We start from the raw sequence: 56,546 nt of genomic DNA on the forward strand, positions 1-56,546 counted from the left end.
AGCGTTCATCGCGGTCCAGGTAGCGGCCGCTGTACTCAATACTCTGTGGTCGATACACGCCACCGAGGCTCTGATGCAGGTCGTAGATGTAGGACTTCGACACGCCGCTGACCCGGGCAGCCTGCATCGGGTTCAGCCCCGAACGCAGCAGCCCGATCACCTCCAACCGACGCGACTCAGCCAACTTCAGTCCAGCCACAACACCCTCCAAACATCAGGCGTTGCAACAATCCCCTGACGCCAAGGTCATCTGGTGACTCGGATCCTCCACGATCCCGGTCTCGTGACGGTCGCTGCGCGACCTCCTCGACCAAGGGAGGCTCTGCCGCGGGCCGCTCAGCCGGTCGCCATCAGCCGCGTCATGGCCTCGAGCCCGGGCGCCGTGGCGGCCGCGAGCCGCTCGCGGACCCGGTCGAGCTCCGCGGACCCGGGGTGGTCGGCCGGGATGCGGGCCGGGTTGATCGCCACGGTGTTGGACCACGCGGCGATGTCGGGCTCGGCACCCAGGGCCATCGAGGCCCGGGTCCCGCGGACGTTCATGTCGGCCCACTGCGGCAGCGAGTTGCCGAAGCGCGACGGCGGGCACAGGCGGTTCTTCTCCGCGTCGTCGCGTCGGGTCGCCTCGACGTAGCCGATCGCGGCCGCACTGAAGCACGGGAACCCCGCACGCACCGGCTGCACCGTGATCTCCTCCGGGCGCCAGACGGACACGAGCGGCGGGTTCTTCAGGCCGTCGGCGGCGCAGTGCACCACGACCGCGTCGTCGGCGACCCGCACGGTGGTGCCGTCCTCGAGCTCGAGGCGACCTCGCTCCACGTTGCGCAGGTGCCCGTGGCGTACGACGTTCTCGATGGACCGCAGCAGCTCGAGCTCCCACACGCCGAGCGTCGGGGCCTTCGCCATCGTGGGCGTGACCGTCGGGTCGATGCGCAGCATCACGCCGGCGTCCTCCAGGCGGAGGAACAGCTCGTCGAGCGACGACGAGGCCGCGGCCTCCTCGAAGGTCGTCGCCGGCACCCCGAGGAAGATCTCCGGGTCGGGCTGGATCAGCGCCCGGTTGAGCATCCACGGGTCACGGGGCCGCACCCAGCAGATCGCGTCGGGGTCGACCCCCTGGCCGAGCAGCCACACGCAGGCGTCGGTGGCCGTCTTGCCCGAGCCGACGACGACGTACTGGCTCGGGGCCTCCTCGAGCCGGACCACGTCGTTGACGGTCACGGCGCGCGCGTCGTCGGCGACCGAGAACGGTGCCGACGACTCGGCCGGGATGCTCGGCGCGAGGTAGTGGGCGTTCACGACGCGGCACGACGCCGGCACCTCCCACGTCTTCCCGGAGATGCGCGAGACGACCGTGCGGCCGACGACGTCGCACCCGGTGAGCACCTCGACCCGGCCCGTGCGGCGCAGCCGCTCGACGGCTCGGGCGTAGTAGTCGACGATCTCGGGCTGCGAGGCGCGCACGTGCAGGCCCGCTTCGGGGCCCTGCTCCTGGACGTGCCCGCCGAGCACCGTCGAGGCGACGCCGTAGAACGTCGAGGACTGGTGCAGCCGGACGAACGGGTAGTCCTCCAGCCAGTGCCCGCCTGCGCCGTGGCGGCGGTCGACGATCGCGACGCGTGCGTCGGAGTGGTCGACCAGCGCGTCGGCGAAGCCCATCCCCATCGCGCCGGCACCCACCACGAGGTAGTCGACGTCCAGTGTGCGAGTCATGGACACACGCTGGCACACCTTCGTGGTCCGCGCCCGGGGCGGCCGGTGCTGGTACAGACGTGACGCCGCCGAAACACGACCCCGCCACACTGGTCCCGTGAACATCACCCGCGCAGACTTCGACGATCCACGGCTGGCGGCGTTCCTGCAGGCCCACCTCGACGACATGGAGCCGACCGCGCCGCCGGAGAGCCGGCACGCGCTCGACCTGACGGCGCTGCAGGGGGTCGGCGTACGCCTGTGGGTGGGCGCCGACGGTGACGGGATCCTCGGCACGGTCGCGCTGGCGGCGGTCGTCGACGGGCACGAGGAGCTGAAGAGCATGCGGACCGAGCCGCGCGCGCGGGGCACCGGGGTGGCGACGGGGCTGCTCGCCCATGCGCTCGACGACGCCCGGCGGCGCGGTGTGTCACGGGTGTCGCTCGAGACCGGCTCGATGGAGTTCTTCGAGCCGGCACGCCGGTTCTACACGGGGGCCGGCTTCACGCCGTGCGAGCCCTTCGGCTCCTACGCCGAGGACCCGCTGAGCAGCTTCATGACGATGGAGCTGGGTCCGCGCTGACGCCCTCGACGTACGCCGGCAGCGTCAGGGTCGCCGTCGTGCCGCGCCCGCGCTCGGAGTCGATGTCGATCGCGCCGCCGTGGCGGGCGACGATCCGCGCGACGATGGCCAGGCCGAGGCCGGTGCCGGGGCGCGAGAGGGCGGCCGGGTTGGTGGAGCGGAAGAACTCGCGGAACAGCTGCTCCTGGTCGGGCGCCGAGATGCCGATGCCGGTGTCCTCGACGGTGGCGACGACCGCGCTGCCCTGCGTCGTCACGCGCACGGTCACCCGGCCACCGGGATCGGTGTACTTGATCGCGTTGGAGGCGAGGTTGGTGAGCAGGCGGTGCAGCTCCTCGGGCTCCCCGGGCACGAGCACCGGTTCGTCGGGCACGTCGGACCCGCAGGAGACGCCGCCGGCGGTGGCCGCGGCGTGGCACTCGTCGCAGACGTCGTGGACGACCCGTCGCAGGTCGACCGGGATGGGGTCGAACTCGCGGTGCGGGTCGGAGACCTGGGCCATGGTGAGCATGTCGTCGATGACGGCCCGCATCCGGGTGGCGCCGCGGGTGGCGGCCGCGACGGACCGGCGGCCGTCCTCGTCGAGACCCGAGGTGTCGAGGAGCTCCAGGTTGGCGCTCATCGAGAAGAGCGGGTTGCGCAGCTCGTGGCCCATCGTGTTGACCACCTCGACGCGGTAGCTGTCGAGCTTGCGGAGCCGGTCGGCGATGGAGCGCTCGAGCTCGAGCTGGCGGGCCTTGCCGACCGCCAGGCCGAGGTCGCGGCCGATGTCGCGCGCCGCGTCGATCTCGATGTCGGTCCAGCGGCGTGCGTCGGAGACGCGGGTCAGGACCAGGAAGCCGACGCACTCGCGGCCGACCCCCAGCGGGACGAAGAGCACCGAGCCGATGCCGATCCGGTCGAGGAAGCCCACCAGGCGCTCGGCGTCGCCGCGGGCCAGGCCCGGCTGGTCGAGGCTGTTGCGGGAGAAGGGCGCGACGTACTGGTCCTTCCAGTAGCGGCGCGACAGGCGCACGACCACGTCGTCGATCTCGTCGAAGGGCGGCGCGTCGTAGGTGTTGCCGACGGCGAAGGACGTCGTGGTGGACCCGACCCCGTCGGGGTTGAACGCCGTCAGCCACATGCCGACGGCGTCGAAGCACGACACGACAGCCGACCGGCACGCCTCCAGCACCAGCTCGAGCGTCGGCTCGCCGAGGGCCTGGCGCACGATCGCGCGGGCCTCCGTGGCCATCCGCACCTGCTCGCTGAGCTCCTCGCGCTCGAGGGCGAGGAGCACGAGCGTCCGCGCGAGACCGGCGTACTTGGTCAGCACCTCCATCTTCTCCGGCGACGGCAGCCGGCCGTCGTCGGGGATGTCGACCGACAGCAGGCCGCGCAGCCGGCCCTGGTCGTCGTGGAGCGGCGCGGCGAGGAGGTCGAGCGGGTGCCACGCGTCCTCCCCCTCGAGGGGGGTCACGTCGGGGATGTGGCTGTAGGAGAGGGCCTCGACGCTCGCGCGGTCGTGCGGCACGAAGCGCCACACGCCCCACTCGTCGGCGTCGCGGAGCTCGTTCTCGATCGACTCCGCAGGCACCTGCGTGCCGACGAACCCGTCCTCGACGCCGGCAGCGGCGACGACCTCGAAGTGGCCGTCGCGGCGCAGCGTCAGCGACGACTGCGCGAAGCCGGCGAGGGTGGCGACACCTTCGACGAGGACCTGCAGATGCTGTCGCGTCTGCTCGTCCGCCCACGGAAACTCGGCATGGCGCCGTCCCGTGTCCGGTTCGTCGTGCATCTCACTCCCTGCGTCGCGTCGCCCTCGCGGCACCCATGACTCTAAGCCTCCGGACCTGAGGAGCGCAGGGGTTCCTTGACACTGTGCAGAGATTCGAGCGATCAGGCCCCGATCAGTCGGCCTGGGCGGTCACCACGTCGAGCACGCGGCGTACGACGGGAGTCAGCGCCTCGCGCGACCAGATGGCGTGCAGCTCGACCGGCCGGTCGGGGTCGGCGTCGACCCGCGTGTCGCCACCGTGGTGGGCCAGCTCCTTGAAGACCACGCCGTCGACGTGCAGCGACGCCGCCGACGCGGGCGCCAGCGTCACCCCCCGCTCGGCCGAGACGAGGAGCATGGCGGTCAGCACCTGGTGCACCCGCTGGTCGATGCGCGGGTGGGCGTTGGCGAAGAAGCGGACCGACAGCTCGTGGAAGTAGCGCGACTGGTCGGGGTTGTAGCCGATGACCGTCTCGCCCTCGAAGTCGTCGGAGGTCAGCGGCCGGTTGCTGGCGGCGAGCGGGTGGGCCGCGGGCACGACGGCCATGAACGGCTCGCGCAGCACCACCCGGGAGCGGAGCAGGGTGGTGTCGAACGGCGGTCGGGCCAGGCCGATGTCGAGCTCGCCGCGGCGGATGCCGTCGACCTGCGCGTTGGTGACCCGCTCGGACAGCACGACCTCCACGTCGGGCAGCTCGGCGGTGAGGCGGCGCAGCAACGGGCCGAGGATCGAGATCGCCGACACCGCGGTGAAGCCGAGGCGTACGACGCCGGCGGCGCCCGCGTCGACCCGCCGGGCGAGGTCGCCCGCACCCTCGACGAGGTTGAGCAGCCGGTGGGCCTCGTCGAGGAACGCCACGCCGGCGCCGGTCAGCTCCACCCGCCGGTTGTCGCGCTCGAGGAGGCGCGCGCCCACCGACTTCTCCAGCTTCTGGATCTGCCGGGACAGCGGGGGCTGGGTCATCTGGAGCCGCTCCGCGGCCCGCCCGAAGTGCAGCTCCTCGGCCACGGCGACGAAGGAACGGACCTGGTCGAGGGTGATCACCGGGCGAGGGTACGATGCACGAGATGGATCAGTCCATGCCGAATTGGGCTTGGACCGGCATCAACGCGCAAACCTAGTGTCGGTGGTCACACCCCGAACAAGGAGCACCTCGATGCGCAAGCAGACCCTCAGCCTGGCGGCCGTCGCCGCCGGCGCTGCCCTTGCCCTGTCCGCCTGCGGCGGCGTCCAGAACACCGCCGGTGGCGGCAGCGACAGCGGTGACTACCCCTCCGGCTCGGTCGAGATGCCGGTGGGTGCCGACCCCGGGGGCTCCTCCGACCTGATCAGCCGCCAGATCTCCCAAGGACTGTCGGAGGAGCTCGGCGGCTCCTTCCCGGTGATCAACCGCTCGGGCGCCAACGGCGCGCTCGCCGCCGCCGAGGTCGCGAAGGCGGAGCCCGACGGCTCGACCATCTCGGTCCAGAACGCCTCGCTCTTCGCGATCACCCCGCTGGCCGTCCCGGAGGACCAGGTCACCAGCATCGACGACTTCGACGTCGTCCAGGGCGTCTCCCGCGACGACTACGTGCTCGTGGCGAGCAAGGGCTCGGGCTTCGACTCCATCGAGTCCTTCCAGGACGCCGACGGCAAGATCACCTACGGCACCACCGGTGTCGGCACCGGCGCCCAGCTCGCCTGCGCGCTGACCTTCAACGTCAACAAGACGCCCGCCGAGGCGATCCCCTTCGACGGCGGCGCCCCGGCGCTCACCGCCCTCCTCGGCGACCAGGTCGACACCGCCTGCCTGCAGGTCGGCGAGGCGATCGAGAACATCGAGTCCGGCAAGATCGTCCCGATCACGGTCTACGGCCCCGAGCGCGTCGAGTTCCTCCCCGACGTGCCCACGGCCCAGGAGCAGGGCCTCGACGTCGAGGTCGCGCAGTACCGCTTCATGACGGTCCCCAAGGGCACCCCGCAGGACATCCAGGACTCGATCGCCGAGGCGATGCAGGCCACGTTCGAGACCTCGGAGTACCAGGACTTCAACGAGCAGAACAACCTCACCCCCATGGAGATCTCGGGTGACGAGGTCGTCGCGCAGCTCGAGGAGGACAAGCAGCGCTACGCCGACCTGGTCGAGGAGTACGGCATCGACCTGGGCGACGCCAGCTGATCCCGGGCCGGTCCCGGGCTGGTCCCGGAACCACCCGGGACCGGCCCGCACCACCCCCCACCGAGGGACCCCCGCCCTCACCGCACGGAGACGAGACCCACATGAGCGAGACCCAGCCCCGCCCGGCTCCCGGAGCCACCCAGGGCGCAGCGGACGTCGAGCACGAGCACGACATCCTCGCCGAGATCAAGGCTGAGGTCGCCCAGGACCTCGCGGACGAGCGGCCGCCTGCGGGCGGGCCGGTGTACCAGGTGGTCGCGGCGGCCTTCGTGATGCTGGTCGGCCTGGCCGGCGCCTGGCTCGCCTACGGTTACGGCCTCGGGACACTCCGACGTCCTGGCCCCGGCCTGTGGCCGTTCATCGTCTCGTGCCTGATCGTCGCGCTCGCCGTGGTCCTGCTCGTCGTGGGCCGCCACCTCGACGACACGGAGAAGTTCACGAGGTCGAGCCTGCTCGTCGCCGTCGGCGCCGCCACCTTCGTCGCCCTCGGCTTCCTCCTCCCCGTCATCGGCTTCGAGATCCCCGCCGTCCTGCTGGGCATCGTCTGGCTCCGCTTCCTCGGGGGCGAGTCCTGGCGCAGCACGATCGTCATCTCGGTCCTCACGACCGCGGCGTTCTACGGGTTGTTCCTCTACGCCCTGTCCGTCCCGCTGCCCCACCTGATCGCCCTCTGAGCGCAGGGAGAGAACACCATGGACATCAGCGCCTTCCTCGACGGCTTCGGCGTCGTCACCCAGCCCGGCAACCTGCTCTACTGCCTGATCGGTGTCGTCGTCGGCATGCTCATCGGCGTGCTCCCCGGCCTCGGCCCGGCCGCCACGATGGCCATCCTGCTGCCGGTCGTCTACAGCGCCCACGACCCGGTCGCGGCGATCATCATGCTCGCCGGCATCTACTACGGAGCCCAGTACGGCGGCACGATCACGTCCGTCCTGCTGCGCATCCCCGGTGAGGCGAGCTCGGTGGTCACCGTGTTCGACGGCTTCGCCCTGGCCAAGCAGGGCAAGGCCGGCACAGCTCTCGGGATCGCCGCGATCGGCTCGTTCATCGGCGCGACCATCTCCATCATCGGCCTGACCCTCCTGGGCCCGCTCGTGGCTGAGTTCGCGCTCGACTTCGGCCCGCCGGAGTACGCCGCACTGGCGCTGCTCGGCGTGCTGCTGGTCGCCACCATCGGCAACGGAAACACCGTCAAGGCCCTCGCCGCCGCCGCGATCGGCCTCCTCCTGGCCACCGTCGGCAGCGACAGCTTCACCAGCGCCGACCGCTTCACCTTCGGCAGCCTCAACCTCGAGGACGGCATCGACTTCGTCGTCGTCGCGATGGGCCTCTTCGGCGTCGGCGAGATCCTCTACAACCTCGAGGAGCGCCACGGCAAGCCGCACGTGCCGGCCGCCATCGCCAACATCTGGCCCTCCCGCAAGGACCTCAAGGAGGCCGGTCCCGCCATCGGCCGCGGCTCGTTCATCGGCTTCGTCCTCGGCGTGCTGCCCGGCGGTGGAGCCGTGATGGCCTCCCTCGCCGCGTACGCCGCCGAGAAGCGCGTGGCCAAGGACCCGTCCCGCTTCGGCCGCGGTGCCATCGAGGGCGTCGCCGGCCCGGAGTCGGCCAACAACGCCGCCGCCACGTCGTCGTTCATCCCGCTGCTCACCATCGGTATCCCCGCCAACGCCTCGATGGCGATGCTCTACGCCGCCCTCCTGGTCGTCGGTGTGACGCCCGGCCCGCAGCTCATCGACGAGCGCCCCGACCTCTTCTGGGGCGTCGTGAACTCGATGTACATCGGCAACCTGATCCTGCTGCTGCTGAGCATCCCGCTCGTCGGCATCTTCGTCCGGATCCTCCGCGTGCGGCCCGCGATCCTCGCGCCGATCACCGCGCTCATCACGATCCTGGGCGTCTACACGATCCGCAACTCCGTCTTCGACATCTTCCTGATGATCTTCTTCGGCGTCGTCGGCTACCTCATGAAGAAGTTCGGCTTCGAGCCCGGCCCGATGGTCCTGGCGTTCGTCCTCGGCTCCCTCATCGAGTCGAGCTTCCGCCGCTCCATGCTGATCTTCGAGGGCGACGCGACGGGCTTCGTGACCCGCCCGATCTCCGGCGCCATCCTCGCCTTCGTCGTCCTGGTCATCGCGTCCCCGCTGATCAAGAGGGCCTTCCGCCGCAAGACCCCCGCCACCGACACCACCCCTGAGACCGTCCAGCGAGAGGACTCCCTGCGATGACCAGCAAGACGACGATCGTGATCGGCTACGTCCCCACCCCCGTCGGCGAAGCCGCGCTCGAGGCCGGTCTCGAGGAGGCCAAGGCGCACGGCGACGACGTCGTCCTCCTCAACAGCCCGCGCCGCCGCTCGACCGTCGACGGCGAGTTCATCGACGAGGCGACCGCCGACGAGCTCGTCGCGCGGGCCGCCGCCGCCGGGGTGACGGCTCGCGTCGACCAGTCCGACCACGGCGACGACATCGTCGAGACCTTCACCAAGGTTGCCGCGGCGACCTCGGCCCGCCTGGTCGTGATCGGCCTGCGCCGCCGCTCGCCCGTCGGCAAGCTCGTCACCGGCAGCGACGCCCAGCGCCTGCTCCTCGACCTCGACGTGCCGATCCTGGCCGTCAAGCCTCCCCGGTGACCGCGTGAGCCGGAGCCGCATCTCCCGCGTCGTCGTCACGCCGGTCGCCTTCGAGGACCCGCCGCTGCTCAACGTCGTCGGCGTCCACCAGCCCTACGCCCTGCGGGCGATCGTCGAGCTGCACACCGACTCGGGCCTCCTCGGCCTCGGCGAGACGTACGCCGACGAGACGCACCTCGGCCGGCTCGAGGCCGTGGCGACCGCGCTGGCCGGCCACGACCCGTACGACCTCAACGGCCTACGCCGGCTCGTCACCGACGTGCTCGGACGCGAGACCGGCGGGGGCGGCGCGTCGTTCGGCGGGATGCTCGACGTCGACTCCGCCGTCGACACCGTCTACTCGCCCTTCGAGGTCGCCTGCCTCGACCTGCAGGGCCACGAGGCCGGCGTACCGGTGAGCGACCTCCTGGGCGGAGCCGTTCGCGGGTCCGTGCCCTTCAGCGGCTACCTGTTCTACAAGTGGGCCGGGCACCCCGGCTTCGCGGACGACGCGTGGGGCGAGGCGCTCACCCCCGACCAGCTCGTCGCCCAGGCGCACCGGATGGTCGACGGCTGGGGCTTCGGCTCGCTCAAGCTCAAGGGCGGCGTGCTGCCGCCCGAGGACGAGTGCGAGGCGATCGAGGCGCTGCGCGAGGCCTTCCCGACGATGCCGCTGCGGCTCGACCCCAACGGGGCGTGGACCCCCGAGACGTCGCTCAAGGTGGCCTCCCGCCTGGCCGGGGTGGTCGAGTACCTCGAGGACCCGACCCCGGGGATCCCGGGCATGGCCCAGGTCGCGGCGGGCACCGACGTGCCGCTGGCGACCAACATGTGCGTCATCGCGATGGAGCACCTGCCGCCCGCGATCGCGCAGGACGCCGTCCAGGTCGTGCTCTCCGACCACCACCTCTGGGGCGGGCTCAAGAAGTCGGCGCTGCTCGGCGGCATCACCGAGGTCTGGGGCATGGGGCTGTCGATGCACAGCAACTCCCACCTCGGCGTCTCGCTCGCCGCGATGGTGCACCTCGCCGCCGCGACGCCGAACCTCACCTACGCCTGCGACACCCACTACCCCTGGAAGACCCAGGACGTGGTCGCCGACGGCGTGCTGTCCTTCGTCGACGGCTCGGTCGCCGTCCCGACAGACTCGGGGCTCGGGGTCTCCCTCGACCGCGACAAGCTCGGCGAGCTGCACGAGCTCTACCTCTCCTGCGGCGTACGCCGGCGCGAGGACACCGTCTACATGCGCTCCATCCAGCCGGACTTCGAGGTCAACACCTCCCGCTGGTGACCCGGTCGAGTGCGCTCGCGGCAGCAGTCGCTACGGAGCTGCGCACTCGACGTTCATTTCGGTATTGACTTATATTAGTCGTAACTGAAACATTGGGCTCCATGTTCGACGTAGCCAAGCACCTGGGCGCGATCACCCGCGCCGTCGAGTCCACCACCCATGACGGCAAGCCGGCGAAGGTCGTGGTCGCGAGCCGCACCTACCCGACGACCCCCGACGACCTCTGGGACGCCGTCACCGACCCCGAGCGCATCCCCCGCTGGTTCGCGGCCGTCGAGGGCGACCTGCGGCTCGGTGGCCGCTTCCAGGTCCAGGGCAACGCAGGCGGCGAGATCGTCGCCTGCGACGCGCCGACCCACCTCTCCCTCACCTGGGAGATGGGCGGCGGGGTGTCATGGGTCGACGTCACCATCGAGGGCTCCTCCAGCGGCGGGGAGGAGTCGACGACGCTCACCCTGCGCCACACCGCCGAGCAGCTCGACCCGGAGTTCTACGACACCTACGGTCCGGGCGCCGTCGGCGTCGGCTGGGAGCTCAGCCTGATGGGCCTGGCCGAACACGTCGCCACCGGCGCGACCATGGACCACGACGAGGTCGAGGCATGGGGCGCCACCGACGGCGGCCGCGCCTTCATGGGCGGCTCGGCCGACGGCTGGGGCGAGGCCGCCGTCGCCGACGGCGAGGACCCGACCGCCGCCCGCGCGGCCGCCACCCGGACGACCGCCTTCTACACCGGCGCCGAGCCCCCGGCCTGAGACGTGCACGCCTTCGACGTCCTCGGCGACCCCGTACGCCGCCGCATCCTCGAGCTGCTCGCCACGGGCGAGACCAGCGCGGGCGACGTGGCGGCCCGGGTCGGCGGTGAGTTCGGGATCAGCCAGCCGGCGGTGAGCCAGCACCTCAAGGTGCTGCGCGACAACGGCTTCGCGACCGTCCGCGCCGAGGGCACCCGGCGGCTCTACGCCGTCGACCCGTCCGGCCTGCAGGAGGTCGACGCCTGGGTCGAGCAGTTCCGCGCCTTCTGGGACCAGAAGCTCGACGCGCTCGGCACCGAGATCGCCCGCGGCAAAAGGTCCCGCCGCTGAGCGGGCACTTCCTCGCGCCAGAACCCCACGAGCGGGCACTTCCTCGCGCCAGAACCCATCGAGCGGGCACTTCCTCGCGCTGGAACCCCACCGCTTGGGCAAGGAAGTGCCCGGTCGCCGCCCCGCAGCGCGAGGAAGTGCCCGCTCGCCGCCCCGTAGCGCGAGGAAGTGCCCGCTCGCCGCCCCGTAGCGCGAGGAAGTGCCCGGTCGCCATCCCGTAGCGCGAGGAAGTGCCCGGTCGCCGCCCCGTAGCGCGAGGAGGTGCCCGGTCAGCCGACGCGGCGGCGGGTGTTGCCGAGGTGGAGCCGCATGGCGGCGCGGGCGGTCTCCACGTCACCGGCGAGGACCGCTGCGGCGACGTTGTCGTGCTCGCGCTGGACCCGCTCGACGTGGGTGGCGTCGGTCATGGAGTACGCGTCGCCGAGGCGGGTGCGCGGGAGCATGATCATCATCGGCCCGAGCGAGCCGAGCAGGTCGACGTAGAACCGGTTGCCCGTCGCCCGCGCCACGGCGAGGTGGAAGGCGAAGTCGGCCTCGACGGCCCCCTCGTGCCCGGCCCGGGTGAACCCGGCCAGCGCGTCCTCGATGGCCGAGGCGTCGTCAGCCGTGTGGTGCAGGGCGGCCAGCGCGGCAGCCTCGCTCTCCACGCCGATGCGGAAGTCGAGCATCGCCAGGACGTCGGCCTGGGTGCGGATCGCGGACGACTCGACGTTGAACGACGACGACTCGGGCACCGCGAGCACGAACGACCCGCGCCCCTGCTGGGTCTCGACCAGGCCCTCGGCCCGGAGCCGGGTCACCGCCTCGCGCACGACGGTGCGCGAGACGGCGTACTCCTCGATGAGCTCCGACTCCGACGGGAGCTTGGCCCCCGGGGCGAGCTCACCGGCCAGGATCTTGTCCTTGAGGCCGGCGACGACGCCCGCCGACAGGGTGGTCATGCCGAGAAGGTAGCGGTCTCCACGGTGAGCTCGCGCATCCGCTCGGTGAGCGTGAAGCCGAGGCCCGGACGGTCCGGCACGAAGATCTGGCAGTCGCGGATGTCGATGCGCTCCTCGAAGAGCGGGTTGAGCCACTCGAAGTGCTCGACCCACGGCTCGGTGGGGTACGTCGCCGCGAGGTGGAGGTGGATCTCCATCGCGTAGTGCGGCGCGAGGTCGAGGCGGTGGTGCGCCGCGAGGGTGGCGAACTTGAGGAACGGCGTGATGCCGCCGATGCGCGGCGCGTCGGGCTGCACGATGCCGCGGTAGCCGGCGTCGACGAGGCCCATGTGCTCGGCCACGGACGTCAGCATCTCGCCGGTGGCGATGGGGGTGTCGAAGGTCTTCGACAGGTCGGCGTGGCCGACGTGGTCCCACGCGTCGAGGGGCTCCTCGATCCAGACCAGGTCGAACTGCTCGAGCTCGCGGCACATCCGGCGGGCGCGGGCGCGGTCCCACTGCTGGTTGGCGTCGACCATGAAGGGTCCGTCGCCGAGGTGCTCGCGGAGCGCGGCGACGCGGCGCAGGTCCTCGCGCCAGTCGGGCTGGCCGACCTTGATCTTGATGCCGCCGATGCCGGACTCGAGGGAGGCGGTGGCCTTCTCCTTGATCTCCTCGACGGAGGCCTGGAGGAAGCCGCCGGAGGTGTTGTAGACGCGGCACGAGTCGCGGTGCGCGCCGAGGAGCTTGGCGAGCGGCAGGCCGGCGCGGCGGGCCTTGAGGTCGTAGAGCGCGACGTCGAGCGCGGCGACCGCCTGCGTGGCGACGCCGGACCGGCCGACGGACGCACCGGCCCACATGAGCGACTCGTAGATCTTGGCGATGTCGTTGGGGTCCTGGCCGATGGCGACGTCCATGACCTCCTTGAGGTGGGCGTACTGCCCCTTGCCGCCCGCGCGCTTGGAGTAGCTGAACCCCATGCCCTCGAGGCCCTGCTCGGTGGTGAGCTCGACGAAGAGCATCACCGTCTCGGTGAGGGGCTTCTGGCGGCCGGTGAGGACCTTGGCGTCGCTGACCGGGTTGGGCAGCGGGAGCACGACGTGCGACAGCGTGACGCTGCGGATGCGGTCGCCCGTGGTGGGGGTCGCGGTGGGCGGGACAAGGGTCTGCGTCATCGGGGTTCCTCGGGTCATCGCGAACAGGTACGAGCTAACTTGTATGATGAGTGTGCAACTCATTACACAAGTACGTCAAGCCCCGCTCGTGAGGAGTCGTGATGAGCCAGGTCAGCAGCCGTCGACAGGTCCCTCGTTGGCGAGACCTCGAGCCGTTCCTGCGGCCACGTCCCGTCGAGCGTGATGTCGTACGACGTCGCCTGGCGCGTTGCCTGTCGGTCGACGACGTCGAGCGGCTGGCCCGCCGGCGCGTGCCGGGCGCGGTCTGGGACTACGTCGCCGGCGGCTCCGACTCCGAGCTCGCGATGCGCCGCAACGCCGACGCCTTCGACCGCGTCGAGCTCATGCCGACGACCTTCGGCCAGGTCGCCGCGCCCGACACCACCGCCACCCTGCTGGGCCGGACCGCCGCGGCGCCGATCGTCCTCGCACCGACCGGCTACACGCGGCTGAGCCACCACACCGGTGAGCGCGCCGCGGCCGGCGCGGCCGAGCAGGCCGGCCTGCCGTACACCCTGTCGACCTACGCCACGACCTCGATCACCGACGTCGCGCGCGCGGCACCGGGCGGCCGCAACTGGTTCCAGGTCTACCTGATGAAGGACCGCGCCGTGACCCGGGCGCACCTCGACGAGGCGCGCGCGCAGGGCTTCGAGGCGCTGGTGCTCACCATCGACACGACCGTCACCGGCATGAAGCGCAAGGACAAGCAGAACGGCTTCGCCATCCCGCCCCAGCTCACCGCGCGCACGATGGCCGGCATGGCCCGCCACCCCGGCTGGGTCGCCGACATCCTCACCACCGAGCCGCTGCGCTTCGCGACGTTCCCCGAGGGGTCCGCGCACGCCCGGTGGGGCATGTCCAACGAGCTGCGCGAGCAGGAGATCCGACCCGCCGACATCACCTGGCTGCGCGAGGAGTGGGGCGGCCCGGTCGTCGTCAAGGGCGTCCAGTCGGTCGTCGACGCCGTCGCCGCGGTCGATGCGGGTGCGGACGCGATCGTGCTGTCCAACCACGGTGGACGCCAGCTCGACCGCGCCCCGGTGCCGTTCGAGCTGCTGCCCGCGGTCGTCGAGGCGGTCGCCGGCCGTGCGGAGGTGTACGTCGACTCAGGCGTCCGCAGCGGCGGTGACGTGGTCGCCGCAGTCGCGCTCGGCGCCACCGGCGTGATGGTGGGGCGCGCCTACCTCTACGGACTCATGGTCGGCGGGCAGCGCGGCGTCACCCACGTGCTCGACCTCCTCACCGACGAGATGCGGCGCGCGATGGGCATGCTCGGCACGCCCACGCTCGCCGACCTGACCTCCGCGCACGCCCGGTTGCGGGCGTGGTGAGGGCGGGACGGTCAGCCGACCGGGGTCACCAGCTCGCCGCGATCGAGGAAGGCGTCGACGTTGTCGAGCACGAGCCGGCCCATCGCCTCCCGGGTCTCGACGGTCGCGCTGCCGACGTGGGGCAGCAGCACGACGTCGTTGCGCTCCAGGAGGGCCGCGGGCACGCGCGGCTCGTCGGCGAACACGTCGAGCCCGGCACCGGCGATGCGACCGGCCTCGAGCGCCGCGACCAGGGCATCCTCGTCCACGACCGAGCCGCGGGCGACGTTGACCAGGTAGCCCTCGGGGCCGAGCGCGTCCAGGACGGCGGCGTCCACGAGCCCGTCGGTCCCGACGCCACCGGGTGTCAGCACCACCAGCACGTCGCTCGCAGCAGCCAGCGCGACCGGGCTGTCGTGGTAGGTCCACGCGACGCCCTTGGGGCTGCGCGAGTGGTAGTGGATCTCGGCACCGAAGGCCTCGAGCCGCTCCGCCGCCGCAGTCCCGATCCGGCCCAGGCCGAGCACGCCGACGACCGCGCCGCGCACGTCGCGGGTCAGCGGCATCTTCTCGCCGCGCGCCCACGCACCGGTCCGCACGAACCGGTCGGCGGCCGTGATGCCGCGCAGCACGTCGACGACGAGGAAGGCCRCCAGGTCGGCCACGGCGTCGGTGAGCACGTCGGGGGTGTTGGAGACGACGATGCCGCGGCGCTGCGCCTCGGTCACGTCGACGTTGTCGTAGCCGACGCCGAAGTTCACGATCGCCCGCAGGTCGGGCAGGGCGTCCATCTCCTCCGCGCCGGCCCGCCCACCGCCACCGACCACGGCGACCGCAACGCCCGCCGGGTCGCCGAGGTCCTCCCGCTGCGGGGCGGCGTACCGCTCCGACAGCCACTCGCGCACGAAGGGCATCAGCCCGCCGAGCTGGACGACACGGACCGGGTGCTGGGTGTCGGTGGTCACCACGCCATCCTTGCCGGGCGGCGGTCGCGGCGTCCAAGTCGACCTCGCTATCGCGCGATACCCAAACACGACCGGAGCGAGAGGAGCGAGCACGCATGGGCCTCCTGATCGGCTTCACCACGATCCTCGTCGTCATCGCCGCCGGCGCGGCGCTCGCCCACGTCGGCGTGCTCGACCGCCGCTCGCAGCGCACCCTCGGCGAGATCGCGTTCTTCGTCGCCTCCCCCGCCCTCATGGTCGTCACCATCAGCAAGGTCCACCTCGAGACGGCGGCGGCCAACCTGGTCGCCTCGACCATCTCGCTCGGGGCCTGCTTCGTCGCGTACGTCGTCATCGCGCGGCTGCGCTGGGGCCTCGACACCGGCTCGCTGCTCCTCGGCGCGCTGTCGTCGTCCTACGTCAACGCGGGCAACCTCGGCATCGCCATCGCGGCCTACGTCGTCGGTGACATCACCGTGGTCGTGCCGACCCTGCTCGTGCAGATGCTGCTCGTGCAACCGGCGGCGCTGATCGTCCTCGACCGGATCACCGGCCGCGGCGAGGGCGTGGGCCCGGCCGTCCGACGGCTCGTCACCAACCCGCTCACCATCTCCGCCGTCGTCGGCCTGGTGTTGGCGACGACCGGATGGCGGCTGCCGGCGGCCCTGCTGTCGCCGCTGGAGATGCTGGCCGGTGCGGCGATCCCGCTGATGCTGATGTCGTACGGCGCCGCGCTGAGGCTGAGCCCGCCGATCGGGCGGGCCGGCCACAACGGCGAGGTCGTCCTCGCGACGGTCCTCAAGATGGCGGTCATGCCGGTGGTCGCCTGGCTGGTCGGCGTGGCCCTCGGCCTGGACGACCGCGTGCTGCTCGGCGTCGTCATCACCGCCGCCCTGCCGACCGCGCAGAACATCTTCCTGCACGCCACCCGCTACCGCGTCGGCGAGGATGTCTCGCGGGAGACCATCCTGGTGACCACCCTCGCCTCCCTGCCCGTGGCACTGCTCGTCGCCGTGCTGCTGGGCTGACCCGCCCCACCGACCCGACCGACCAGAAGGAGAACCATGGACGACCTGCTCGACCAGCTGCGCACGAGCATCGGCGCCGACCACGTCCTGACCGAGGACGCCGATGTCGCGGCGTACGTCGTCGACTGGACCGGCACCCACGCCGGGCGGGCCCTCGCGGTGGTGCGGCCGGGCTCGACCGAGGAGGTGGCCGCGGTCGTCGCGGCCTGCGCCGCGGCGGGTGTGGCGGTCGTGCCGCAGGGCGGCAACACCGGGCTGGTGGGCGGCGGGGTGCCCGACGCGTCGGGCAGCCAGGTCGTGCTCTCCCTCGGCCGGATGCGCCGCGTGCGCGAGGTCGACCCGGTCGCCGGCACCGTCACCGTCGACGCGGGCGTCGTGCTGGCCGACGTGCAGGCGGCGGCCGAGAAGGTCGACCGGCTCTTCCCGATGTCGCTGGGCTCCGAGGGCAGCTGCACCATCGGCGGCAACCTCTCGACCAACGCCGGCGGCACCGCGGTGCTGCGCTACGGCATGACCCGCGAGCTGGTGCTCGGCCTCGAGGTCGTGCTGCCCGACGGCCGGGTGTGGGACGGGTTGCGCGGGCTCCGCAAGGACAACACCGGCTACGACCTCACGCAGCTGTTCGTCGGTGCCGAGGGCACCCTCGGCGTGATCACCGGCGCCGTGCTGCGGCTCTTCCCGGCCACCCCGCGGCACGCCACGGCCTGGGTGGCCGTGCCCTCCGTCGACGCCGCGGTGTCCCTGCTCGGCCTGGCCCAGCAGCACGCCGGCGTGCACCTGTCGACGTTCGAGATCGCCAACCGACAGGCCATCGACCTCGTCCTCGCCCACCTGCCAGGGGCGAGCGACCCGCTCGGCGAGCCGAGCGACTGGTACGTCCTGGTCGAGCTCGCCGGCTCCGCCTCCGACGCCGGGCTGGACGAGACCCTCGAGTCGTTGCTCGGCGAGGCCGTCGAGGCCGGCACCGCCGACGACGCGGCGATCGCCGGCAGCCCGGCGCAGCGGTCGGCCCTGTGGGCCCTGCGCGAGGGCATCTCCGAGGTGCAGAAGGTCGAGGGTGCCACGCTCAAGCACGACGTCACCCTGCCGATCGCCCGGCTCGCGGAGTGGGCGACCACGATCGGGCCGCGGCTGCAGGAGGTCTGCCCGGGCGTGCGGCTGGTGACCTACGGCCACGTCGGCGACGGAAACCTCCACTACAACCTCAACGCGCCCCTGGCCGACGGTCGCAGCGATGACGACGTACTCCGTGCCGCGGCGGCCGACCTGACGGCCGCCATCTACGACTCGGTGGCCCGCGAGGCGGGGTCGATCAGCGCCGAGCACGGGCTCGGCCGCACCAAGGTGGCGGCGGCAGCGTCGTACAAGTCCGACGTCGAGGTCGACCTCATGCGCGCCGTCAAGCAGGCGCTCGACCCGGCCGGGCTGATGAACCCGGGCGTCCTCGTCCCGCCCACCACGTAGGGACCCGCCCTAGGCTGCAGGCATGAAGGCACAGACCCTCGGCCGCATCGTCCTCGGCGGCTTCATGGTGACCGCAGGTGTCCTGCACCTGACCACGCAACGCGAGGAGTTCCGGGCGCAGGTGCCCGACTGGTTCCCGGTCGACGAGGACCTCACGGTCCTCGCCTCCGGCGTCGTGGAGGTCGCGCTGGGCGGGGCGTTCGTCGCGCTGCCGCGGCACCGGCGCACCGTCGGTGCGCTGCTGGCGGCCTTCTTCGTGGCGATCTTCCCGGGCAACATCGCGCAGTACGTCGAGGGCACCTCCGCGTTCGGCCTCGACACCGACCGCGCCCGCCTCACCCGCCTCTTCTTCCAGCCCGTGCTCGTCCTCTGGGCGCTGTGGGCGGGCGGCCTCCTGGGCCGTCGCCGCCCGGCCCTCGCCGAGGAGCAGCAGCGCGAGGAGGTCGAGACGGGCGAGTAGTTCCCCCGTCCGGGTTTGGGCACCGCCACCCGGGGGAGGTAGGGGTCCAGAGAGAGGGGGACTCCATGCCCATCACCGTGCCCACCAGGAGCACCAGCAGGACACTCGTCGGCGTTGCCGGCCTGTGCGTCCTCGCACTGGCCGCCACCACAGCGCCCGTCACCATGGCCACCGCGTCGCAGGACGACCGCCGCCCCGTGGACCTGCTCAGCCCGGCTCCGGCCGCCCGCGCGACCGCCGACGCCGAGGGTGGTGAGCGCTCGCGTTCCGTCGACCTCGACGCCGCCGCCATCGACGCCGTACGCACCGGCGACCGCATCAGCCTCGCGCTGTTCGACGACACGACCGTCACCGCCGCCGTCGACCGGCGCACCGACGCCGCAGGGATCACGTCGTGGTCCGGCGGGATCATCGGCGAGAAGGGCAGCGTCACCGGCGTCGTGGTCGGCGGGGTCACCCACATCAACGTCGCCTCCGTCGAGCACGGCACCTACGAGGTGCGCAGCACGCCCGAGGGCGACTACGTCGTCGACGAGGCGGGCGACCCGCCTGGCGGCGACGACGTCGTCCTGCCCGAGCGCCCGGGCAAGGCCGAGTCCCACGACCACGGCATCCTGCCGCGCGCGCCGCGCGACACCGGCGACACCGCCGGCGCACCGGGCCCCATCGCCTCGGCCGACGCGCCCGACACGATCGACATCGCCATCGTCTACCCCGCCCAGCTGGTCGCGCAGATGGGGCAGCCCGCGATGGAGGCCCAGTTCGCGCTGGGCATCACCCAGGCCAACGAGGCCTTCGCCAGCTCCGGCGTCGGCACCCGGGTGCGGCTGGTGGGCACGCGCCAGGTCGCCGCGACGCAGTCCTCCGACCTGGTCACCAACCTCAGGGCGCTCGGCACCCCGGGCGACGGCATCTTCGACGAGGCGCAGGCGCTGCGCGAGGAGACCCACGCCGACCTGGTCAGCCTCTGGCTGTCCGGCAGCGTCCCGGGCGGCGCGTCGTGCGGCATCGCCTACCTCGGCGGCACGGACCCGCAGTACGACCCGCAGTACGCCGCCTGGTCGGTCGTCTACGCGGCCGCCTGCGCCACCGAGTTCCGCGCGTTCGCCCACGAGGTCGGGCACAACCTCAGCGCCCACCACGACGCCGGGGCGTCCCAGCCGCCGACCGACGGGAAGCCCTACGCCCGCGGTTACGTCGACGTGGCCGCGCAGACGATCACGGTGATGGCCTACTACGACCAGTGCGTGCGCCAGCAGGTCAACTGCACCCGCATCGGCTACTTCTCCAACCCGAACGTCACCTACAACGGGCGCGTCCAGGGCACCGCTGCCACCAACAACGTGCTGGCGATCAACGAGCAGATGGCGACCGTCGCGGGCTACCGCCAGTCGCAGATCTACCCGGGCACCGCCAGCATCGCCGGCCGCCCCCGGTTCAAGGGCACCGCGGAGGCGACGTCCACGCCGTGGTCCCCGGCCGTCAACCTGGGCTACCAGTGGCTGCTCGACGGCGTCGCGGTCCCGGGCGCGACCGCCAGCACCTTCAAGCTGGGCCGCGGTGACATCGGCAAGACCCTCACGCTGCAGGTGTTCGGCTCCGCGCCGTTCTACCCGACGGTGGCCGCTCCGGCGGTGTCCGTCGTCGTCGGCAAGGCGCTGTTCCGCACGAAGCGGCCCAAGCTGCGCGGCGTGCCGCGCACCGGCCGGGTGCTGTCGGTCAAGGTGAAGGGCTGGAAGCCCAAGCCGGCCAAGAAGAGCGTCAAGGTGCGCTACCAGTGGCTGAAGAACGGGAAGAAGATCAAGGGCGCCAAGCAGGCGACCTACCGCGTCCGCGCCAAGGACCGCGGCAAGAAGATCTCGGTCCGGGTGACGGCCAGGAAGAAGGGCTACGAGAAGGCGCGGAAGAGCTCCAAGAAGGTCAAGATCCGCCGCTGACCGCCCGCCGCCGGGCGGGTCACAGGGTCGGCAGCCAGTCGACCCGCCCGGCGAGCACGGCGTACCCCACGAACGCGCCCACGTCGAGCAGCGTGTGGGCGACGACGAACGGCATCACCCGCCCCCAGCGGCGGAAGAGCCAGCCGAACAGCAGCCCCATCGCGAGGTTGCCGACGAAGCCGCCGAGCCCCTGGTAGAGGTGGTAGCTGCCGCGCAGGAGGGCCGCCAAGCCGATGGCGGCGGTGTCGCCGAACCCGATCTGCCGCAGCCGCACCTGCACGAAGCCGAGGACGATGAACTCCTCCACCACGGCGTTCTGCGCGGCCGCGAGCACCAGCACCGGCACCCGCCACCACTCCCCCGGCAGCGACTGGGCGACGACCGTCAGGTTGGTGCCGAGGGCGAAGGTCGCGAGGTAGAAGACCACGCCCACCGAGCCGACACCGGCCGCGAGCAGGGCGCCGCGCCCCCAGTCACCGAGGCTGCTCCAGCCGCCGTCCCGCGCCCACACGTCCTTGAGCCTGCTCCCGGAGCGCACCAGCAGGTACGCCGCCAGCGCCACCGGCACGAGCGCGAAGGCGACGCGCAGCAGCTGGTAGGTCAGGTCGAGCCACGGCCGGTCCGGGGCGAGGGAGTTGTTGAGGTTGGCCGCCTGCGACGACAGCGGCCCCGGGGCGGTGAGCGCCGAGACGATGCTGACGATCGAGTAGACCGCGCTCCGGCCCAGGGAGACGAGCAGCACGATCGCGAGCTCGGTCCACAGCAGCGCCTTCGCCAGGTCCGGCACGCCACCCGGGACGGGTGTGTCCCGGAGTCGCCACCACGGTCTCGTCGCCTCGGTCGTGGTGCTCACGCCCCCAGCATCCCGCAGCCGGCTGAAGTGGCGCTGAGAACCGCCTCGACGAATGCCCCTCGTTGTACGACGATCGACGGGTGAGCACGATCTACGAGGCGGCCGGCGGGAGGGACGTCTTCGTGCGGCTGGCCGAGGCGACGCACCAGCGCTGCCTGGCCGACCCGCTGCTCAGCCACCCCTTCTCCCACGCCGACAACCAGCCCGACCACACCGATCGGCTGGCGGCCTACTGGGCCGAGGCACTCGGCGGCCCGCCGACGTACACCTCCACGATGGGCGGCAGCGAGTCGCACGTGCAGCGCCTGCACGCAGGTGAGGGCGACTACGCCGTCGAGGCGAGCCCCCGGTTCGTGCAGTGCGTCGTCGACTCCTTCGACGAGGCCGGTGTGCCCGACGACCCGCAGGTGCGCCGGGCGATCACCGACTACGTCACGTGGGCCGCGACCGGGCCGTTCCAGGCCTGGGGACGCTCGAAGGACGACGTCCCCGACGACCTCGCCCTGACCCACTGGGACTGGGACGGCCCGATCAGGTGAGCACGAGCCCGTCGTCGCCGACGTCCACCGTCACCGCGCCACCGTCGGTCACCATGCCCGCGATCAGCAGGCGGGCGAGCGGGTCGCCGATGGCCGACTGGATCAGTCGGCGCAGCGGCCGGGCGCCGTAGGCCGGGTCGTAGCCGGTGTCGGCGAGCCAGGCGCGAGCGGCGTCGGTCACCGAGATGGTGATCCGCCGGACCGCGAGCCGCTGCTCGAGCAGCGCGAGCTGCAGGTCGACGATGTGGGCCAGGTCGTCCTTCGACAGGGCCTCGAACAGGACGACCTCGTCGAGCCGGTTGAGGAACTCCGGCTTGAAGTGCTGCCGGACCACGCTCATCACGGACACCTTCTTCGTGTCCGGCATCAGGTTCGGGTCGACGAGGAAGTTGGACCCGAGGTTGGAGGTCAGGATCAGCAGCGTGTTGCGGAAGTCGACCGTTCTACCCTGGCCGTCGGTGAGCCGACCGTCGTCGAGCACCTGCAGCAGGATGTCGAAGACCTCGGGGTGCGCCTTCTCGACCTCGTCGAGGAGGACGACGCTGTAGGGGCGTCGCCGCACGGCCTCGGTGAGCTGGCCGCCCTCGTCGTAGCCGACGTAGCCGGGAGGGGCGCCGACGAGCCGCGAGACCGAGTGCTTCTCGCTGTACTCGCTCATGTCGATGCGGACGATCGCGCGCTCGTCGTCGAAGAGGAAGTCCGCGAGCGCCTTGGCGAGCTCGGTCTTGCCCGTGCCGGTCGGGCCGAGGAAGAGGAACGACCCGGTCGGCCGGTGGGGGTCGGAGATGCCGGCGCGCGAGCGGCGTACGGCGTCGCTGACCGCGGTGACGGCCTCGCGCTGCCCGATGAGGCGCTCGCCGATGACCGACTCCATCTCGAGCAGCTTGGCGGTCTCGCCCTGCAGCATCTTGCCGGTGGGGATGCCGGTCCACGCCTCGACGACGTCGGCGATCTGCTCGGCACCGACCTCCTCGCCGACGAGCGGCTCGAGGTCGCCAAGACCATCTGACTCGGCCTTCTCGACCTCGGCGATCTGCTTCTCGAGCGCCGGGACCTGGCCGTACTGGATCTCCGACGCACCGGCGAGGTCGCCCTCGCGCAGCTTCTTCTCGGCCTCGATCTTGAGCTGGTCGAGCTGGCGGCGCAGCTCACCCTCGCCCTGGAGCTGGTCCTTCTCGCGCTCCCAGCGGGTCTCGAGCCCGCGCAGCTCCTCCTCGCGGTCGGCGAGGTCCTTGCGCAGCACGGCCAGCCGGTCGGCCGAGGCGGCGTCGCTCTCCTTGGCGAGCGCGAACTCCTCCATCTTGAGCCGCTCGACCCGGCGGCGGAGCACGTCGATCTCCTCGGGCGAGGACTCGTGCTCCATCCGCAGGCGCGACGACGCCTCGTCGATGAGGTCGATCGCCTTGTCGGGCAGCTGGCGACCGGGGATGTAGCGATCGGACAGCGTGGCGGCCGCGACCAGCGCGGCGTCGGTGATGCGCACGCCGTGGTGGGCCTCGTACTTCTCCTGGATGCCGCGCAGGATCTGGATCGTGTCCTCGACGCTGGGCTCGCCGACGAAGACCTGCTGGAAGCGTCGCTCCAGAGCCGGGTCCTTCTCGATGCGCTCGCGGTACTCGTCGAGGGTGGTCGCGCCGATCATGTGCAGCTCGCCGCGGGCGAGCATCGGCTTCAGCATGTTGCCGGCGTCCATCGCGGAGTCTCCGCCGGCGCCCGCGCCGACCACGGTGTGCAGCTCGTCGATGAAGGTGATGACCTGCCCGCCGGCGTCCTTGATCTCCTCGAGGACGGCCTTGAGCCGCTCCTCGAACTCGCCGCGGTACTTCGCGCCGGCCACCATCGCGGCCAGGTCGAGGCTGAGCACCCGACGGCCCTTGAGCGAGTCGGGCACGTCACCGGCGACGACGCGCTGGGCGAGGCCCTCGACGACGGCGGTCTTGCCGACGCCGGGCTCGCCGATCAGGACCGGGTTGTTCTTGGTGCGCCGCGACAGCACCTGGATGACGCGGCGGATCTCGGCGTCACGGCCGATGACCGGGTCGAGACGGCCGTCCTCGGCCGACCTGGTCAGGTCGACGGAGTACTTCTCCAGCGACTCGTACGACGCCTCGGCGCTCTCGCTGGTCACGCGCCGGTTGCCGCGGACCGCGGTGATCGCCTCCCGCAGCCCGGCCGCGGTGAGGCTCGCGTCGGTCAGCACCTTCTGCGCGCTCGACTCGACGGTCGCCGTGGCGACCAGGAGGTGGTCGGTGGCGACGTAGTCGTCCTTCATGGACGCGGCGAGGTCGAGCGCCTGAGCCAGCACGCGGGTCAGCGAGGCCGACGCACTGGGCTGCTGCACGGTCGAGCCGGTGGCGCGGGGCAGCTGCTGCTGCACGCCCTCGGCCTGCGCGAGCAGGACGACGGGATCGACGCCCGCCTTCTGCACGAGGCTGCGGGTGGCGCCGTCCTCCTGCTTGAGCAGGGCGACGAGCAGATGGATCGGCTCGGTGGTGGTGTTGCCGCCGGTGGTGGCGGCGAGCTGGGCAGCCTCGACGACCTCGCGGCTGCGGGTGGTGAACTTCTCGGCACCGAACTGGCTCAACTCATCTCCTCCGTTGTCCTGGTGGACCACTCTGGTCCGTACTCGGTCAACGCACCAGAAGTTGAGTCGATTCCCCTCAACTCTGGGAATCTGGCGGAGCGGCCCTGCGCCGGGCCGGCACGATCCATCACTCGGTGGGCGCTGCCGACACGTCGGCGCACACGATGCCCCCATGTGCAGTCCTGGTCGGCGATGACGGTGAGCCCGGGGGCGTTGCTGTCGTCGACCACGGGTGTCACCCGCGGCCGGCCTCGGCGATCTGCGCGCTCCGGATCATGTCCATGTCCGGACCCTGGTTTCGGATCGCCCGGACCGACGAGCGTCTGGCCCAGGCTGCCTTCGTCACGCAGTCCCCACGACTCACACCCGCACCGGGCCCGACCGGGGAGGAGATTCACCCCTCAAACAGGGGATGCTCGCCGCGAGCGATCGTGCCTAGCGTGAGTCGGGCGTCCACGCGCATCCCGACAGGCCCTGCACCCCCCGGCACACCTCATGGAGATGACGATGTCGCGAGTCCCCCTCCGAGCCGTAGCCGTCCTCGGCTGGACGGCCGTCGTCGCACCCATGCTCGTGGGCGTGCCACTGGCCCAGGCGGCCGGTGTCGACGTCACGGTCGACGGCGGTCAGACCTTCCAGACCATCGAGGCGCTGGGCGCCGACATCAATCCGAGGTCCTGGGACGACGGGAACCTCAAGCCGGCCCTCGACCTGCTCATCGACGACGAGGGCATGAAGACCTTCCGGGTCGGGATGGACATGATGGACTGGGAGTCGCGCAACGACGACTCCGACCCGCGGACCTTCGACTGGGGCTACTACGACCCGATCTACTCGGGCCGGGTCGGCTTCGACACCGACCAAGCCGGCTCCAGCTTCGCCGACACGTGGGACGTCATCGACTACCTGCACCAGAAGGGTGTCCCCGACAGCGGGATCGTGCTGAGCTTCATGGGCCCCGGTCCCTCCTGGATGGGCGGCAGCCACCTGAGCTCGGGCATGGAGGATGAGTTCGTGGAGGGCGTGCTGTCCGCCGCCTACTACGGGTACAGCCACGGGCACACGTTCGGCTTGTTCAGCCCGAACAACGAGATGGACATCTCCTTCAACGAGGGCGTCACGATGAGCGCCGACCGGTACGCCGACGTCTTGGACCGCCTCGCCGGCCGTATGGACGAGCTGGGCATGGACGGCGTGAAGCTCCTTGGCCCCGAGACGTGCTGCCACGTGGAGTACGCCGACCCGATGAAGGACCGTCCTCGGCTCATGTCCCAGCTCGGCGCCTTCGACTTCCACAACTACGGCGGTGGGGACAACGGCGCGGCCGAGGCTGTGGCGGGCACGGGCAAGAGCTTCTGGATCAGCGAGTACGGCCAGTGGGACCAGACGTTCTCCTACCTCGACCAGGGCGCAGCCGGGCTGATGATGTGGGAGGCCTACGACAGCGTCTACAACCATGCCGTCCTCAACGACCTCGGCACGGCACCGGGCAACGACTCCCTCACCTTCGGGATCACACCGCTCCTCGCCTACGACGAGGACACCCGCACCTACTCACCGCGCGACGAGTTCTACTACTTCGGGCAGCTCATGAAGTGGGTGTCCGTCGGCGCCGAGCGCATCGGGGCGGAGTCCGCCGACAGCGACGTGCAGGTCGAGGCCTTCCACGACCCCGCGACGCACCGACTCACGCTGGTCGGGCAGAACACCTCCGAGAGCACCCAGACACTCTCCATCGCCCTGAAGAACCTCGACGCCCCGCCCAGCCTCGACTACTACCAGACCAACCCCGAGAGCCACATGGAACGCGGGCCTGCGGTGGTCGTACGTGCTGACACCGCCACCGTCGCCGTGCCTGCCGGCACGACTTTCACCCTCACCGGCACCAGCCTCGGCACCGACACTCCGGACCCCACGACGCCGGACCCGACCACACCGGACCCGACCACACCGGACCCCACGACGCCGGACCCCACGACGCCGGACCCGACCACACCGGCTCCCACGACGCCGGACCCGACGACACCGACTCCCACGACGCCGGACCCGACCACACCGGCGGCCGTGACGGCTCCCACTGACCTCAGCGCCTCCTACGACGCCGACGCTGGCGGCGTCGACCTGCGCTGGAGCGCGCCGGTCGGGGACGACGGCTCTCTGCACTACGTCGTGCACCGCTCGACGGTCTCCGGCTTCACCCCCGACGACGGCACCGAGGTCGGCCGAGGGAGCGCCACCTCGTTCAGGGAGGTCGACCTTCCCGCGGGCACCTACTACTACGTGGTGACCGCCGTCGATGCGGCTGGCACCACCAGTCCGCCGTCCGCCGAGACCTCGGCCACCGTCCCGGTCCCGCCGGACCGCGGGGTCGAGCAGCTGCTGGGCCTCGACGAGGTGCAGGACTACGCCGACAACGACGCCGCGGGCGAAGCCGAGGCCTTCCTGTTCGACGCCACGGCGACCGGTCGGGCCGGCAGCGTCGCCCTCTACGTCGACTCCGGCTCGCTCGCCACCACCGTCCACGTCGGTCTCTACTCCGACGACGACGGCGAACCCGGCACGCTGCTCGCATCAGGCTCGCTCGGCGTTCCCCGTCCTGACGCGTGGAACACCGTTCCGCTCGACTCCTCCCCCGTCGTCACCGCGGGCACGCCGTACTGGATCGCCGTCCTCGGGACCGGCGGCCGCATCGACTACCGCGACCGGGCCTCCGGCCGGTGCTCGCAGTCCCATATCGACACCGATCTCACCGACCTGCCGCTCAGGTGGACGCCCGGCCGTTCGTGGCCGACCTGCGGTCTGTCGGCGCGCCTCCTCGCAGCCGGGAGCGGCGTCGGCGCATCCGGCGAGTGATCCGTCGGACGCCCGACGTAGCCGCGCGTGTGTGAAGGCTCAGGCGAACGGGTTGGGCAGCGCCCCGGGCAGCCCGGCGAGCAGCTCGCGTGCCCGGGCGGCGTGCTTGTTCTCGACGAGCACCTCGTACTTCGTCGCCACCACCTGTGTGACCGACGAGAAGTCGCGCTGGCCGCGGGTAAAGGCGTAGCCGAGGAGGGCCCAGACCAGGCCGAAGGTCGCCCCCATGAGGGCGGTGCCGAGCAGCACCTGCCAGAGCCCCTCCTCGGTGAAGAGCGCGAAGATCAGGCCCACGAAGATGCCCAGCCAGAGTCCCGAGAGGATCCCGCCGACGGCCACCTTCGACCACGTCAGCCGACCGGTGACGCGCTCGATGCGCTTGAGGTCGGTGCCGACGATCATCAGCTGGTCGACGGGGAAGTCGGCGTCTGCGAGGAAGTCGACGCTCTTCTGCGCCTTCGCGTAGTCGTCGTATACCGCCAGCGACTGGGGGAACTGCAGCTTGAGCGGGAAGGCGGGAGTCAGGCCCGGTGTCGACATGCGACTCACGATACGACCGGCCTGTACCCAGTCCCGGTGAATCTTTACCCTCCATCTGTTTCATTCCGCGAACAAGCGGGCACAGTGGTGCTATGAGCAAGCTGATCTTCGACAACAGGGCGGTCGGCGCGCTCTTCGCGTTCCTGCTCGTGGTCAACGCGTTCGCCATCCAGAACGGCTGGTACGGCGCCTGAGGACCCTCGCGGGTCCTCACCACACGCATGACACGATCCCCGGGTGTCCACGCCCGGCTTGAGCTCTGACTGCGCGCGCTGCTTCGGCCTCTGCTGCGTGCTGCTCCCCTTCTCCGCCTCGGCGGGCTTCGGCGTCGACAAGCCCGGCGGGCGCCCGTGCCTGAACCTGCTCAGCGACGACAGCTGCCGCATCCACGCGACCCTGCGCGAGGACGGGTGGCCCGGGTGCACGGTCTTCGAGTGCTTCGGCGCCGGCCAACAGGTCTCCCAGGTCACCTACGGCGGCACGTCGTGGCGCGAGCAGGACAACCTCGCCGAGATGGCCGCCGTGCTGTCGGTGATGCGCCAGCTCCACGAGATGCTCGTCCACCTCGTCGAGGTCGCCCGGCGCTCACCCGACCCCGATGCCGACGTCGTACGCGCCGAGGTCGAGCAGCTCACCGGCGCTGACCCCGAGACCCTCCTCCTTGCCGACGTCGACGACCTGCACGAGCGGGTGGGCCGCCTGCTGTCGGAGGCCAGCGCTCGCGTACGACGACCGTGGCCCGCCGCGCAGGACCGCACGCGCGCCGACCTCGCCGGCCGCCGGCTGACCGGCGACCACCGCGGCTGGTCGTTCCGCGGCGCGCTGCTCATCGCCGCCGACCTCCGCGGTGCCGACCTGCGCGAGGTGGACCTCCTCGGCGCCGACCTGCGCGACACCGACCTACGCGGCTGCGACCTCTCCACCGCCCTGTTCCTCACCCAGCCCCAGGTCAACGGCGCCATCGGCGACCCGGCGACCACCCTTCCGGAGGGTTTGTCGCGGCCCGCACGCTGGGAGTCCTGACCGGGCGGAATACCTCGCGGGAGGGTCGTGCTGTGCCTCGTATGACCGTTCCCAGCATCCAGCTCCATGACGGCACGTCCATCCCGCAGCTCGGCTTCGGCGTGTTCCAGATCGACCCCGCCGACACCGCGGAGGCGGTGACGCAGGCCCTCGAGGTCGGCTACCGCCACATCGACACCGCGGAGATGTACGGCAACGAGAAGGAGGTGGGCGAGGCGCTGCGGTCGTCACCGATCGCGCGGGACGAGGTCTACGTGACTTCCAAGCTCAACAACGGCTTCCACCGCCCCGACGACGCGGAGCGCGCGTTCGAGAAGACGTTGAGCGACCTCGGCCTCGACCGCATCGACCTGTTCCTCATCCACTGGCCGCTGCCGACCCGCTACGACGGCGACTTCGTCTCGACCTGGCGCACCATGGCGTCGTTCGTCGAGGACGGCCGCGCGGCGTCGGTGGGGGTCTCCAACTTCCAGCCGGCCCACCTTCAGCGGCTCGTGGACGAGACCGGCGTCGTCCCGGTGATCAACCAGGTCGAGGTCCACCCCTACTTCACGAACGACGACGTCCGCGCGGCCGATGCGAAGCACGGCGTCGCGACCGAGGCGTGGTCACCGATCGCGCAGGGCCAGGTGCTCGACGACTCGGTCATCGCCGAGATCGCCGAGGCGAAGGGCAGGTCGACCGCGCAGGTCACCCTCCGCTGGCACGTCGAGCGCGGCGACATCGTCTTCCCCAAGTCGGTGAACCCCGGGCGGATGAAGGAGAACTTCGAGATCTTCGACTTCTCCCTCACCGACGACGAGGTCGCGCGCATCGCGGGCCTCGACCGCGGCGAGGACGGCCGCACCGGCCCCAACCCCGACACGTTCGACTACATCCCCGGCTGACGCCCGCCCGCTGGCACGTCGAGAGGCCCGACCCCGTCCCGGGGTCGGGCCTCCGTCATGCGCACCATGCAGGCAGTTCGCGCCGCCGACCAACGCGCTGAGCGTGGCCGCAGGCCGCTCTGCGGCGAACTGCCTTCGTGGTGTCTGCCGGATCGGCGACCTGAGTCCTCATACGCACGCGCGACCCCGCCCGGCTGGCCCAGACTCACCCGCATGGAACCCAGCACCTGGCAGCGCCCCGGCCTCCGCGCCGCCCTCCTGTACGCCGTCGCCGCCAGTCTCCTCGGCAGCATCGTCTCCGCGGTCAGCCGCCTCGAGCTCACCCGCCGTGCCGTCCCCGACGCCGAGCTCCCCGACGGGCCGGTGATCGTGGTCGCCAACCACACGAGCTTCGCCGACGGCATCCTGCTGGCGCTCGTCGGCCGCCGCCTCGGCCGCTCGCTGCGGCTGATGGCCACCGGCGGCGTCTTCCGGTCGGGTCTGGTCGGCCCGGTCGTGCGTCGGCTCGGGTTCATCCCCGTCCTCCGCGGCACCGACTCAGCCGCCGGCTCGCTCGACGCCGCAGCAACCGCCCTCGAGGCCGGCGAGGCCGTCGGCCTCTTCCCCGAGGGCCGCATCACCCGCGACCAGCAGCACTGGCCCGAGCGGTCCAGGACCGGCGCCGTCCGGCTCGCGCTCCGCACCGGCGCGCCGGTCGTCCCCGTCGCGCTGGTCGGCGCGCACCAGGTCGTGGGCACGAGCGGCATCGTCGCCCGGCTGCTGCGCAACACCGTCCTGCGCCCACGGGTGCGGGTCGCGGTCGGGGAGTCGATCGACGTACGACGCCTCGCGGGCGTCAGTGGTGACCAGCCGGTCGACGACGCGACCGTGCGCCGGGTCGCCGACGAGGTGATGACCGTGCTGGTGTCGCAGGTCGCCGAGCTGCGCGGGGAGCCCGCGCCCCACCCGACCGGCGTGCCGGCGGAGGCGCTCAGCGCCTGACCCTCGCCAGGCAGGCGTCAGGAGTAGCGGTGGCTCTTCGCTGCGTGGCCGCGCTCGCGGGTGCAGGTGCGGCCGCTCATGTTGCGGTGGCCGCACAGCTCCTCGGTCGCCGACTGCTCGGACTCGACCTCCGGCTGCGCTGCCGAGGTGGCTGCCTTCTTCGCAGCCGGGGCCGGCGGGGCGACGGGCGCCGCAGCCTTCGGGCGCGCGGGCGCGGAGGTCGCGCGCTTCTGCGCCTCCGCATACTTCGCCTCGCGCATGGCACGCAGGTTGTCCATCTTGCTCATCGTCCACTCACGGGATGAACCTACGCGCTCGCACCGACAGCGACGCTCATCGGCTCCAGTCGATCGCGTCGTGGACGTCCTGCAGCCGGCGTCCGCGCACCGGGTCGTGCTGCGCGACCCACGCGATCCGGCCGCGCAGGTGCTCCTCGAAGGCGGGTACGTCGTCGTGGTTCTGCGTGCTCGGTCCGTGGCGGTGGCAGTTGTGCAGGATCGCCCGCAGCAGGTCGACCTGGTGGCGGGCCACCTTCGGCCGTTCGTTGACCACCAGCCCGCCGAGGGTCTGCCGACCGACCCGCGGCATCACCCCGGTCTTGCGGGCGTTGAGCCGGAAGCCCTCGTCCGCGACGATCGCCTCGACCGCGTCGATGAGGCGCGACGTGCCCGTGCCCCATCCGCGCTCGCCCGAGAACGCCAGGTCGTCGGCGTACCTCGTGTAGCGCCCGCCCCACGACCGGGCCAGCGCGGTGAGGCGCACGTCGAGCCGGAAGGCTGCCAGGTTGGCCATCGCCGGCGACGTCGGCGCACCCTGCGGCAGGTGTGGCGCGGCGAGACGGCGACCGAGCCGCCAGTGGGCGTCGAGCATGCCGTCGTCCGCGGGGGTCGTCACCGCGCGCCAGGTCGAGAGCGGCAGGACGCTGGTCACCAGGCCGGCCAGGCAGTGCGCGACCGGCTCCGGGTAGCCGGCGGTGCGCCAGATGCCGTAGACGCGGGAGACGGTCACGCTGGCGAAGAACGCCTCGAGGTCGAGCCGCAGCACGACGCTCCGGTCGGCGTGGGGCGCTGCGTAGGACCGCACCGAGCCTCCGGGCCGGAAGCCCCTGGCCGCGTCGTGCGGCGGGATGAGGGCGGCGACCTCGTGGAGCAGGCGGCGCTGCACGGCCTTGAGCCGCGGCTTGGGTGCCTCGAGGACGCGGATGGCGCCGCTGGGCGCCACGCGGTGGGAGACGCGGTAGTGCTGGAGGGGGACGTCGGAGGCGCTGCGCGCCAGGTGTCTCGGGTCGGCGAACCAGTCGAGGTCGGAGGCGCTGAGACGCAGGAACGACGCCACGTCCGCGAGGTCGTCGAGCACCGGCAGCCGCCACCGGTTGGCGATCATCTGCGTGGCGACGACCGGTTGCACCAGGGGGACCGCGCGCAGCGCCTTGGCCGCCGCCGGACGCGAGGCGAGGTTGGCGGCGAGCTCGCGGGGACGGTCGACCGGTGCGCGCGGGTAGAGCGCGAGCGTCTGGCGCACGAGCGGCGGCAGCCACCGCGCTCGGCGACCCAGCACCGTCGCGCCGCTCGCGACCATGCCCGGCTGGGTCCACTCGCCGGCGAGGAAGGCGGCCGCCAGGGCGCGCGCCAGGTCGGCCCTCATCCGGCCGCCGACCCGTTGGCCGGAAGGGTGTGCGGCAGCGCAGCCCGACCTGTCCCGTCGTGCGCGCGATGACCTGCAGCGGAGCGCAGCGAGTCGCGCGCGGTGCCGTGCCCGAACGATCCGGTGGTCCCCGGGGTAGCCCCGGAGAAGCCGACCGGTGACGCGCACCGGTCCGCCGTCTCGAGATTGCGCTGCCGCACCCCGCGCACAGTAGCCGCAGGCCACGACAAGCGGGGCCGGCTACGCCTCGAGCCAGGCGGCGAGGTTGGCCAGCGACGCGTCGAGACCCTGCTGGTGCGCCTCCACGTCGATGGCGGGAGGTACATCGGTCGCGTCGATGGCGACGCGGGTGCCCGTGTCGCGGGCGGTGAAGGTCCACGTCATCGTCATCCGGCCGGCGGTGTCCGGGTCGTCGGAGTCGAACTCGACGCCCCAGACCACGCGCTCGGGCTCGACGAGCTCGTCGATCGCGACGCGGGAGACGTCGCTGTGCTCGGTCGTCTTGCCGCCACCCTCGGGTGCCTCGTCGTAGCGGAGCGTCATCGTGAAGCCACCTCCGACCCGCAGGTCGGCGTCGGCGATCTCGCCGGTCATCCCGTCCGGAGGGAGCCAGGCCGCCAGCGCGTCGGCGTCGACGAAGGCGGCGTACACCTCCTCCGGAGGCGCACTGACGTCGGTGACGGCCCGGTCGATGCGCGGCACGTCAGGACCCGCGGCGCCACACGACGAGGGACTGCCCGACGGCCTGGTGCAGCACCGGCAGCTTGTTGGTGGGCGGCACCGCCGCCCGCGCGGCGAGCCCGCTCCGCAGCGCCTGGAGCTCGGCGAGGAGCTCCTCGTTGCGGGCGCGGAGCGCGTCGACCTGCAGCTCGAGGTCCATGATGCGGCGGACCCCCTCGATGCCGATGCCGGCACGGGTGAGGTCGGCGATCTCGCGCAGGCGCTCGATGTCGCGGTGGGAGTAGCGGCGACCGCCGCCGCCGGTGCGGCCCGGCTGGATCAGCCCCATCCGCTCGTAGGCGCGCAGGGTCTGCGGGTGCAGGCCCGTCAGCTCCGCGGCGACGGAGATGACGTAGACCGCAGCGTCGGGCGACGGGGGCTGGAAGACGGTGTTCACGGGGTGCTCATGCCTCGAACAGGCCCGCGCGGAGCGGCTTGCCGGCGGTCGCCGCGCGGTAGGCCTCGAGGGCCTCGCGTGCGGTCGGGTCGAGGTTGGCCGGGACCTGCACCTCGACTGTGGCGAGCAGGTCGCCCTTGCTGCCGTCGCGCTTGGTGGCGCCCTTGCCGCGGACCCGGAAGGTGCGGCCGTTGGGCGTGCCCGGGGGCAGCTTGAGGGTCACCGGCGCACCGCCGAGCGTCGGGATCTTCACCTCGCCACCGAGCGCCGCCTCGTCGAAGGAGACGGGGACGTCGATGGTGAGGTTGTCGTCCTTGCGGCCGAAGACGCGGTGGGGCGTGACCTTGACCTTGACGAACAGGTCGCCCGGCGGGCCGCCGTTGTCGCCGGGCGCGCCCTTGCCCTTGAGCCGGATCCTCGCGCCGTCCTTGACGCCGGCCGGGATGCGGGCCTGGATGGTGCGCGCCGAGGTGCCGCGACCGCTGCCGTGGCAGGTGGGGCAGGCCTCGTCGTACACCAGCTGGCGCCCGCCACAGGCGGGGCAGGTCTCGTTGATGGAGAACGCCCCGCCCGTGCCGGACACGACGAAACCTGCGCCCTCGCACTCCGGGCAGATGTGCGGCCGGGTGCCGGGCTTGCCACCCGTGCCCTGGCAGGTGGGACAGGCGGTGTCGGAGGTCAGGCGCAGCGACACCGTCACGCCGTCGAGCGCGTCGGTGAAGCCGATGGTCGCCGTGCTCTCGACGTCGGCGCCCCGGCGCGGCCGGGCCTGCTGCTGCGTACGCCCGCGCTGGGCGCCGCCGAACAGGTCGCCGAACATGTCGCCGAGCCCGCCGCCCGCACCGGCGCGGTCGCGGAGCAGGTCGTCGAGGTTGAACCCGCCGCCGCCGCCGAAGCCGCCGCCGCCCCCGCCCATGCCGGGTCCGAAGCCGCCGTGCGCCTGCAGCGAGCGGAACTCGTCGTACTTGGCGCGCTTGGCCTCGTCGCCGACGACGTCGTAGGCCTCGGCGACGGCCTTGAACGTCTCGTGCTTGGCGTCGTCGCCGGGGTTGGAGTCGGGGTGGTTGGCCCGGGCCAGCTTGCGGTAGGCCTTCTTGATGTCGGCCGCGCTGGCGTCCTTGGCGACGCCGAGGACCTGGTAGAAGTCCTTGGTCGCCCAGTCATTGCGGAAACCTTCGTTGTCAGCCATGGATCAACCTCCCTCCGTCGTCGACAGGGTCATCGGGTGCGTGGTGCCGCCTCAGGCGTCGGCCGGGTCGACCACGAGCACCTGGGCGGCGCGGACGACACGGTCGCCCATCCGGTAGCCGCCCTTGGCGACGTGCTTGACCGTCGTGACCTGCACCTCGGCGTCGGCGCCGAGGTGGCTCAGCGCCTCGTGGAAGGTCGGGTCGAACGCGTCGCCCGGCTCGCCGAAGCGGACCAGGCCGGCGCTCGCCACGACCCGCTCGAGCTGGTCGGCGACCGCCTTGAAGCCGCCCTCGAGCTCGCCGTGCTCCTTGGCCCGGTCGATGGTGTCGAGGACCTCGATCACCGGCGTCAGCGCCTTGTAGGCGGCCGACTCGGCCACCATCTGCCGGTCGCGGTCGACCCGCTTGCGGTAGTTGGCGTACTCCGCCTGGAGCCGCTGCAGGTCGTTGGTCAGGTCGGCGAGCGAACCCTTCATGGCGGCGAGCTGGTCCTCCTCGGTGTCGACGTAGGAGTCGCCACCGGCGTCCAGGTCGGGGCGCTCCTCGGCGGTGCCGGGGTCGTCACCGGCGACGGCGTCGCCGGCCACCTGCTCCTCGACCTCGGTCTGGGCGGGCGCCTCACCGGCGGCGTCACCGAAGCCGCCCTCCGGAGAGGGAGCCGCAGTGGGCTCCCCCTCCGGGAGGTCGGTCGCCTCGGGGCCCGGGGTGGGCTCGACGGGGCGATCGGTCACTTGGACTCACCCTCGGCGGACGCGCTGCCGTCGGTCGAGCCGTCCGTCGAGCCGTCCGTCGGCTCGTCGACGATCTCGGCGTCGACGACGTCGTCGTCCGACTCGCCGGTCGCCCCGGTGGCACCACCCGCGGCGGCCTGGTCGGCCTCCGCAGCGGCGTACATCGCGGCACCCATCTTCTGGCTGGACTCGCCCAGCTTGGTGATGCCGGCGGTGATGTCCTCGGAGGACGCGTCCTCCTTGGCCAGGGTCTCCTTCAGGGCGTCGACGTCCGTGCGGACCTCGGTCTTCACGTCCTCGGGGAGCTTGTCGTCGTTGTCGGCGAGGAACTTCTCGGTCGTGTAGACGAGCTGGTCGCCCTGGTTGCGGGCCTCGACCGACTCGCGACGCTTGGCGTCCTCCTCGGCGTACTGCTCGGCCTCCTTGACCATGCGGTCGATCTCGTCCTTGCCGAGCGCCGAGCCACCGGAGATGGTCATCGACTGCTCACGGCCGGACGCCTGGTCCTTGGCCGAGACGTGCACGATGCCGTTGGCGTCGATGTCGAAGGTGACCTCGATCTTCGGCACGCCGCGCGGGGCCGGCGGGAGGCCGGTGAGCTCGAAGTTGCCGAGGGGCTGGTTCTGCGACCACATCTGGCGCTCACCCTGCGCGACCTTGATCTCCACCGACGGCTGGTTGTCGTCGGCGGTGGTGAAGATCTCCGACCGCTTGGTGGGGATGGTGGTGTTGCGCTCGATGAGCGTGGTCATCACGCCGCCCTTGGTCTCGATGCCGAGGGAGAGCGGGGTGACGTCGAGGAGCAGCACGTCCTTGACCTCGCCCTTGAGGACACCGGCCTGGAGCGCGGCGCCCACGGCGACGACCTCGTCGGGGTTGACGCCCTTGTTGGGCTGCTTGCCGCCGAGGAGCTCGGTGACGACCTCGGTGACGGCCGGCATGCGGGTCGAGCCACCGACGAGGACCACGTGGTCGATCTTGTCGATCGCGACGCCGCCGTCCTTGAGGACGTTCTGGAACGGCGCCTTGGTGCGCTCGAGCAGGTCGGCGGTGAGCTTCTGGAACTCGCTGCGCGTCAGCTTCTCCTCGAAGTGCAGCGGGCCGGACTCGCCGTGCGTGATGTAGGGCAGGTGCACCGTGGTCTCGCTGGAGGACGAGAGCTCGATCTTCGCCTTCTCCGCGGCCTCCTGCAGGCGCTGCTTGGCGATCTTGTCGGCCGCCAGGTCGACGCCGTTGGAGTCCTTGAACTTCTTGACCATCCACTCGACGACGCGGTTGTCCCAGTCGTCGCCACCGAGGTGGTTGTCGCCGGAGGTCGCCTTGACCTCGACGACGCCCTCGCCGATCTCGAGCAGGGACACGTCGAACGTGCCGCCACCGAGGTCGAAGACGAGGATGGTCTGGTCGTCACCCTTGTCGAGGCCGTAGGCCAGCGCGGCCGCGGTGGGCTCGTTGACGATGCGACTGACGTTGAGGCCCGCGATCTCGCCGGCCTCCTTGGTCGCCTGGCGCTGGGCGTCGGAGAAGTAGGCGGGGACGGTGATGACCGCGTCGGTCACCGTCTCGCCGAGGTAGGCCTCGGCGTCGCGCTTGAGCTTCTGCAGCACGAACGCGCTGATCTGCTGGGGGGTGAAGGTCTTGTCGTCGATGTCGACCTTCCAGTCCTCGCCCATGTGGCGCTTGACGGACCGGATGGTGCGGTCGACGTTGGTGACCGCCTGTCGCTTGGCGACCTCTCCGACGAGGACCTCGCCGGACTTGGTGAAGGCGACGACGGACGGAGTCGTCCGCGCGCCCTCGGCGTTCGCGATGACGGTGGGCTCGCCACCCTCAAGAACGGCGACGACGGAGTTGGTCGTGCCGAGGTCGATGCCGACCGCTCGAGCCATGGTGTGTTCCTCCTGCTTGGTCTTGCGTGTGGATGACGTGAGTCTCGGTGCCATCCTGCCGCGCGTCGGCGGAGGAGGCAAAACAGTTGAGTCGGTCTGACTCAAGTCTGTTCATGGGGTACAACGCAGGTCGGGGCCGGATGTTCCCCGATCCGGACAGAAATCTGGTGTGACCTGGCTCCCCCCTCGTCTTGGCTAGCCTTGGCGCATGATCCGCCACACCGTCGCGTTCCGGCTCCACCACGCCCCCGGCTCCACCGAGGAGGCCGACTTCCTCGCCGCCGCCCGGGCGCTGGCCGACATCCCGGGAGTCACGGCGTTCGAGCAGCTGCGCCAGACCAGCCCGAAGAACGACTTCGCCTTCGGCTTCTCGATGGAGTTCGCCGACCAGGCGGCGTATGACGGCTACAACGAGCACCCCGTGCACACCGCCTTCGTCGCGGACCGCTGGGTGCCGGAGGTCGCGGACTTCCTCGAGATCGACTACGCGCCGCTCTGACGCGCGTACGCGGTCGACCCGGCGCGAGGATGCGCCGACTCGAGGTCAGCGCGTCCAGACGTACGGCGTCGTGGTGGTCACGGCCTGCAGCCCGGAGCGCTCGAGGATCGGGCGGGACATGTCGGTGCAGTCGGAGTTGATGAACCGGATGCCGCGGGCCGTCGCCGACCGGGCGCGCGCGGCGACGAGCGCGCGGTAGATCCCGCGGCCGCGGTAGTCGGGCAGCGTCGAGCCGCCCCAGATGCCCGCGAACTCGGTGCCGGGGACCGGGGTCAACCGGCCGCCGCTGACGACGCGGCCGCCGACCTCGGCGACCCAGAACTCCGAGTCGCCGGACTCGAGCTCGGCCAGCGATGACTCCACCGACGGCCCACGACCCGTGCCGAAGACCGACTCCTGCGCGTCGAGCATCCGGGTGAGGTCGTCGACGACCGACGGGCCCGGCTCGAGACGTCGTACGACGACGGGCCCTTCGGGCGTCTCGGCGAGGGGCACGTCGACGTCGAGCAGCGACGCCTCGCCGATCATCACCGTCTCCCGCGGCTCAGCGACGAACCCGTGGGCGACGAGCCGCTCGCCGAGGTCGGCGGGCCGGTCGTGCCCGCGCGACTTCCACTCGAACGCCGCGACGTCGGTGTCGTCGCGGTAGTGGGCCACCGTCCGCTCGATGAGCGCGTCCAGCGCCTCACCCTCGAGGCCGCCGAGGTCGCGGTAGGACACGAACCCGCCGTGGTCGAAGACGCCCCACAGGAGCGGCCCCTCGCGCACGACCTCCTGGGCCCGGGCCATCTCGGCGTCGGTGCGGAGCTGCTCGTCGTAGGCCGCCAGGAGGGCGTCGGTCGTCATGGGCGGCAGCCTAGGTCCCGAAGTCAGGGGAATCTCAGGGGTTTTCGCCTGCGCGGAACGGCCTCCAGGCCGCACACTTCTCTCGTGCTCCATCGGGGGAACCTGCGCCGGGTCGTCGGCGCCTCGACCATCGCGCTGCTGATCGCTGCCCTGATGGCGTTCTACGTCGCCGACATCGCCGACGCCGGACCCACCCGGTGCCAGCAGCACCGCCTCGACGCCCGCGAGCGCGCGGCGGTCGTGACGGGTCGTGGCGAGCGGGTCCTGGTGATCGGTGACTCGTGGTCGGTCGGCCTCGGGCAGGACGACCTGACCCGGTCGTGGGCCGGCCGGCTCCCGGGCGAGGTCCACGTCCGCGGCTTCTCCGGGTCGGGCTTCAGCGCCGGGGCCAGCGGCTGCGGTCGCGTCTCCTTCCACGACCGCGCGCCGACCGCGCTCGGCGTGCAGCCCCGCCTCGTGGTGGTCGAGGGTGGCCTGAACGACTACGACCAGCCCGACCGCGCCATCAACCGCGGCTTCCGCGAGCTGATGGCCGACCTGGTCGGCCACCGCGTGGTGATCGTCGGTCCCGCGACGGCCCCGCTCCGGGCCGGTGCCGTGCCCCGGGTCGACGACCGGCTCCAGGTGCTCGCCGACCTGTACGGCGTCCCCTACGTGCGCACGAGCGACCTCGACCTGGACTACCTCGACGACCGGCTCCACCTCACCGAGGACGGGCACCGGGAGTTCGGCGACGCCGTCGCGGACCGCCTCACGGCTGTGACACCCGCACGGCCCGCCCTGCTCGGCCGCTGACCCGACCGACCTCCGCGCCGACCCGCTGATCGGCGACCCAGTCGCACCCCTTCCCGGCTATCGGACACTTTTGTCCGGTCATCGGCCGAACGGTGCATCTTCTCGCGTTGCACGAACACGCAGATCCGCGCTCATTGACGACCCGTCCGGCGATTGCGAGTTTGTGCAGTGGTCCGCAACACCCCAATCCACCCTCGCGTCGACCGACGCGAACTCATGATTGGAAACCCCAGTGAAATCACTCCGTCCGGCCGTCCTGGCCGGTGTCGCAGCGTCAGCCGTCGCTGCGTCGTTCCTGGTTCCGACCGTCACCTCGGCCGGCGCCGCACCCTCGGCGGGCGATCCCCGCCTCGAGGCCCAGCAGGCGGCCAGCGCCTGGGTCAAGGGCCATTCGACCGCGCTGGAGCGCGCCGCCGCCGACTCGTTCGTCCGCGCCGGCACGTTCGAGGGCGACAACGGCGTCTACTCGATGGCCTACGAGCGGACCCACGAGGGCCTGCGCGTGGTCGGTGGCGACTTCGTCGTCCTCGCCGACGCCGACGGCCGGGTCCTCGGGTCGTCGGTCGCCCAGGAGGCACCGGTCGACATCGCCTCCACCACCGCCCAGGTGCCCGCGGCCCGCGCGGCCGCCGTCGCCAAGGGCCAGGTCGACGAGGTCAGCGACGCCTCGGGCCCGGAGCTCGTGATCTGGCACCGCGACACCGGCACCCGGCTGGCGTACGAGGTCGAGGTCCGCGGCACCGACGCCGGCGAGGTGTCGTGGCAGAAGGTCTGGGTCGACGCCAAGGACGGGAGCGTCCTCGAGGCGCGCGAGCAGATCGCCCACGGCTCCGGCACGGCCGCCTACTCCGGCCCCAACCCGCTGCCCATCGCGACCAGCGGTTCGGGCAGCAGCTACACGATGACCGACCCGACGGCGACGACGCTGCGCTGCCAGGACGCCGCGACCAACACGACGTTCTCCGGCACCGACGACCTGTGGGGCAACGGCAACGCGACCAACCGCGAGACCGGCTGCGTCGACGCGCTCTACGCCGCGCAGCAGATGAAGGCGATGATGTCGTCGTGGCTCGGCCGCAGCGGCATGAACGGCTCGGGCGGCTGGGTCCCGATCCGCGTCGGCCTCAACGACATCAACGCCTACTACGACGGCACGCAGGTCCAGGTCGGCAAGAACCAGGCCGGCGCCTGGATCTCCTCGATGGACGTGGTGGCCCACGAGTTCGGCCACGGCGTCGACGACAAGACCCCCGGCGGCATCTCCGGCGGCGGCACGCAGGAGTTCATCGGTGACGCCCTCGCGGCGGCCACGGAGTACTACGACGGCCAGGTGGCGCCGTACGACGCCCCCGACCACACCGTCGGCGAGGAAGTGAACCTCGTCGGCCAGGGACCGATCCGCGACGGCTCCAACCCCGCCAACGTGGGTGACCCCTCGTGCTACTCGAGCTCGATCCCGACCGCCGAGGTCCACGCGGCCGCCGGCCCCGGCGACCACTGGTTCTACCTGCTCTCGCGCGGCGGCGTCTCGAAGTGCAACGGCCAGTCCGTGACCGGCCTCGGCGAGCAGGCGGCCATCAAGGTCCTCTACAACGCGATGCTGATGAAGACGAGCTCGTCGAACTACCTGAAGTACCGCACCTGGACGCTCACCGCGGCCAAGAACCTGGACAGCACCTGCGCCCAGTTCAACGCCGTCAAGGCCGCCTGGAACGCCGTCAACGTGCCGGCCCAGACCGCCGACCCGACCTGCGGCGGCACCACCACGCCCCCGACCGACCCGCCCACCGGCGGCAACATCCTGGGGAACCCCGGCTTCGAGTCCGGCGCGACGACCTGGACCGGCACCGCCGGCCCGATCACCAACAACACCGGTCGCGCGGCCCGCACGGGCTCGTGGAAGCTCTGGCTCGGCGGCAACGGCTCCTCGAGCACCGAGACGGTCAACCAGACGGTGACCGTCCCGTCCAACGCGACCGCGGCCACGCTGTCGTACTGGATCCGCACCGACACCGCCGAGAGCGGCTCGACGGCGTACGACACGATGCGCGTGCAGGTCGTGGACGGGAGCACCGCCACCACGCTGCGCAGCTTCAGCAACGTGGGCACCAACGCGACGTACACGCAGTACTCGCACAACCTCACCGCCTACAAGGGCAAGACGGTCACCATCCGCTTCACGATGACGGAGGACTCGTCGCTGCAGACCAGCTTCGTGGTCGACGACACCGCGCTGAACGTCTCCTGACCTCAGCCACTCCGTGACGGGGCGGGGCAGCACTGCTGCCCCGCCCCGTTGCTCGGTCCTGCTCCGGACTGCTCCGGACTGCTCCGGACTACTCCGCCAGCCAGGCAGCCCAGCTGTCGAAGGAGTAGGGCCGGCCCAGGAAGTCGGCGACCAGGTCGGCGGCGTCCCCGCGGCCACCCATCGCGAGCACCTTGTCGCGGTAGGCGAGGGCGACGTCGGCCGCGAAGAGGTCGTCGGGGTCGAACGCCGAGAAGAGGTCCTTGGCGATGACGAGCGACCACATGTAGGTGTAGTAGCCCGACGAGTAGCCGTCGAGGTGGCCGAAGGCGCAGTGCATGTGGGCGCCGTCCAGCGGCGGGAACACCGAGTAGCGGCGCTGCAGCTCGTCGCCGTAGGCCGTGAGGTCGTCGTGCTCGCCGGCGTGGAACCAGTAGGACCTCGCCGCGTACGACATCTGCTGCACGGCGTAGAGGCCCTTGCCGAACTGCTCGGCCCGGCGCATCGCGGCGACCAGGTCGGCCGGGATGGTCTCGCCCGCCTCGTTGCGCGCGAAGGTCGCCAGCACGTCGGCGTCCCAGGCCCACTCCTCCAGCATCTGACTGGGCGCCTCGACGAAGTCCCACTCGGTGGCGACGCCGGAGAAGCGGGCCCACTGGCCCTGGCCGGCGAGGACGTGGTGGACGAGGTGGCCGAACTCGTGGAAGAGCGTCACGACCTCGTCGTGCTCCATCAGGCCCCGGTTGAAGTTGCACACCAGCACGCCCTCGGGGAGCTGCTCGCCGGCGATGCCCTTGACCAGGTCGAACTGGGCCGCGTGCTTGAACTTGCCCTCGCGCGGGTGCAGGTCGAGGTGGATCCGCCCGATGCGGGTGCCGTCGAGGTCGACGTCGTAGCTGGCGACCTCGTCGTGCCAGGTGCCGGCGTCCTCACGCGCGACGGGCGTCCATCCGAGGCCGAAGAGCCGGCCGGTGACGTCGAGGAGGCCCTGGCGGACCTGCTCGAACGGGAAGTAGGTGCGCACGACCTGGCCGTCGACGTCGTACTGCTCCCTCCGGACGAGCTCGGAGTAGAAGCGCGAGTCGTAGGTGGCCACGGCGTCCGCGGACGGGTCGTCGGCGCGCTTGCGCTCGAGGAGGACGCCGACCTCGTCGCCGGCCCGCTCCTTGGCCGCCTCGCCGACCCGGTCGATGAAGTCGGCGACGGCCTGGCCGTTGCCGATCATCTTGACCTCGGTGTCGTAGTCGGGCCACGAGTCGTAGCCGAGCAGCTGCGCGGTCTCACGACGCACCGCCAGCAGGTCCTGGAGCACCTGGTCGTTGGCGGGCCAGGCGACGTTGTTCTGCGCCAGGGCCAGCTCGTGGCGGGCCTCGGCGTCGGAGCCGAAGGTGATGAACGGGACCAGGTCGGGGTAGTCGGTGGTGATGGTGACGAGGCCGTCCTCCCCAGGCGCGTGGGCGGCGCGGTAGTCCTCGGGGAGGCCGACCAGCCGCTCGGGCGCGATCCGGATCGACCGGACGTCGTCGCGGATGTTGCGACCGAAGTCCTGCGACAGCTTGACGCTCTGCTCGCTGAGCGCGCGGAGCCGGTCGCGGGTGGCGTCGTCACGATCGACGCCGGCGCGGCGGAAGTCGCGCAGCGTGTGCTCGAGCACCCGGCGGCCGTCGGCGTCGAGGATGGAGAGGTCGGACGACGTCGCGAGCCGGTCGAAGACGGCGTACAGGTCGCGGTCCAGGCCGAGCTCGGTGACGTACTTCTGCACCTGCTGGCTGAGGTCGTCGGCGAGGTCGCGGACGGCCGCGTCGGGGTGGACCTCGGCCCACAGCGCGACGGCCTCGGCGTTGGCGATCGCCGTCTCGGCCTTGTTCCACGCGACCAGGACGACGGGGGCGTCCGAGGAGCCGGCCTTCACCAGCCCGACCTGCTGCTGCGCCTCCTCGAGCTGGTCGCGGCAGCGCTGCGCCACCCACGCGAGCCAGTCACCCTCCCCGGGGAGGTCGACGGGAACGGGCTGGGTATCGGTCGGTTCGGCCACGTCTGGAGCCTACGGGCGCCCGGCGTGGCAGGCAGCACCACGAGGCCGGCAGGTTCGTACGACGGTCCGGCCGGGCGGCTCGCCGGACGACGCTGCGAGGATGTGCCGGTGACCTCGGGGACCACGCAGGACTTCCGCTTCCGCGACATCCTCCTCGTCGCGTACGGGCCCTCGGTCGTCTCCGCCATCGGCCACGGCGCGATGCTGCCGGTGCTCGCCCTGCGGGCCCGCGACCTCGGGGCCGACGTCAGCGTCGCGGCCGCGATCGTCGCCCTCCTCGGGGTCGGGCAGCTCCTCGCGAGCCTGCCGGCAGGCGCGCTGGTCGCGCGGATCGGCGAGCGGCGGGCGCTGGTGGGCGCGGGCCTCGTCGACGCCTGCGCGATGGCCTTCGCGGCGCTGACCGACTCCGTCCTGGGACTGGCGATCGGGGTCCTGCTCAGCGGCGTGTGCTGGACGTTGTTCCTCATCGCCCGGCAGGGCTTCATGATCGACGTCGTGCCGGAGAGCCACCGGGCGCGGGCGATGTCGCTGCTGGGCGGGTCCTACCGCGCCGGGGTGCTCATCGGTCCGCTCATCGGGGCCGGGCTGATCGCGGTCTCCGACCTGACGAGCGTCTTCTGGCTGGGTGCCGCGATGTCCGTCCTCGCCTCCCTGCTCGCGGCCTCGATGCCCGACCTCGGCGAGGAGAAGCGCGCCGCCGCCCGGGCGACCGGCCACCTGGGCGTGTGGACCGTGATCGCCGCGCACCGCCGGCTGCTGGCCACGCTGGGCACCGCGGTGGTGATCCTCGGGGCGAGCCGCTCGCTGCGGCTCAGCCTCCTGCCGCTGTGGGCCGACCACGTCGGGCTGTCGGCATCGACGACGTCACTCATCTTCGCCGGCGCCGCCGCCCTCGACGTGGCGTTCATGTGGCCGGGCGGCTGGCTGATGGACACCCGCGGCCGGATGGTCGTCGCCGTGCCGGTGGTGCTGTCGATGGCCGTCGCGTGCCTCCTGCTGCCGCTCGCGACCGACGCGGTGTCGGTGGCCCTGGTGATGGCGCTCATCGCGTGCGGCAACGGCCTCGGGTCGGGCATCGTGATGACCCTGGGCGCGGATGCCGCACCCGCCGACGGCAGGTCGCAGTTCCTCGGCGCGTGGCGGCTGTGCGGCGACATTGGCAACACGGGCGGGCCGCTGCTGGTCAGCGCCGTGGCCGCCGTCGCACCGCTGGCGGTGGCGTGCATGACCGTCGGTGTGCTCGGACTGGTCGGGGCCGGCTGGGTCGGCTACTGGACCAGGCGCGTGGACCTGGCCCGGGCGGCGGCCCTCAGCCGACGGTGATCGTCACCTCGTTGGACACGACGTCCGAGTCGGTGTCGACCACGCGGAACTGGTTGGGACCGGTGCGGCTCGTCTGGACGTACGTCGCGAAGGTGCCGCCGCTGACCGACATGGTCACCGGAAAGTCGGACCACGCGCCGTTCTCCATCCGCTGCACCTGCAGGATGGCGCCCTCGCCGGCCTGGTAGGTCCCGGTCAGGTCGATCTGCTGCATCGGGCTCACCGACTGCTGCGTCGCCGTCAGCGAGATGCCCTCCGCCGGCGCCTCCGATGAGGTCTCGGCGCCCGGGCTGGGCTCCGTCTCCTCGGGCGTGGTCTCGGTGCTGGTCTCCGTGGGCTTGGGCAGCCGGAACGTCGCCGAGGACGTCGGGTCGCTGGTGGCCTCGGTGTTGTCGCCGATGCCGGCGGCCTTGACCCCGACGAGGACAGCCAGCCCGCCAAGCAGGCCGATGACCACGGCGACGCCGACCAGGGCCACGAGGCCGGTCAGCACGGGGCGGTTCTCGGTGTCCATGACGGTGGGCGGGTGCCTTTCATGCGGGAGCGGGGACGACGCCATTGTCCGGGACGAGCGGTTGCGGGTCCAAGTCGCCCGCCCGTCGAGCGAGCCTGCCACCGCGCGTCGGACAGGATGGGGCCATGCAGTCACCGTTGCGACACGGCAAGGCAGCCATCGGCACCACCATCGCCACTGGCGCGCTCGCCGCGCTCTCCCAGGCCCCGGACCGGGCCTCCCGTCTCCTCCGGCACCGCTACCCGACGGTGGCGGTGACCGGCATGACCGGCGTCGGCAAGACCCGTCTGGTCGACCGGCTCTCCCGGCGTGCGAGCGCGGAGTCGGCCGGCGGGGCGGACGTCGGCTCGGCCGTGATGGAGCGTCGTACCCGTCGCAACGCACGGCTGCGCGGCTACCGCTTCCGGGTCGTGCCGGGCGAGAACGCCGCCACCCGGCTCGGGGCGCTCGACGAGGTCTTCCACGACGAGCCCGTCGACGGCGTGCTGCACGTCGTGGCGTGGGGCCACGCGACCCCGCGCCGCACGGGCGGCACCACCGGCGCGGCCCTCGCCACCCGCGAGGAGCTGCTGGCCGCCGAGCTGGAGGACTGGGCGATCACGGCGCACCGGATCGCGAGCATGGCCGTCCGCCGCGACCGACCCACCTGGCTGGTCGTCGCGGTCACGAAGGCCGACCTCTTCGCCGACGACGTCGACGCCGCCGTGCACTACTACTCCCCCGGCAGCGGCACGCCCTTCGGCGACAAGCTCGACGAGCTGCGCGCGCTCGCCGGCGGCGCCAAGCTGTCGATCGACGTGCTGCCGGTGTGCGCCCGGGGTGGCGACAAGCGCTCCGCGATGCCGGAGAAGGCCTGCACCGACCTCCTCGGGCGCCTCGAGCTGCGGCTGGCGCAGCTCAGCGGCCACGTCTGACCCGTCGGGTCAGACCGTCGATCGGACCGAACGACCTCGACCGCCCGAGGTCCGCGCTCAGCGGCCGGGAGGGCGTACGGCTTTGGTCCGCTCGACGGCGTGGTTGGCCAGCGCCTCCGCGAGGTGCGGTCCAGACCGGGTGACCGCCTAGTTCACAGTTCCACGACTTCTGGTTTCGACGCCGTTCATCGGGGCAGAAGAAGGCCATGAGGCCGATCGCGATCAACCAGCGGGCGCTGCGCGGCGCCAAGGAGGAGCTCGACTCCGCCCGCGAGGACCTGCGGTCCGCGCTCGGTGACATCGACCACCCCGCCGACGACTTCCCCTGGCGCGACCTCATGGTCGAGGGGGTCCGCAGCCTGGTCGACGACGCCGAGCAGGTGGCGAAGAAGTGCCGCACCCTCGCCGGCGCGGTCGACGACTCGATCATCGACTTCGACGAGCTCGACTCCATGGTCGGACAGGCCGCCACGTTCGCCGCCGAGCTCGACCAGGTGAAGCCATGACCCGGGTCGTCGTCGACCGGATCGAGACCCAGCAGGACAAGCTCCAGTTCGGCGACCCGATCGGTTGCCACTACCACTGGCTCGAGCCCGACAAGGTCGACTCCTACGGCGACTCCGTGCGCCGGCTCGCCGCCAAGGTCGAGCTCGCCGTCGACGCCTTCGAGCGCACCTCGACGCTGTCGGAGGACGTCTTCGCCGGCGAGGCCGCCGACACGCTCCGCGACCGCGCCGGCCGCCGCCACGAGGAGTCGGCGACCGTCCGCGACAACCTCCGCGGCCTCGGCCGCGCGATCAACGCCTACTCCGACGTGCTGCGCCGGCACCGCCAGGGCCTCGAGCAGCTGCGTGACTTCGCGGTCAGCAAGGGCCTCGAGGTGCGCGGCAACCGCATCTGGCCGCCGGTCGAGACCTTGCCCGGCGACGCCACCGAGAAGCAGGCCGACGCGTGGGAGAGCGACTGGAAGGCCTACCAGGCGTGCTTCGAGGCCAAGATCGAGCTGCGTGACGCCCGCCGGGTCGCCACCCGCGAGCTCGTCAAGGCGCTGGCCGAGCACGCCGGTGTCCACCCCGACAAGGACCGCGCCAAGCTCGTCCCCGCCGGGGCCGGCCAGGTGAGCTTCGGTGAGCTCCGCCGCGAGGCGGCCGAGGAGGCCCTCGAGGCCGTGCAGGCCGGGGACGCCGCAGAGGCGGCCCGCAACACCGTGGACGCGCTCCGGCGCCGGGAGCAGACCGCGCTCGGCAGGCTCGAGGAGCTGGTGGTCGCCGAGGCCCCGCCCGAGGAGATCCAGGCCCAGGCCGCCAAGGTCCAGGCGCTGCACCGCGAGCTCATCGAGTCCAGGGTCGAGATGCGCGACGCCGAGGCCGTGGCCCAGCGCGAGCAGGCGCAGGCCAACCGCGCTGCCCGTGACCTCCAGGACGCGGAGGCCGGACGCCCCCGCCTCGTCGTCGAGCGGGCCGAGTGGCAGCCGGCGCCCGACCGGCCGACCGACCTCCGCGACCGCCTGGGCTGAGCCGGCGCTCCCCTAGTCGGACGACTCGGCTCCCGCAGCACGCCGCTCACGCTCGGCCAGGGCGTACGGGTCGGTACGCGAGTCGTAGGACCAGAAGTCGCGCAACGCCACCGCCGTGAGCAGCACCCCGCCGACGCACGCGGCGCCACCGCTGACCATCGCCCCACGCACCGACCACGCGTCCGCCACGAAGCCGGCGCGGGTCTCGCCGACCATCGGCCCGACCGAGTACGACAGCATCTCGATGCCGGCGAGGCGGCCGCGCATCGTGTCCGGGATGGTCTGGTTCCAGACCGTCGACCGGAAGACCGCCGACACCATGTCCGCCGCGCCCGCGAGCGCGAGGAAGAGGCACGCCAGCCAGAACGACGGCATCAGTCCGGCGAGCGCGATGCAGGCGCCGTAGAGGCTGGCGGCGATCACGATCGCGCGGCCGTGGTGGTGCACCCGGCCGACCCAACCGCTGAGAGCGGTCGCGACGAGGGCGCCCACGGTCTCGGCCGAGTAGAGCAGGCCGAGCAGCTCGGGGCGAGCGAACACCTCGTGCGCCAGGGCGGGGAACAGCACGACCGGGATGGCCAGCATCATCGCCGCGATGTCGACGAGGTAGGTGCCGAGCAGGTCGCGGCGACGCAGCGCGTAGGTCAGGCCCTCGTGGATGCCGCGGAGGCTGGGCGGGGTGGTCTCGCCGTCGTGCGGGTATGGCCGCATGGCAGCGAACAGCAGCGTGGCGATCGAGTAGCCGACCATGCCGACGAGGAAGCACCAGCCGACGCCGACGTACGCCACCAGCAGGCCGCCGACGAGAGGGCCGAGGAGGACGCCGAACTGCATGGCGAAGCTGCTCAGCGCGTTGGCCGCGGCGATCTGGTCGTGCCGAACGGTGCGCGGCTCCAGCGCCTCGCGCGACGGGCGCTGCATCGAGCTGACGGCGGCATAGAGGGCGGCGATGACGAAGATCAGCCACACCCTCGGATGGGCGGAGAAGGCGTTCGCGGCGAAGGCGCCCATCAGCACGACCTGGGCGACCCCGGTGCCGACGAGGAGCCGGCGTCGGTCGACGTGGTCGGCCAGCGCGCCGCCGTACAGCCCGAACACGACGAGCGGCCCGAGCTCGACGAGACCGACGAGACCGACGAGGAAGTTGGAGCCGGTGAGGTCGTAGATCGCGAACGGGACCGCGACGTAGGCGACCATGCTGCCGAGGTAGAACACGGTGCCGGCGGTGAACAGCAGGCGGAAGTCGCGCGACTCGCGCAGCGGCGTCACGTCCATCCGCATCGCTCGGAGCCGGTCGGTCCAGGTCACGAGCGGTCAGTCTCCCTCTCGCGGGGTCCAGGTGCACGCGACTTTCTTAGGGCACGGTGCGGACCTCGACCACCTCGTGGCCCGGGATCGTGTTCGCCCGGCGGGCGGCACAGGTGAGCTGGTGTGCCTCTGCCCCGGCCACCCGGCGTACGACGACGTCGACCTCCCCGCGCCCGGCCACCGCGAACCTGGCGGTGGTGAGCTCGTGGTCGACCCGGACGGCGCCGGGGCGTACGTCGTCGAGCCCGACCAGCACGTGCTCGCGGCGCAGCGCGATGTCGGCGACCTGAACGGCCATCGGCAGGTCCGAGCGGCCTCGCAGGTGCTCCAGGAGCACCTCGCCCCTGGCCGTGGCGGCCGCGACCTCGCGGGCCGACTCCGGGTCGAGCCCGCCGTAGTAGAGGCCGCGCGGCAGCACGACGAGGTTGCCGGCGAACCGGTCGCCGCCGACGTGGGAGGCCTCCCAGACGGTGGCGGCGTGCGGGCCGGACGCCAGCTCGAGGGCGACCGGCCGGCCCAGCTCGGCGCAGCAGGCGTCGTGGCGTCCGTGGGTGCAGACGGCGAGGACCGGGGCGTCCTCCGGCTCGAGACCGAGCGACCGGCCGGCGCCGAGCGCGGCCAGGTCGAGGTCACGCACGTCGTCGATCCGGTCGAGGTCGGCGGCCTCCGACCACGAGGCCGCGCCCGCGGCGCGCGCGGCGACCACCCTCGTCGATCCGTCGCCGGCGCGCCTGCCGGGCCGCCGGACGAGCAGCACCCGCACCCGGTGCCGGCGCGACTGCTCCTGCAGGTGGTCGCCGAGGCCGTCGGGAAGCCGGGCGTCGCGCAGGGCGTCGGTGCCCCACGGCCCGGGGTGCTCGACGAGCAGGTAGCTGCGCACCGTCGAGGCCGTGCCGGCGAGCTCGTCGCCGCGGGCCCTGCTGGCCGTCGCGCACCGGAAGGCGGTCACCGGACGACCTCGAGCAGGCCCTCCCGCACCAGCCGCCTGCTGAGCACGAGCGCGCTCCCGTCGTCGAGCGGGAGGTCGTGCGGCGTCAGATCGGCGTGGGCGGCGACGTGCTCGAGGGCGGGCCGGACCCGCGACGGCACCCGGAGGACGCGGTCGCCGATCAGCACCCGGACCGCGTCGCCGTCGTCGACGAGGACGCACGGGTGCCCGCGCCGGCGGCGCAGGCGGGTGTGGGCGTCGATCCCGGTCGCGAGCGCGTCGCGGTCGAGCAGGGCGCCGGCCAGGCGGGGCGGGCGGCCGCTGACGAAGCCCTCGACCTGGCCCGCGGCGAGCGCGGCGGGGTCGAGGCGGCGTACGGCGTCGGCGACGCCAGCGAGGTGGTCGGCGAGGCCCTCGGACAGGCGGGCGGGGTCGTCGAGGTAGCCGGCGGGCAGGTGGTCGTCGGGCACCTCCGTGAGCAGGCGTCCGACCTCCCGCGTCACGAGGCTGCGCCACGTCAACTGGTTGATGCCGATCGTGAGGTGCAGCGAGACCGACTCCTGCGCCCGCGCGGCATGGGGCGTGCCGGTCGGGAGGTAGGCCACGACCCCCGGCTCGAGCAGCAGGTCGCCCGGGCCGCCCTCACCGTGCACCTCCCACATCTTGGTGCCGTGGGTCTGCATCACGAACACGTCGTGGGAGTCGGAGTGGACCGCGAAGCCCTGCGCCCCCGGCGGGGTGAGGTACGCGTTGGCCTGGCAGGGGTGGCCGAGCTCGAGCTCCAGCTCCGCGACCAGGTCGCCGACGGGCGACCAGTAGCGCTGCAGGCCTTGCAGCACGATGGTGGCACCCTCGTCGTGCAGGCGCATCAGCTTCACCGGATCGACCAGCCCGGTGAGCGGCTTGCCGGCAAGGCTGCCGCCTCGGGTGAACGACGACTCGGTCAGCACGGAGCCGTTGCGGGCGACCCGGACCGCGGGGGCGCGGATCGCGGTCTCGGTGAGCAGGTGGTCGACGTCGGCGAGCGAGAGCACCTCGGCGCCGTACGACGGATCGGTGCGGTGGACGTGGACCGAGGACGCCCAGACCTTGTCGAGGAAGGTCTGGGCGTCACCGGTGAGCCGGTCGAGAGCGCTCAGAGCGCGGTCCCGTCGGTGCCGTCGGTCCCGTCGGCGTCCGTGCCGTCCGTCCCGTCGGCGTCCGCGCCGTCGGTGCCGTCGGCGTCGGTGGAGTCGCTGTCGGTGGCATCGGTCGAGTCGCCGTCGGTGCCGTCGGCGTCGGTGCCGTCGGCGTCCGTGCCGGGCCCGGCTGCGACGCCGGTCGGGTCGACGCCCTCGGTGCTCATCTCGTCGTCGCCGAGGGGGTTGTCAGGAGTGGTCATGGATCCTCCTAGTCGCGCCGCGACGGACGGTCCGCCCCGGGTCTGGCATCGAGTCTGGTGTTCGCCACCTCCACCGTCCCACACCCCTGGGGACGTGGTCAGCCCCCGACGGTCTCCGTCTCACGGACCTCGAAACGGGTGGTGCCCTTCACCTTGTCGTCGCCGCACGACTGCCGCCTCGGCGGGCCCGGGACGGTCACCAGCTCGTCGGCGGGATCGCCGCCGGCGAGGACGTGCAGCTCGCGCGCCTGGTCGAGGGCCGGCCGGCCCGCCCGGCCACGCGTCCAGGGCAGCGGCACCTCGCCGCGCTCGACCGCGGCGCACGCGTCGACGGCGGTGTCGGTGTCGAGCCTGCCGAGCGTGATCCCGCTGGGAAGTGCGAGCAGCGTGCCGGAGAACCGGTGACCGCCGAGGTGGGTGGTCTCCCACGTCCCCTCGGGCCACGTCTCCGCGAGCCGGCCGGCGATCGGTCGGCCGATCTCGGCGCAGCAGCGGTCGCGCTTGCCGTTGGTGCAGACCAGCCACAGCGGGCCGTCGTACGCCGACATGCGGGCGAGGTCGAGCTGCAGGAGGTCCTCGGGCCGGTCGAGCACCGCGGCGCGGACGTCGTAGCCCGTCTCGGTGGCGCGGGCGTGGAAGACACGGGTGCCGGGACCGGCCCTGCCGTCGGGCCGGCGGAGCAGGAAGACCTTCATGTCCACCGAGCCGAGGTGCTCGCGGACCGCCTCGGGGAGGCGGTTGTCGCTGACGGCGTCGCGACCCCACGGGCCGGGGCTCTCCACGAGGAGGACCTCGGCGTCCGTGGGCGCCGTGCCGACCATCGGCTCGTCGTCGACGAGGCTGGCGATCGAGCACCGGAAGTCAGGCATGCGGAGAAGTCTGACCGACGGGTCCCACCCGCCCGCGCTCAGTACTGCTGGTTCTGCCAGAGCAGGCCCGCTGCGGCGTACTCCGCGGGGTTGCAGTAGCCGCCGTAGGTCCGGTAGCGCTCGGGCGAGATGAGCTCCTTGGCGCAGTCAGCGGCGTGCTCGAGAGGCACCCAGTCGGGAGCCATCGGGACGGTCGGCCCGGCGGGGTCGTTGTCGGCCACGAACACCGCCGCGGACCGCGCCTCCATCACCGCGAGGCCGGGGCGTGTGCCGCCCCAGTTGTAGAACTGCTTCATGTGGGCGCACTCGTGGATCGCCGTGCCCAGCTTGGAGATCTCGGGCTCGTCGACGCGGGCGGCCATGTCGGCGGGGTCGATGGTGATGCCGTGCTGCCAGCTGAAGACGCCGCCGCGGTCACCGGTGATGTTGGTGGTGTCGAGGTGGATGTTGGCGTTGGGGCACAGCTGCGCGATCGGGGCGTAGAACCGGGCCTGGTCGCCGGTGTACATCGCCTGGTTGTCGAAGGTGACCGTGACCGGCTTGGACGCGACGCTGCGACGGGCCTTGCGGGGACCCTTCGTGATCTTCTTGGTCCTGAGCCGGTAGTCGACGGTCTGGGACGCCACGCCGACAGGTACGACGTGTGCCGGCGCACGGGCGACGACGTACTCCTTGCCGATCTTCCCGCGGGCGCCGCTGACCTTGCCCCACCGGCCGCCGTCGACGCGGGCCTGCACGAACACCTTCTTCGGCAGGATCGGCTTCACGCCGCGGTAGGTCTTCCAGGCCGCCTCGAGCTGGATGCCGGTGCCTGAGCCGCGCAGCGCGGTCGTGAACGTGAAGCCGTCGATGCGGTTGTACTTCGATCCCCAGAAGGCGAACAGCGGGCGACGGAAGGGCCTGTCCGACGTCGGCGAGGTGGCACGCGCAGACGTCGCGACCGCGATCGGCGCCGGCGGCGCGGCCTGCGGCACGTCGCGGGTCGTCAGGGCGACGTCGGGCGCACGAAGCTGGGACGCACGCTCGGACGTGCGCTCCGCGGTCGACCCGGCTCCGGCGGGTCCCGCCACGACGAGGGCCGGGGACAGGACCACCGCCGCTGCTGCGAGTGCGGTGGTCAGGCGACGTGCGTGCATGGGTGGCTCCTGGGCAGCCGGCGGTCGGACGGGTTCCACCTACCCGCGGGCAGGGCCGACAAAACGCCCGGCGCGGCCGCGTCTCAGAGCAGGCCGCGGCGACGGGCCACCGCGGCGGCCTCGGTGCGCGATGAAGCCTCGAGCTTGGCCAGGATGTTGGACACGTGGACCGACACGGTCTTGGTGCTGATGAAGAGCTGCTTGCCGATCTCGCCGTTGGAGCGCCCCTCCGCGACGAGCGCGAGGATCTCCCCCTCCCGCGGTGTGAGCGTCGCCGTGTGGGTGCCGGTGGCGGGCGCGGGCGCGGACCCCTGAACGGTGAGCTCGTCGAGCATCGGTCGGGCGCCGAGTGCGTGGGCCGCCTCCCGCGCCTGGTCGGCCACGGCCCGCGCGCCGGCGGCGTCGCCGACCGCACGCAGCACCCCGGCCAACCGCACCCGGGTCTGCGCGACCTCCGGGACGCTGGCGTAGGCGACGGCGGTCTCCTCGGCGGCGCGCCAGGCCGCGACGAGCTCGTCGGCCGAGGGCGGGTCGACCTGCGCCAGCCACCGCCAGCGCAGGTGCTCGGCGGTGCGGCGGGCCACCCACATGCGGTACTCCGGGCCGTGGCTGCCGTCGTAGGGCGCGTAGAAGTCGATCACCCGGGCGCCGTCGGCCATCAGGCGCTCCACGTCGTGGGCCGCCGAATCGCGCTCCTCGGCCGACTGGCGCGGCGCCGCCGCGGCGAGCGCGGCCAGGGTGAGGGTCGCGAGCCGCAACCGCGCCTGGAACCACTCGTGCCACAGAGGGACGACCACCGCCACCACGTCGTCGTAGACCGACACCGCGCCGGACCCGTCACCGGCGGTCGTGGCCCGCATGATCTCCGCGCCGCCGGACGAGATGGCGGTCAGCCCGTCGGTGCCCCAGTAGTCGCGGAGCCGCTCGAGGGCGTGCTCCTTGCGACGGCCGCGGATGCCGATGGTGATCAGCATCTGGTGGGCGAAGAAGAGCCACTCGTAGACCATGGGCGGGTTCTGGCCGCTGACGTCGAGCAGGTCCCACGCCTCGTCGAGCAGTCCCTGGTGGGTCAGCACGACGGCGAGCAGCAGCCGGGACTCGGCGGGGTAGGGCGACCAGGTCAGGCCCCCGACCTCGCTCCGCTCGATCACCTCGCGGTAGACCTCGACGGCCCGGGGCAGGTCGCCCTCGTCGTGGTGGAGCCGGCCGAGCAGGTAGAGCGCCCGGAGCTCGGGCTCGATCAGCCCGGCCCGCCGCGCCCGCTCGGCCGCGGCCCGCCAGCCGGCGCTCGGGCTCGCACCGCCCTGCGGGTCGAGCCCGGCGACGGTCGCGTGGAGCTCGACGGCGAGGCTGGTGAGGTCGTTGCGCTCGGCCAGCTCGAGGGCCTGGACCGCGACGCTCCGCGCCTCGTCGGCGTGCCACCCGCCCAGGCTCTGGGCGTGGACGAGGAGCGCCCTGGCCAGCAGCTTGGGCGGGCCGCTCCGCAGCAGCTCGACGGCCTCGGCCGCGATGTCGCGGGGCGAGTCGGTGGTGTCGGTGAGCAGGAGCGCCGACGCGAGGGCCGTGAGCAGCTGTCCGCGGTCGACGGCGGCGCCCTCGGCCGGCAGGGCCGCGAGCCGCGCCCGCAGCACCTTCACGGCCTTGTGCACCCGCCCGGAGGCGACCAACGCCTCGGCGCACCGGCGGGCCAGCGCGAAGGCGTCGACGCCGGGCAGCGGCTCGCGGGCGGTGTCGACCAGCTCCAGCGCGTCGAGGAAGTGGGTCGCCGCCTCCGCGGGCCCGCCGACGGCCATCGCCTCCTCACCCGCCTCGATGGAGGCGCGGACGGCGACCGGGCGGTCGTCGGCGCGCCGCGCGTGCTGCGCGAGCTCGGCCGCCGTGCCGACGGCCCGGCCCTCCCCCAGCGCGGCGACGAAGGCGGCGTGGAACCGCATCCGCTCGCCGGGCAGCAGGTCGTCGTAGACCGCCTCGCCGAGCAGCGCGTGCCGGAAGGCGTAGGTGCCGCCGCGCGAGGCCACCAGGACCTGGGCGTCGACGGCGGTGCGCAGCGCAGCCTCGAGCTCGGCGGAGTCGAGGTCGGAGACGGCGGCCAGCAGGCTGTGGCTGACCTGACGGCCCGCGACCGAGACCAGCCGCACGACGCGCCGGGTCGTCTCGTCGAGCCGGTCGAGGTGGACGAGCAGCACGTCGGCGAGCTCGCCGGGGACCTGGCCGGACCACGCGGCGCCGACGAGCTCCTCGATGAAGAACGGGTTGCCCTCGGCGCGGTCGACGATGGAGACGTATTCGGCCTCGGAGAGCGTGGACGGGTGGAGCGCGCGGACGAGGCGGCGTACGTCGTCGTCGTGGAGCGGCTCGACCGGGAGCCGCTCGACCCCGCGCAGGCGCATCCACTCCGCGACCTGGCGACGGAGCGGGTGGCGGCGGTGGAGGTCGTCGGCGCGGTAGGACACGACGAGCGCGACACCCGGCACCGGACGGGAGAAGAGGAAGCTGAGCATGTCGCGGGTGGACTCGTCGGCCCAGTGGGCGTCCTCGACCACGACGAGGACCGGCCCGCGCTCGGCGACGGCGGCGAGGAGGTGGCCGAACGCGTCGTAGACGTTGCCGCGGTCGAGGGCCTGGTCGCCCGACGCGGTCTCGCTGCTGCGGATCCGGCGGCCGGGCTGGAGGCGGGCGAGGGTGGGGTGCACCTCGAGCACGCGGGCGGCGACGTCGGGGAGGTCGGCCATGAGGCGACCGAGGATCTCGGAGAAGGGGAGGTAGGGCAGCGAGCTGTCGGCGAGGTCGAGGCAGTGGCCGGCGACGACCTGCCAGTCGGCCTCGAGGGCCGCGTCGCGCAGGGCCATCAGGAGGCGGGTCTTGCCCACGCCGGCGTCGCCGCCGACGAGCACGGCCCGGGCGGGAGCGGTGCGGGGATCACCGGCGCCGGGCCCCGAGGGGTCTCCGGACGTGCGAATGCCGAGCTGGGCGGTCAGCTGCTCCAGCTCG

Annotated in this window: 52 protein-coding genes (1 of these 52 running past the window's edge); 25 read left to right on the forward strand and 27 right to left on the reverse strand. The window is 72.3% G+C overall.

Annotated elements, in window-relative coordinates; all coding sequences use genetic code 11:
• A partial coding sequence (locus tag ACXJKB_RS00005; RefSeq protein WP_457184448.1) for a helix-turn-helix domain-containing protein occupies window positions 1-199 on the reverse strand: 199 nt, incomplete at its 3' end.
• Window positions 200-336: 137 nt separating this feature from the next.
• Window positions 337-1,710: an NAD(P)-binding protein gene (locus tag ACXJKB_RS00010; RefSeq protein ID WP_457184449.1), complete on the reverse strand. Its 1,374-nt coding sequence runs from the start codon at window positions 1,708-1,710 to the stop codon at window positions 337-339.
• Between the two features lie 97 nt (window positions 1,711-1,807).
• Between ACXJKB_RS00010 and ACXJKB_RS00015 the strand changes: the two genes are divergently transcribed.
• The gene (locus tag ACXJKB_RS00015; RefSeq protein ID WP_457184450.1) at window positions 1,808-2,272 is read left to right on the forward strand and encodes a GNAT family N-acetyltransferase; all 465 of its coding nucleotides are present in this window, start codon (window positions 1,808-1,810) and stop codon (window positions 2,270-2,272) included.
• On the opposite strand, the gene ACXJKB_RS00020 is transcribed toward ACXJKB_RS00015, so the two are convergent.
• A complete protein-coding gene (locus ACXJKB_RS00020) occupies window positions 2,244-4,049 on the reverse strand; it encodes a sensor histidine kinase (RefSeq protein ID WP_457184451.1) in 1,806 nt (601 codons plus the stop codon). The genes ACXJKB_RS00015 and ACXJKB_RS00020 overlap by 29 nt on opposite strands.
• A 112-nt stretch (window positions 4,050-4,161) precedes the next feature.
• On the reverse strand, window positions 4,162-5,073 hold the full coding sequence (locus ACXJKB_RS00025; protein ID WP_457184452.1) for a LysR substrate-binding domain-containing protein: 912 nt from the start codon (window positions 5,071-5,073) through the stop codon (window positions 4,162-4,164).
• A 112-nt stretch (window positions 5,074-5,185) separates the two neighbouring features.
• On the opposite strand from ACXJKB_RS00025, the gene ACXJKB_RS00030 reads away from it, so the two are divergent.
• The 7 genes from ACXJKB_RS00030 (at window position 5,186) to ACXJKB_RS00060 (ending at window position 11,174) form a co-directional block, all read left to right on the forward strand.
• Window positions 5,186-6,187, forward strand: coding sequence for a Bug family tripartite tricarboxylate transporter substrate binding protein (locus ACXJKB_RS00030; protein WP_457184453.1), 1,002 nt, complete (start codon window positions 5,186-5,188; stop codon window positions 6,185-6,187).
• Between the two features lie 101 nt (window positions 6,188-6,288).
• The gene (locus tag ACXJKB_RS00035) at window positions 6,289-6,861 is read left to right on the forward strand and encodes a tripartite tricarboxylate transporter TctB family protein (RefSeq protein WP_457184454.1); all 573 of its coding nucleotides are present in this window, start codon (window positions 6,289-6,291) and stop codon (window positions 6,859-6,861) included.
• Window positions 6,862-6,879: 18 nt separating this feature from the next.
• Window positions 6,880-8,415, forward strand: a complete 1,536-nt coding sequence (locus ACXJKB_RS00040) for a tripartite tricarboxylate transporter permease (RefSeq protein ID WP_457184455.1) — start codon at window positions 6,880-6,882, stop codon at window positions 8,413-8,415.
• Window positions 8,412-8,819 carry a universal stress protein gene (locus ACXJKB_RS00045; RefSeq protein WP_457184456.1) on the forward strand — a complete coding sequence of 136 codons (408 nt, stop codon included), beginning with the start codon at window positions 8,412-8,414 and terminating at the stop codon, window positions 8,817-8,819. Before ACXJKB_RS00040 ends, ACXJKB_RS00045 begins: the two co-directional genes overlap by 4 nt.
• A 4-nt stretch (window positions 8,820-8,823) precedes the next feature.
• Window positions 8,824-10,089, forward strand: coding sequence for an enolase C-terminal domain-like protein (locus ACXJKB_RS00050; protein WP_457184457.1), 1,266 nt, complete (start codon window positions 8,824-8,826; stop codon window positions 10,087-10,089).
• A gap of 101 nt (window positions 10,090-10,190) precedes the next feature.
• Entirely contained in the window at window positions 10,191-10,844 is a 654-nt protein-coding gene (locus tag ACXJKB_RS00055; RefSeq protein ID WP_457184458.1) for an SRPBCC family protein, read from the forward strand.
• Between the two features lie 3 nt (window positions 10,845-10,847).
• A complete protein-coding gene (locus tag ACXJKB_RS00060) occupies window positions 10,848-11,174 on the forward strand; it encodes an ArsR/SmtB family transcription factor (RefSeq protein ID WP_457184459.1) in 327 nt (108 codons plus the stop codon).
• Between the two features lie 269 nt (window positions 11,175-11,443).
• On the opposite strand, the gene ACXJKB_RS00065 is transcribed toward ACXJKB_RS00060, so the two are convergent.
• Both ACXJKB_RS00065 and ACXJKB_RS00070 read right to left on the reverse strand, forming a co-directional pair.
• Window positions 11,444-12,115 carry a FadR/GntR family transcriptional regulator gene (locus tag ACXJKB_RS00065; protein WP_457184460.1) on the reverse strand — a complete coding sequence of 224 codons (672 nt, stop codon included), beginning with the start codon at window positions 12,113-12,115 and terminating at the stop codon, window positions 11,444-11,446.
• The gene (locus ACXJKB_RS00070) at window positions 12,112-13,269 is read right to left on the reverse strand and encodes an L-talarate/galactarate dehydratase (protein WP_457184461.1); all 1,158 of its coding nucleotides are present in this window, start codon (window positions 13,267-13,269) and stop codon (window positions 12,112-12,114) included. The genes ACXJKB_RS00065 and ACXJKB_RS00070 overlap by 4 nt, the downstream gene beginning before the upstream one ends.
• A 101-nt stretch (window positions 13,270-13,370) precedes the next feature.
• Between ACXJKB_RS00070 and ACXJKB_RS00075 the strand changes: the two genes are divergently transcribed.
• Complete coding sequence (locus ACXJKB_RS00075; protein WP_457184462.1) at window positions 13,371-14,603, forward strand: alpha-hydroxy acid oxidase; 1,233 nt, start codon at window positions 13,371-13,373, stop codon at window positions 14,601-14,603.
• Window positions 14,604-14,614: 11 nt separating this feature from the next.
• On the opposite strand, the gene ACXJKB_RS00080 is transcribed toward ACXJKB_RS00075, so the two are convergent.
• On the reverse strand, window positions 14,615-15,547 hold the full coding sequence (locus tag ACXJKB_RS00080; protein ID WP_457184463.1) for a 2-hydroxyacid dehydrogenase: 933 nt from the start codon (window positions 15,545-15,547) through the stop codon (window positions 14,615-14,617).
• Between the two features lie 95 nt (window positions 15,548-15,642).
• Here ACXJKB_RS00080 and ACXJKB_RS00085 point away from each other — a divergent pair, with 95 nt between their 5' ends.
• The 4 genes from ACXJKB_RS00085 (at window position 15,643) to ACXJKB_RS00100 (ending at window position 20,415) form a co-directional block, all read left to right on the forward strand.
• Window positions 15,643-16,554: an AEC family transporter gene (locus ACXJKB_RS00085; RefSeq protein WP_300047704.1), complete on the forward strand. Its 912-nt coding sequence runs from the start codon at window positions 15,643-15,645 to the stop codon at window positions 16,552-16,554.
• A 36-nt stretch (window positions 16,555-16,590) separates the two neighbouring features.
• On the forward strand, window positions 16,591-18,018 hold the full coding sequence (locus ACXJKB_RS00090; RefSeq protein WP_457184464.1) for an FAD-binding oxidoreductase: 1,428 nt from the start codon (window positions 16,591-16,593) through the stop codon (window positions 18,016-18,018).
• A 22-nt stretch (window positions 18,019-18,040) separates the two neighbouring features.
• Window positions 18,041-18,478, forward strand: a complete 438-nt coding sequence (locus ACXJKB_RS00095) for a DoxX family protein (RefSeq protein ID WP_457184465.1) — start codon at window positions 18,041-18,043, stop codon at window positions 18,476-18,478.
• 65 nt (window positions 18,479-18,543) lie between these two features.
• Window positions 18,544-20,415 (forward strand): reprolysin-like metallopeptidase, encoded by a 1,872-nt coding sequence (locus tag ACXJKB_RS00100; protein ID WP_457184466.1) that lies wholly within the window; start codon window positions 18,544-18,546, stop codon window positions 20,413-20,415.
• Between the two features lie 19 nt (window positions 20,416-20,434).
• Here the strand turns inward: ACXJKB_RS00100 and ACXJKB_RS00105 are convergent, their stop codons facing one another.
• Window positions 20,435-21,268, reverse strand: a complete 834-nt coding sequence (locus tag ACXJKB_RS00105) for a CPBP family intramembrane glutamic endopeptidase (RefSeq protein ID WP_300047712.1) — start codon at window positions 21,266-21,268, stop codon at window positions 20,435-20,437.
• A gap of 80 nt (window positions 21,269-21,348) precedes the next feature.
• On the opposite strand from ACXJKB_RS00105, the gene ACXJKB_RS00110 reads away from it, so the two are divergent.
• Entirely contained in the window at window positions 21,349-21,807 is a 459-nt protein-coding gene (locus tag ACXJKB_RS00110) for a globin domain-containing protein (RefSeq protein WP_457184467.1), read from the forward strand.
• On the opposite strand, the gene clpB is transcribed toward ACXJKB_RS00110, so the two are convergent.
• A complete protein-coding gene (clpB, locus tag ACXJKB_RS00115) occupies window positions 21,800-24,391 on the reverse strand; it encodes an ATP-dependent chaperone ClpB (protein ID WP_457184468.1) in 2,592 nt (863 codons plus the stop codon). The genes ACXJKB_RS00110 and clpB overlap by 8 nt on opposite strands.
• A 507-nt stretch (window positions 24,392-24,898) precedes the next feature.
• Here clpB and ACXJKB_RS00120 point away from each other — a divergent pair.
• Window positions 24,899-27,244 carry a hypothetical protein gene (locus ACXJKB_RS00120; protein WP_457184469.1) on the forward strand — a complete coding sequence of 782 codons (2,346 nt, stop codon included), beginning with the start codon at window positions 24,899-24,901 and terminating at the stop codon, window positions 27,242-27,244.
• Between the two features lie 39 nt (window positions 27,245-27,283).
• On the opposite strand, the gene ACXJKB_RS00125 is transcribed toward ACXJKB_RS00120, so the two are convergent.
• The gene (locus ACXJKB_RS00125) at window positions 27,284-27,784 is read right to left on the reverse strand and encodes a general stress protein (protein ID WP_457184470.1); all 501 of its coding nucleotides are present in this window, start codon (window positions 27,782-27,784) and stop codon (window positions 27,284-27,286) included.
• 237 nt (window positions 27,785-28,021) lie between these two features.
• Between ACXJKB_RS00125 and ACXJKB_RS00130 the strand changes: the two genes are divergently transcribed.
• The 3 genes from ACXJKB_RS00130 to ACXJKB_RS00140 all read left to right on the forward strand — a co-directional run bounded on the left by ACXJKB_RS00130 (window position 28,022) and on the right by ACXJKB_RS00140 (window position 30,675).
• The gene (locus ACXJKB_RS00130; protein WP_457184471.1) at window positions 28,022-28,807 is read left to right on the forward strand and encodes a pentapeptide repeat-containing protein; all 786 of its coding nucleotides are present in this window, start codon (window positions 28,022-28,024) and stop codon (window positions 28,805-28,807) included.
• 41 nt (window positions 28,808-28,848) lie between these two features.
• Complete coding sequence (locus ACXJKB_RS00135; protein WP_457184472.1) at window positions 28,849-29,694, forward strand: aldo/keto reductase; 846 nt, start codon at window positions 28,849-28,851, stop codon at window positions 29,692-29,694.
• Between the two features lie 213 nt (window positions 29,695-29,907).
• Complete coding sequence (locus tag ACXJKB_RS00140) at window positions 29,908-30,675, forward strand: lysophospholipid acyltransferase family protein (RefSeq protein WP_457184473.1); 768 nt, start codon at window positions 29,908-29,910, stop codon at window positions 30,673-30,675.
• A 17-nt stretch (window positions 30,676-30,692) separates the two neighbouring features.
• Here ACXJKB_RS00140 and ACXJKB_RS00145 read toward each other — a convergent pair whose 3' ends face one another.
• The 7 genes from ACXJKB_RS00145 to dnaK all read right to left on the reverse strand — a co-directional run bounded on the left by ACXJKB_RS00145 (window position 30,693) and on the right by dnaK (window position 37,246).
• Window positions 30,693-30,962 (reverse strand): hypothetical protein, encoded by a 270-nt coding sequence (locus ACXJKB_RS00145; protein ID WP_457184474.1) that lies wholly within the window; start codon window positions 30,960-30,962, stop codon window positions 30,693-30,695.
• A 46-nt stretch (window positions 30,963-31,008) separates the two neighbouring features.
• On the reverse strand, window positions 31,009-32,319 hold the full coding sequence (locus tag ACXJKB_RS00150; RefSeq protein ID WP_457184475.1) for a reverse transcriptase family protein: 1,311 nt from the start codon (window positions 32,317-32,319) through the stop codon (window positions 31,009-31,011).
• 240 nt (window positions 32,320-32,559) lie between these two features.
• Complete coding sequence (locus tag ACXJKB_RS00155) at window positions 32,560-33,021, reverse strand: SRPBCC domain-containing protein (protein WP_457184476.1); 462 nt, start codon at window positions 33,019-33,021, stop codon at window positions 32,560-32,562.
• Between the two features lies 1 nt (window position 33,022).
• On the reverse strand, window positions 33,023-33,436 hold the full coding sequence (locus ACXJKB_RS00160) for a heat shock protein transcriptional repressor HspR (RefSeq protein ID WP_457184477.1): 414 nt from the start codon (window positions 33,434-33,436) through the stop codon (window positions 33,023-33,025).
• A gap of 7 nt (window positions 33,437-33,443) precedes the next feature.
• Window positions 33,444-34,625, reverse strand: coding sequence for a molecular chaperone DnaJ (gene dnaJ / locus ACXJKB_RS00165; RefSeq protein WP_457184478.1), 1,182 nt, complete (start codon window positions 34,623-34,625; stop codon window positions 33,444-33,446).
• A 51-nt stretch (window positions 34,626-34,676) separates the two neighbouring features.
• Entirely contained in the window at window positions 34,677-35,357 is a 681-nt protein-coding gene (gene grpE / locus ACXJKB_RS00170) for a nucleotide exchange factor GrpE (protein WP_457184479.1), read from the reverse strand.
• On the reverse strand, window positions 35,354-37,246 hold the full coding sequence (dnaK, locus tag ACXJKB_RS00175) for a molecular chaperone DnaK (RefSeq protein ID WP_457184480.1): 1,893 nt from the start codon (window positions 37,244-37,246) through the stop codon (window positions 35,354-35,356). The genes grpE and dnaK overlap by 4 nt, the downstream gene beginning before the upstream one ends.
• A 208-nt stretch (window positions 37,247-37,454) precedes the next feature.
• Between dnaK and ACXJKB_RS00180 the strand changes: the two genes are divergently transcribed.
• On the forward strand, window positions 37,455-37,745 hold the full coding sequence (locus ACXJKB_RS00180; RefSeq protein ID WP_457184481.1) for a Dabb family protein: 291 nt from the start codon (window positions 37,455-37,457) through the stop codon (window positions 37,743-37,745).
• Window positions 37,746-37,790: 45 nt separating this feature from the next.
• Here ACXJKB_RS00180 and ACXJKB_RS00185 read toward each other — a convergent pair whose 3' ends face one another.
• Window positions 37,791-38,591, reverse strand: a complete 801-nt coding sequence (locus tag ACXJKB_RS00185) for a GNAT family N-acetyltransferase (protein WP_457184482.1) — start codon at window positions 38,589-38,591, stop codon at window positions 37,791-37,793.
• 84 nt (window positions 38,592-38,675) lie between these two features.
• Here ACXJKB_RS00185 and ACXJKB_RS00190 point away from each other — a divergent pair, with 84 nt between their 5' ends.
• Window positions 38,676-39,386: an SGNH/GDSL hydrolase family protein gene (locus ACXJKB_RS00190; RefSeq protein WP_457184483.1), complete on the forward strand. Its 711-nt coding sequence runs from the start codon at window positions 38,676-38,678 to the stop codon at window positions 39,384-39,386.
• A gap of 232 nt (window positions 39,387-39,618) precedes the next feature.
• Window positions 39,619-41,634, forward strand: coding sequence for a M4 family metallopeptidase (locus ACXJKB_RS00195; RefSeq protein ID WP_457184484.1), 2,016 nt, complete (start codon window positions 39,619-39,621; stop codon window positions 41,632-41,634).
• 88 nt (window positions 41,635-41,722) lie between these two features.
• Here the strand turns inward: ACXJKB_RS00195 and ACXJKB_RS00200 are convergent, their stop codons facing one another.
• Window positions 41,723-43,666, reverse strand: a complete 1,944-nt coding sequence (locus ACXJKB_RS00200; protein ID WP_457184485.1) for a M3 family metallopeptidase — start codon at window positions 43,664-43,666, stop codon at window positions 41,723-41,725.
• Between the two features lie 108 nt (window positions 43,667-43,774).
• Here ACXJKB_RS00200 and ACXJKB_RS00205 point away from each other — a divergent pair, with 108 nt between their 5' ends.
• Complete coding sequence (locus ACXJKB_RS00205) at window positions 43,775-44,989, forward strand: MFS transporter (RefSeq protein WP_457184486.1); 1,215 nt, start codon at window positions 43,775-43,777, stop codon at window positions 44,987-44,989.
• Here ACXJKB_RS00205 and ACXJKB_RS00210 read toward each other — a convergent pair.
• The gene (locus ACXJKB_RS00210; RefSeq protein ID WP_457184487.1) at window positions 44,976-45,503 is read right to left on the reverse strand and encodes a hypothetical protein; all 528 of its coding nucleotides are present in this window, start codon (window positions 45,501-45,503) and stop codon (window positions 44,976-44,978) included. The genes ACXJKB_RS00205 and ACXJKB_RS00210 overlap by 14 nt on opposite strands.
• Window positions 45,504-45,628: 125 nt before the next feature.
• Between ACXJKB_RS00210 and ACXJKB_RS00215 the strand changes: the two genes are divergently transcribed.
• From ACXJKB_RS00215 to ACXJKB_RS00225, 3 genes are all read left to right on the forward strand, one after another.
• The gene (locus tag ACXJKB_RS00215) at window positions 45,629-46,417 is read left to right on the forward strand and encodes a hypothetical protein (RefSeq protein ID WP_457184488.1); all 789 of its coding nucleotides are present in this window, start codon (window positions 45,629-45,631) and stop codon (window positions 46,415-46,417) included.
• A gap of 206 nt (window positions 46,418-46,623) precedes the next feature.
• Entirely contained in the window at window positions 46,624-46,923 is a 300-nt protein-coding gene (locus tag ACXJKB_RS00220; RefSeq protein WP_457184489.1) for a hypothetical protein, read from the forward strand.
• Entirely contained in the window at window positions 46,920-47,933 is a 1,014-nt protein-coding gene (locus ACXJKB_RS00225) for a hypothetical protein (RefSeq protein ID WP_457184490.1), read from the forward strand. Before ACXJKB_RS00220 ends, ACXJKB_RS00225 begins: the two co-directional genes overlap by 4 nt.
• 12 nt (window positions 47,934-47,945) lie before the next feature.
• Here ACXJKB_RS00225 and ACXJKB_RS00230 read toward each other — a convergent pair whose 3' ends face one another.
• The 7 genes from ACXJKB_RS00230 to ACXJKB_RS00260 all read right to left on the reverse strand — a co-directional run.
• Complete coding sequence (locus ACXJKB_RS00230) at window positions 47,946-49,241, reverse strand: MFS transporter (RefSeq protein WP_457184491.1); 1,296 nt, start codon at window positions 49,239-49,241, stop codon at window positions 47,946-47,948.
• A 46-nt stretch (window positions 49,242-49,287) separates the two neighbouring features.
• On the reverse strand, window positions 49,288-50,190 hold the full coding sequence (locus tag ACXJKB_RS00235) for a sucrase ferredoxin (protein ID WP_457184492.1): 903 nt from the start codon (window positions 50,188-50,190) through the stop codon (window positions 49,288-49,290).
• Window positions 50,187-51,203 carry a JmjC domain-containing protein gene (locus ACXJKB_RS00240; protein WP_457184493.1) on the reverse strand — a complete coding sequence of 339 codons (1,017 nt, stop codon included), beginning with the start codon at window positions 51,201-51,203 and terminating at the stop codon, window positions 50,187-50,189. Before ACXJKB_RS00240 ends, ACXJKB_RS00235 begins: the two co-directional genes overlap by 4 nt.
• 101 nt (window positions 51,204-51,304) lie before the next feature.
• Complete coding sequence (locus tag ACXJKB_RS00245; protein WP_457184494.1) at window positions 51,305-51,550, reverse strand: hypothetical protein; 246 nt, start codon at window positions 51,548-51,550, stop codon at window positions 51,305-51,307.
• A 98-nt stretch (window positions 51,551-51,648) separates the two neighbouring features.
• On the reverse strand, window positions 51,649-52,419 hold the full coding sequence (locus ACXJKB_RS00250) for a sucrase ferredoxin (protein ID WP_457184495.1): 771 nt from the start codon (window positions 52,417-52,419) through the stop codon (window positions 51,649-51,651).
• A gap of 38 nt (window positions 52,420-52,457) precedes the next feature.
• Entirely contained in the window at window positions 52,458-53,555 is a 1,098-nt protein-coding gene (locus ACXJKB_RS00255; RefSeq protein WP_457184496.1) for a hypothetical protein, read from the reverse strand.
• An 83-nt stretch (window positions 53,556-53,638) separates the two neighbouring features.
• On the reverse strand, window positions 53,639-56,546 hold the 3' portion of the coding sequence (locus tag ACXJKB_RS00260; RefSeq protein WP_457184497.1) for a helix-turn-helix transcriptional regulator. The gene runs 41 nt beyond the window's last position; 2,908 of the gene's 2,949 nt are visible here — the last part of the coding sequence; the start codon falls outside the window, past its right edge; the stop codon is at window positions 53,639-53,641.

The sequence above is a fragment of the Nocardioides sp. P5_E3 genome, assembly GCF_054049275.1.

Bases quoted from the DNA above. Each gene is read 5' to 3' on its own strand.
- ACXJKB_RS00065 (WP_457184460.1), bottom strand. From the start codon at position 12,115: ATGACCACCCTGTCGGCGGGCGTCGTCGCCGGCCTCAAGGACAAGATC.
- ACXJKB_RS00140 (WP_457184473.1), top strand. From the start codon at position 29,908: ATGGAACCCAGCACCTGGCAGCGCCCCGGCCTCCGCGCCGCCCTCCTG.
- ACXJKB_RS00085 (WP_300047704.1), top strand. From the start codon at position 15,643: ATGGGCCTCCTGATCGGCTTCACCACGATCCTCGTCGTCATCGCCGCC.
- ACXJKB_RS00255 (WP_457184496.1), bottom strand. From the start codon at position 53,555: ATGCACGCACGTCGCCTGACCACCGCACTCGCAGCAGCGGCGGTGGTC.
- ACXJKB_RS00250 (WP_457184495.1), bottom strand. From the start codon at position 52,419: ATGCCTGACTTCCGGTGCTCGATCGCCAGCCTCGTCGACGACGAGCCG.
- ACXJKB_RS00125 (WP_457184470.1), bottom strand. From the start codon at position 27,784: ATGTCGACACCGGGCCTGACTCCCGCCTTCCCGCTCAAGCTGCAGTTC.
- ACXJKB_RS00020 (WP_457184451.1), bottom strand. From the start codon at position 4,049: ATGCACGACGAACCGGACACGGGACGGCGCCATGCCGAGTTTCCGTGG.
- ACXJKB_RS00135 (WP_457184472.1), top strand. From the start codon at position 28,849: ATGACCGTTCCCAGCATCCAGCTCCATGACGGCACGTCCATCCCGCAG.
- ACXJKB_RS00120 (WP_457184469.1), top strand. From the start codon at position 24,899: ATGTCGCGAGTCCCCCTCCGAGCCGTAGCCGTCCTCGGCTGGACGGCC.
- ACXJKB_RS00090 (WP_457184464.1), top strand. From the start codon at position 16,591: ATGGACGACCTGCTCGACCAGCTGCGCACGAGCATCGGCGCCGACCAC.
- ACXJKB_RS00215 (WP_457184488.1), top strand. From the start codon at position 45,629: ATGCAGTCACCGTTGCGACACGGCAAGGCAGCCATCGGCACCACCATC.
- ACXJKB_RS00210 (WP_457184487.1), bottom strand. From the start codon at position 45,503: ATGGACACCGAGAACCGCCCCGTGCTGACCGGCCTCGTGGCCCTGGTC.
- ACXJKB_RS00075 (WP_457184462.1), top strand. From the start codon at position 13,371: ATGAGCCAGGTCAGCAGCCGTCGACAGGTCCCTCGTTGGCGAGACCTC.
- ACXJKB_RS00040 (WP_457184455.1), top strand. From the start codon at position 6,880: ATGGACATCAGCGCCTTCCTCGACGGCTTCGGCGTCGTCACCCAGCCC.
- ACXJKB_RS00055 (WP_457184458.1), top strand. From the start codon at position 10,191: ATGTTCGACGTAGCCAAGCACCTGGGCGCGATCACCCGCGCCGTCGAG.
- ACXJKB_RS00035 (WP_457184454.1), top strand. From the start codon at position 6,289: ATGAGCGAGACCCAGCCCCGCCCGGCTCCCGGAGCCACCCAGGGCGCA.
- ACXJKB_RS00095 (WP_457184465.1), top strand. From the start codon at position 18,041: ATGAAGGCACAGACCCTCGGCCGCATCGTCCTCGGCGGCTTCATGGTG.
- ACXJKB_RS00150 (WP_457184475.1), bottom strand. From the start codon at position 32,319: ATGAGGGCCGACCTGGCGCGCGCCCTGGCGGCCGCCTTCCTCGCCGGC.
- ACXJKB_RS00045 (WP_457184456.1), top strand. From the start codon at position 8,412: ATGACCAGCAAGACGACGATCGTGATCGGCTACGTCCCCACCCCCGTC.
- ACXJKB_RS00180 (WP_457184481.1), top strand. From the start codon at position 37,455: ATGATCCGCCACACCGTCGCGTTCCGGCTCCACCACGCCCCCGGCTCC.
- ACXJKB_RS00245 (WP_457184494.1), bottom strand. From the start codon at position 51,550: ATGACCACTCCTGACAACCCCCTCGGCGACGACGAGATGAGCACCGAG.
- ACXJKB_RS00225 (WP_457184490.1), top strand. From the start codon at position 46,920: ATGACCCGGGTCGTCGTCGACCGGATCGAGACCCAGCAGGACAAGCTC.
- ACXJKB_RS00070 (WP_457184461.1), bottom strand. From the start codon at position 13,269: ATGACGCAGACCCTTGTCCCGCCCACCGCGACCCCCACCACGGGCGAC.
- ACXJKB_RS00030 (WP_457184453.1), top strand. From the start codon at position 5,186: ATGCGCAAGCAGACCCTCAGCCTGGCGGCCGTCGCCGCCGGCGCTGCC.
- ACXJKB_RS00220 (WP_457184489.1), top strand. From the start codon at position 46,624: ATGAGGCCGATCGCGATCAACCAGCGGGCGCTGCGCGGCGCCAAGGAG.
- dnaK (WP_457184480.1), bottom strand. From the start codon at position 37,246: ATGGCTCGAGCGGTCGGCATCGACCTCGGCACGACCAACTCCGTCGTC.
- ACXJKB_RS00145 (WP_457184474.1), bottom strand. From the start codon at position 30,962: ATGAGCAAGATGGACAACCTGCGTGCCATGCGCGAGGCGAAGTATGCG.
- ACXJKB_RS00100 (WP_457184466.1), top strand. From the start codon at position 18,544: ATGCCCATCACCGTGCCCACCAGGAGCACCAGCAGGACACTCGTCGGC.
- ACXJKB_RS00185 (WP_457184482.1), bottom strand. From the start codon at position 38,591: ATGACGACCGACGCCCTCCTGGCGGCCTACGACGAGCAGCTCCGCACC.
- ACXJKB_RS00010 (WP_457184449.1), bottom strand. From the start codon at position 1,710: ATGACTCGCACACTGGACGTCGACTACCTCGTGGTGGGTGCCGGCGCG.
- dnaJ (WP_457184478.1), bottom strand. From the start codon at position 34,625: ATGGCTGACAACGAAGGTTTCCGCAATGACTGGGCGACCAAGGACTTC.